The organism is Aceticella sp. 75b-Ac (assembly GCF_056032965.2).
The window spans coordinates 1,037,844-1,095,514 of sequence record NZ_CM190971.1; the positions used below are offsets into that span (position 1 = coordinate 1,037,844).

Annotated in this window: 63 protein-coding genes, 1 tRNA gene and 1 pseudogene (2 of these 65 cut by a window edge); 10 read left to right on the forward strand and 55 right to left on the reverse strand. The window is 33.0% G+C overall.

The window, feature by feature from the left end:
* Together AC0LWJ_RS05510 and AC0LWJ_RS05515 are read left to right on the forward strand one after the other, a co-directional pair.
* Positions 1-551, forward strand: partial view of a YdcF family protein gene (locus AC0LWJ_RS05510; RefSeq protein WP_474240071.1) — the 3' portion only. It extends 28 nt beyond the left edge of the window; only the last 551 of its 579 coding nucleotides appear in the window; its start codon lies beyond the left edge, outside the window; it ends in the stop codon at positions 549-551.
* Positions 552-619: 68 nt separating this feature from the next.
* A pseudogene (locus tag AC0LWJ_RS05515) lies at positions 620-739 on the forward strand (DUF503 family protein); the annotation flags it as partial.
* 6 nt (positions 740-745) lie between these two features.
* Here the strand turns inward: AC0LWJ_RS05515 and AC0LWJ_RS05520 are convergent.
* Both AC0LWJ_RS05520 and AC0LWJ_RS05525 read right to left on the reverse strand, forming a co-directional pair.
* Entirely contained in the window at positions 746-874 is a 129-nt protein-coding gene (locus AC0LWJ_RS05520) for a hypothetical protein (protein WP_474240085.1), read from the reverse strand.
* Between the two features lie 123 nt (positions 875-997).
* The gene (locus AC0LWJ_RS05525) at positions 998-1,720 is read right to left on the reverse strand and encodes a phenylacetate--CoA ligase family protein (protein WP_474240069.1); all 723 of its coding nucleotides are present in this window, start codon (positions 1,718-1,720) and stop codon (positions 998-1,000) included.
* A gap of 172 nt (positions 1,721-1,892) precedes the next feature.
* Here AC0LWJ_RS05525 and AC0LWJ_RS05530 point away from each other — a divergent pair, with 172 nt between their 5' ends.
* Positions 1,893-2,054 carry a hypothetical protein gene (locus AC0LWJ_RS05530; RefSeq protein WP_474240067.1) on the forward strand — a complete coding sequence of 54 codons (162 nt, stop codon included), beginning with the start codon at positions 1,893-1,895 and terminating at the stop codon, positions 2,052-2,054.
* 331 nt (positions 2,055-2,385) lie between these two features.
* On the opposite strand, the gene AC0LWJ_RS05535 is transcribed toward AC0LWJ_RS05530, so the two are convergent.
* The 40 genes from AC0LWJ_RS05535 to mraZ form a co-directional block, all read right to left on the reverse strand.
* Positions 2,386-2,461, reverse strand: a tRNA-Pro gene (locus AC0LWJ_RS05535).
* A 54-nt stretch (positions 2,462-2,515) separates the two neighbouring features.
* On the reverse strand, positions 2,516-3,994 hold the full coding sequence (gene spoIVA / locus AC0LWJ_RS05540; protein ID WP_474240065.1) for a stage IV sporulation protein A: 1,479 nt from the start codon (positions 3,992-3,994) through the stop codon (positions 2,516-2,518).
* Positions 3,995-4,109: 115 nt separating this feature from the next.
* Positions 4,110-5,102, reverse strand: a complete 993-nt coding sequence (locus tag AC0LWJ_RS05545; RefSeq protein WP_474240063.1) for an NAD(P)H-dependent glycerol-3-phosphate dehydrogenase — start codon at positions 5,100-5,102, stop codon at positions 4,110-4,112.
* Positions 5,103-5,141: 39 nt separating this feature from the next.
* Entirely contained in the window at positions 5,142-5,738 is a 597-nt protein-coding gene (gene plsY / locus AC0LWJ_RS05550) for a glycerol-3-phosphate 1-O-acyltransferase PlsY (protein ID WP_474240061.1), read from the reverse strand.
* A gap of 266 nt (positions 5,739-6,004) precedes the next feature.
* Positions 6,005-7,714, reverse strand: coding sequence for an SSO2105 N-terminal domain-containing protein (locus AC0LWJ_RS05555; protein WP_503031484.1), 1,710 nt, complete (start codon positions 7,712-7,714; stop codon positions 6,005-6,007).
* Complete coding sequence (locus AC0LWJ_RS05560) at positions 7,686-8,342, reverse strand: IS607 family transposase (protein WP_503031486.1); 657 nt, start codon at positions 8,340-8,342, stop codon at positions 7,686-7,688. The genes AC0LWJ_RS05555 and AC0LWJ_RS05560 overlap by 29 nt, the downstream gene beginning before the upstream one ends.
* A 71-nt stretch (positions 8,343-8,413) precedes the next feature.
* Positions 8,414-9,766, reverse strand: a complete 1,353-nt coding sequence (gene der, locus AC0LWJ_RS05565) for a ribosome biogenesis GTPase Der (RefSeq protein ID WP_474239446.1) — start codon at positions 9,764-9,766, stop codon at positions 8,414-8,416.
* Entirely contained in the window at positions 9,726-11,033 is a 1,308-nt protein-coding gene (locus AC0LWJ_RS05570) for a DUF512 domain-containing protein (protein ID WP_474239447.1), read from the reverse strand. The genes der and AC0LWJ_RS05570 overlap by 41 nt, the downstream gene beginning before the upstream one ends.
* Positions 11,034-11,091: 58 nt before the next feature.
* Positions 11,092-11,556, reverse strand: a complete 465-nt coding sequence (locus tag AC0LWJ_RS05575) for a DUF3189 family protein (protein WP_474239449.1) — start codon at positions 11,554-11,556, stop codon at positions 11,092-11,094.
* A 3-nt stretch (positions 11,557-11,559) separates the two neighbouring features.
* Complete coding sequence (locus AC0LWJ_RS05580) at positions 11,560-12,012, reverse strand: DUF3189 family protein (RefSeq protein WP_474239452.1); 453 nt, start codon at positions 12,010-12,012, stop codon at positions 11,560-11,562.
* Positions 12,013-12,073: 61 nt separating this feature from the next.
* A complete protein-coding gene (spoIIP, locus tag AC0LWJ_RS05585; RefSeq protein ID WP_474239512.1) occupies positions 12,074-13,180 on the reverse strand; it encodes a stage II sporulation protein P in 1,107 nt (368 codons plus the stop codon).
* On the reverse strand, positions 13,158-13,874 hold the full coding sequence (locus tag AC0LWJ_RS05590; RefSeq protein WP_474239453.1) for a DUF1614 domain-containing protein: 717 nt from the start codon (positions 13,872-13,874) through the stop codon (positions 13,158-13,160). The genes spoIIP and AC0LWJ_RS05590 overlap by 23 nt, the downstream gene beginning before the upstream one ends.
* A gap of 98 nt (positions 13,875-13,972) precedes the next feature.
* On the reverse strand, positions 13,973-14,629 hold the full coding sequence (gene phoU, locus AC0LWJ_RS05595) for a phosphate signaling complex protein PhoU (protein ID WP_474239455.1): 657 nt from the start codon (positions 14,627-14,629) through the stop codon (positions 13,973-13,975).
* Positions 14,630-14,640: 11 nt separating this feature from the next.
* A complete protein-coding gene (gene pstB, locus AC0LWJ_RS05600) occupies positions 14,641-15,390 on the reverse strand; it encodes a phosphate ABC transporter ATP-binding protein PstB (protein ID WP_474239457.1) in 750 nt (249 codons plus the stop codon).
* Between the two features lie 44 nt (positions 15,391-15,434).
* Positions 15,435-16,325, reverse strand: a complete 891-nt coding sequence (gene pstA / locus AC0LWJ_RS05605; protein ID WP_474239459.1) for a phosphate ABC transporter permease PstA — start codon at positions 16,323-16,325, stop codon at positions 15,435-15,437.
* On the reverse strand, positions 16,322-17,224 hold the full coding sequence (pstC, locus tag AC0LWJ_RS05610; RefSeq protein WP_474239461.1) for a phosphate ABC transporter permease subunit PstC: 903 nt from the start codon (positions 17,222-17,224) through the stop codon (positions 16,322-16,324). The genes pstA and pstC overlap by 4 nt, the downstream gene beginning before the upstream one ends.
* Positions 17,225-17,443: 219 nt before the next feature.
* Positions 17,444-18,343, reverse strand: coding sequence for a phosphate ABC transporter substrate-binding protein (locus AC0LWJ_RS05615; protein WP_474239463.1), 900 nt, complete (start codon positions 18,341-18,343; stop codon positions 17,444-17,446).
* Between the two features lie 97 nt (positions 18,344-18,440).
* On the reverse strand, positions 18,441-19,805 hold the full coding sequence (pnpS, locus tag AC0LWJ_RS05620; RefSeq protein WP_474239465.1) for a two-component system histidine kinase PnpS: 1,365 nt from the start codon (positions 19,803-19,805) through the stop codon (positions 18,441-18,443).
* On the reverse strand, positions 19,798-20,505 hold the full coding sequence (locus AC0LWJ_RS05625) for a response regulator transcription factor (protein WP_474239467.1): 708 nt from the start codon (positions 20,503-20,505) through the stop codon (positions 19,798-19,800). Before AC0LWJ_RS05625 ends, pnpS begins: the two co-directional genes overlap by 8 nt.
* A gap of 40 nt (positions 20,506-20,545) precedes the next feature.
* Complete coding sequence (nrdR, locus tag AC0LWJ_RS05630; protein ID WP_474239469.1) at positions 20,546-21,022, reverse strand: transcriptional regulator NrdR; 477 nt, start codon at positions 21,020-21,022, stop codon at positions 20,546-20,548.
* Between the two features lie 59 nt (positions 21,023-21,081).
* On the reverse strand, positions 21,082-21,333 hold the full coding sequence (locus AC0LWJ_RS05635; RefSeq protein ID WP_474239471.1) for a YlmC/YmxH family sporulation protein: 252 nt from the start codon (positions 21,331-21,333) through the stop codon (positions 21,082-21,084).
* A 75-nt stretch (positions 21,334-21,408) separates the two neighbouring features.
* Positions 21,409-22,179 carry an RNA polymerase sporulation sigma factor SigG gene (gene sigG / locus AC0LWJ_RS05640; protein WP_474239473.1) on the reverse strand — a complete coding sequence of 257 codons (771 nt, stop codon included), beginning with the start codon at positions 22,177-22,179 and terminating at the stop codon, positions 21,409-21,411.
* A gap of 80 nt (positions 22,180-22,259) precedes the next feature.
* Positions 22,260-22,985: an RNA polymerase sporulation sigma factor SigE gene (sigE, locus tag AC0LWJ_RS05645; RefSeq protein ID WP_474239474.1), complete on the reverse strand. Its 726-nt coding sequence runs from the start codon at positions 22,983-22,985 to the stop codon at positions 22,260-22,262.
* 14 nt (positions 22,986-22,999) lie between these two features.
* On the reverse strand, positions 23,000-23,842 hold the full coding sequence (spoIIGA, locus tag AC0LWJ_RS05650) for a sigma-E processing peptidase SpoIIGA (protein ID WP_474239477.1): 843 nt from the start codon (positions 23,840-23,842) through the stop codon (positions 23,000-23,002).
* 231 nt (positions 23,843-24,073) lie between these two features.
* Positions 24,074-25,162, reverse strand: coding sequence for a cell division protein FtsZ (gene ftsZ, locus AC0LWJ_RS05655; RefSeq protein ID WP_474239479.1), 1,089 nt, complete (start codon positions 25,160-25,162; stop codon positions 24,074-24,076).
* A 12-nt stretch (positions 25,163-25,174) separates the two neighbouring features.
* Positions 25,175-26,407, reverse strand: coding sequence for a cell division protein FtsA (gene ftsA, locus AC0LWJ_RS05660; RefSeq protein WP_474239481.1), 1,233 nt, complete (start codon positions 26,405-26,407; stop codon positions 25,175-25,177).
* A gap of 21 nt (positions 26,408-26,428) precedes the next feature.
* Positions 26,429-26,776 carry a small basic family protein gene (locus AC0LWJ_RS05665; protein WP_284681047.1) on the reverse strand — a complete coding sequence of 116 codons (348 nt, stop codon included), beginning with the start codon at positions 26,774-26,776 and terminating at the stop codon, positions 26,429-26,431.
* On the reverse strand, positions 26,776-27,498 hold the full coding sequence (locus AC0LWJ_RS05670) for a DUF881 domain-containing protein (protein ID WP_474239483.1): 723 nt from the start codon (positions 27,496-27,498) through the stop codon (positions 26,776-26,778). The genes AC0LWJ_RS05665 and AC0LWJ_RS05670 overlap by 1 nt, the downstream gene beginning before the upstream one ends.
* 17 nt (positions 27,499-27,515) lie before the next feature.
* On the reverse strand, positions 27,516-28,247 hold the full coding sequence (locus AC0LWJ_RS05675; RefSeq protein WP_474239485.1) for a cell division protein FtsQ/DivIB: 732 nt from the start codon (positions 28,245-28,247) through the stop codon (positions 27,516-27,518).
* Between the two features lie 43 nt (positions 28,248-28,290).
* Positions 28,291-29,541, reverse strand: a complete 1,251-nt coding sequence (gene murA, locus AC0LWJ_RS05680; RefSeq protein WP_474239486.1) for a UDP-N-acetylglucosamine 1-carboxyvinyltransferase — start codon at positions 29,539-29,541, stop codon at positions 28,291-28,293.
* A gap of 82 nt (positions 29,542-29,623) precedes the next feature.
* Positions 29,624-30,718, reverse strand: a complete 1,095-nt coding sequence (murG, locus tag AC0LWJ_RS05685) for an undecaprenyldiphospho-muramoylpentapeptide beta-N-acetylglucosaminyltransferase (protein WP_474239488.1) — start codon at positions 30,716-30,718, stop codon at positions 29,624-29,626.
* Between the two features lie 5 nt (positions 30,719-30,723).
* Positions 30,724-31,830, reverse strand: a complete 1,107-nt coding sequence (gene spoVE, locus AC0LWJ_RS05690; RefSeq protein ID WP_474239489.1) for a stage V sporulation protein E — start codon at positions 31,828-31,830, stop codon at positions 30,724-30,726.
* Between the two features lie 4 nt (positions 31,831-31,834).
* Complete coding sequence (murD, locus tag AC0LWJ_RS05695) at positions 31,835-33,199, reverse strand: UDP-N-acetylmuramoyl-L-alanine--D-glutamate ligase (RefSeq protein WP_474239514.1); 1,365 nt, start codon at positions 33,197-33,199, stop codon at positions 31,835-31,837.
* 17 nt (positions 33,200-33,216) lie between these two features.
* Positions 33,217-34,164, reverse strand: a complete 948-nt coding sequence (gene mraY, locus AC0LWJ_RS05700) for a phospho-N-acetylmuramoyl-pentapeptide-transferase (RefSeq protein ID WP_474239516.1) — start codon at positions 34,162-34,164, stop codon at positions 33,217-33,219.
* A gap of 47 nt (positions 34,165-34,211) precedes the next feature.
* Positions 34,212-35,600, reverse strand: a complete 1,389-nt coding sequence (locus tag AC0LWJ_RS05705) for a UDP-N-acetylmuramoyl-tripeptide--D-alanyl-D-alanine ligase (RefSeq protein WP_474239491.1) — start codon at positions 35,598-35,600, stop codon at positions 34,212-34,214.
* Positions 35,597-37,048: a UDP-N-acetylmuramoyl-L-alanyl-D-glutamate--2,6-diaminopimelate ligase gene (locus tag AC0LWJ_RS05710; protein WP_474239493.1), complete on the reverse strand. Its 1,452-nt coding sequence runs from the start codon at positions 37,046-37,048 to the stop codon at positions 35,597-35,599. The genes AC0LWJ_RS05705 and AC0LWJ_RS05710 overlap by 4 nt, the downstream gene beginning before the upstream one ends.
* 86 nt (positions 37,049-37,134) lie before the next feature.
* Positions 37,135-39,171 carry a stage V sporulation protein D gene (locus AC0LWJ_RS05715; protein ID WP_503031403.1) on the reverse strand — a complete coding sequence of 679 codons (2,037 nt, stop codon included), beginning with the start codon at positions 39,169-39,171 and terminating at the stop codon, positions 37,135-37,137.
* A 51-nt stretch (positions 39,172-39,222) separates the two neighbouring features.
* Positions 39,223-39,645 carry a cell division protein FtsL gene (ftsL, locus tag AC0LWJ_RS05720; RefSeq protein WP_284680636.1) on the reverse strand — a complete coding sequence of 141 codons (423 nt, stop codon included), beginning with the start codon at positions 39,643-39,645 and terminating at the stop codon, positions 39,223-39,225.
* A 29-nt stretch (positions 39,646-39,674) separates the two neighbouring features.
* Positions 39,675-40,601, reverse strand: coding sequence for a 16S rRNA (cytosine(1402)-N(4))-methyltransferase RsmH (rsmH, locus tag AC0LWJ_RS05725; RefSeq protein WP_474239497.1), 927 nt, complete (start codon positions 40,599-40,601; stop codon positions 39,675-39,677).
* 9 nt (positions 40,602-40,610) lie between these two features.
* Entirely contained in the window at positions 40,611-41,042 is a 432-nt protein-coding gene (gene mraZ / locus AC0LWJ_RS05730; protein WP_474239499.1) for a division/cell wall cluster transcriptional repressor MraZ, read from the reverse strand.
* A 135-nt stretch (positions 41,043-41,177) separates the two neighbouring features.
* On the opposite strand from mraZ, the gene AC0LWJ_RS05735 reads away from it, so the two are divergent.
* Positions 41,178-41,363, forward strand: coding sequence for a hypothetical protein (locus AC0LWJ_RS05735; protein ID WP_503031404.1), 186 nt, complete (start codon positions 41,178-41,180; stop codon positions 41,361-41,363).
* A 735-nt stretch (positions 41,364-42,098) separates the two neighbouring features.
* Here the strand turns inward: AC0LWJ_RS05735 and AC0LWJ_RS05740 are convergent.
* Both AC0LWJ_RS05740 and AC0LWJ_RS05745 read right to left on the reverse strand, forming a co-directional pair.
* Positions 42,099-42,362: a Txe/YoeB family addiction module toxin gene (locus AC0LWJ_RS05740; RefSeq protein WP_474239500.1), complete on the reverse strand. Its 264-nt coding sequence runs from the start codon at positions 42,360-42,362 to the stop codon at positions 42,099-42,101.
* Positions 42,347-42,604: a type II toxin-antitoxin system Phd/YefM family antitoxin gene (locus tag AC0LWJ_RS05745; protein ID WP_474239502.1), complete on the reverse strand. Its 258-nt coding sequence runs from the start codon at positions 42,602-42,604 to the stop codon at positions 42,347-42,349. Before AC0LWJ_RS05745 ends, AC0LWJ_RS05740 begins: the two co-directional genes overlap by 16 nt.
* Positions 42,605-43,147: 543 nt before the next feature.
* Between AC0LWJ_RS05745 and AC0LWJ_RS05750 the strand changes: the two genes are divergently transcribed.
* Both AC0LWJ_RS05750 and AC0LWJ_RS05755 read left to right on the forward strand, forming a co-directional pair.
* Positions 43,148-43,297: a hypothetical protein gene (locus tag AC0LWJ_RS05750; protein WP_474239504.1), complete on the forward strand. Its 150-nt coding sequence runs from the start codon at positions 43,148-43,150 to the stop codon at positions 43,295-43,297.
* A 548-nt stretch (positions 43,298-43,845) separates the two neighbouring features.
* A complete protein-coding gene (locus AC0LWJ_RS05755) occupies positions 43,846-44,082 on the forward strand; it encodes a hypothetical protein (RefSeq protein WP_474239505.1) in 237 nt (78 codons plus the stop codon).
* Here the strand turns inward: AC0LWJ_RS05755 and AC0LWJ_RS05760 are convergent.
* The 4 genes from AC0LWJ_RS05760 to AC0LWJ_RS05775 all read right to left on the reverse strand — a co-directional run bounded on the left by AC0LWJ_RS05760 (position 44,079) and on the right by AC0LWJ_RS05775 (position 46,994).
* A complete protein-coding gene (locus tag AC0LWJ_RS05760; RefSeq protein ID WP_474239506.1) occupies positions 44,079-44,240 on the reverse strand; it encodes a hypothetical protein in 162 nt (53 codons plus the stop codon). The two genes, AC0LWJ_RS05755 and AC0LWJ_RS05760, sit on opposite strands and share 4 nt — an antisense overlap.
* A gap of 327 nt (positions 44,241-44,567) precedes the next feature.
* Positions 44,568-45,101 carry a M1 family aminopeptidase gene (locus tag AC0LWJ_RS05765; RefSeq protein ID WP_474239508.1) on the reverse strand — a complete coding sequence of 178 codons (534 nt, stop codon included), beginning with the start codon at positions 45,099-45,101 and terminating at the stop codon, positions 44,568-44,570.
* Between the two features lie 105 nt (positions 45,102-45,206).
* Positions 45,207-45,713 carry a gluzincin family metallopeptidase gene (locus tag AC0LWJ_RS05770; RefSeq protein ID WP_474239510.1) on the reverse strand — a complete coding sequence of 169 codons (507 nt, stop codon included), beginning with the start codon at positions 45,711-45,713 and terminating at the stop codon, positions 45,207-45,209.
* Between the two features lie 132 nt (positions 45,714-45,845).
* The gene (locus AC0LWJ_RS05775; RefSeq protein ID WP_474239518.1) at positions 45,846-46,994 is read right to left on the reverse strand and encodes a stalk domain-containing protein; all 1,149 of its coding nucleotides are present in this window, start codon (positions 46,992-46,994) and stop codon (positions 45,846-45,848) included.
* Positions 46,995-47,136: 142 nt separating this feature from the next.
* On the opposite strand from AC0LWJ_RS05775, the gene AC0LWJ_RS05780 reads away from it, so the two are divergent.
* Positions 47,137-48,720: an IS1182 family transposase gene (locus AC0LWJ_RS05780; protein WP_503031405.1), complete on the forward strand. Its 1,584-nt coding sequence runs from the start codon at positions 47,137-47,139 to the stop codon at positions 48,718-48,720.
* 77 nt (positions 48,721-48,797) lie between these two features.
* On the opposite strand, the gene AC0LWJ_RS05785 is transcribed toward AC0LWJ_RS05780, so the two are convergent.
* Positions 48,798-49,433, reverse strand: a complete 636-nt coding sequence (locus AC0LWJ_RS05785) for a fibronectin type III domain-containing protein (protein WP_503031406.1) — start codon at positions 49,431-49,433, stop codon at positions 48,798-48,800.
* A 201-nt stretch (positions 49,434-49,634) separates the two neighbouring features.
* On the opposite strand from AC0LWJ_RS05785, the gene ytaF reads away from it, so the two are divergent.
* Positions 49,635-50,252 carry a sporulation membrane protein YtaF gene (gene ytaF, locus AC0LWJ_RS05790; RefSeq protein ID WP_096231122.1) on the forward strand — a complete coding sequence of 206 codons (618 nt, stop codon included), beginning with the start codon at positions 49,635-49,637 and terminating at the stop codon, positions 50,250-50,252.
* On the opposite strand, the gene AC0LWJ_RS05795 is transcribed toward ytaF, so the two are convergent.
* Complete coding sequence (locus AC0LWJ_RS05795; protein WP_474238552.1) at positions 50,153-50,695, reverse strand: flavin reductase family protein; 543 nt, start codon at positions 50,693-50,695, stop codon at positions 50,153-50,155. The two genes, ytaF and AC0LWJ_RS05795, sit on opposite strands and share 100 nt — an antisense overlap.
* Before the next feature lie 661 nt (positions 50,696-51,356).
* Here AC0LWJ_RS05795 and AC0LWJ_RS05800 point away from each other — a divergent pair.
* On the forward strand, positions 51,357-51,740 hold the full coding sequence (locus AC0LWJ_RS05800) for a zinc ribbon domain-containing protein (RefSeq protein WP_503031494.1): 384 nt from the start codon (positions 51,357-51,359) through the stop codon (positions 51,738-51,740).
* A gap of 72 nt (positions 51,741-51,812) precedes the next feature.
* On the opposite strand, the gene yfmH is transcribed toward AC0LWJ_RS05800, so the two are convergent.
* The 3 genes from yfmH to AC0LWJ_RS05815 form a co-directional block, all read right to left on the reverse strand.
* Entirely contained in the window at positions 51,813-53,081 is a 1,269-nt protein-coding gene (gene yfmH, locus AC0LWJ_RS05805; RefSeq protein WP_474238555.1) for an EF-P 5-aminopentanol modification-associated protein YfmH, read from the reverse strand.
* The gene (yfmF, locus tag AC0LWJ_RS05810; protein WP_474238557.1) at positions 53,062-54,351 is read right to left on the reverse strand and encodes an EF-P 5-aminopentanol modification-associated protein YfmF; all 1,290 of its coding nucleotides are present in this window, start codon (positions 54,349-54,351) and stop codon (positions 53,062-53,064) included. Before yfmF ends, yfmH begins: the two co-directional genes overlap by 20 nt.
* A gap of 107 nt (positions 54,352-54,458) precedes the next feature.
* On the reverse strand, positions 54,459-54,947 hold the full coding sequence (locus tag AC0LWJ_RS05815) for a YhcN/YlaJ family sporulation lipoprotein (protein WP_474238561.1): 489 nt from the start codon (positions 54,945-54,947) through the stop codon (positions 54,459-54,461).
* 168 nt (positions 54,948-55,115) lie between these two features.
* Here AC0LWJ_RS05815 and ychF point away from each other — a divergent pair, with 168 nt between their 5' ends.
* Positions 55,116-56,207: a redox-regulated ATPase YchF gene (ychF, locus tag AC0LWJ_RS05820; protein ID WP_474238564.1), complete on the forward strand. Its 1,092-nt coding sequence runs from the start codon at positions 55,116-55,118 to the stop codon at positions 56,205-56,207.
* A gap of 36 nt (positions 56,208-56,243) precedes the next feature.
* On the opposite strand, the gene thiI is transcribed toward ychF, so the two are convergent.
* Both thiI and AC0LWJ_RS05830 read right to left on the reverse strand, forming a co-directional pair.
* Positions 56,244-57,389: a tRNA uracil 4-sulfurtransferase ThiI gene (thiI, locus tag AC0LWJ_RS05825; RefSeq protein ID WP_474238566.1), complete on the reverse strand. Its 1,146-nt coding sequence runs from the start codon at positions 57,387-57,389 to the stop codon at positions 56,244-56,246.
* 3 nt (positions 57,390-57,392) lie between these two features.
* On the reverse strand, positions 57,393-57,671 hold the end of the coding sequence (locus AC0LWJ_RS05830) for a cysteine desulfurase family protein (protein ID WP_474238568.1). Its footprint extends 876 nt past the window's final position; only the last 279 of its 1,155 coding nucleotides appear in the window; its start codon lies off the right edge, out of view; the stop codon is at positions 57,393-57,395.

The window sequence follows — 57,671 nt, forward strand, 5'->3', positions numbered from 1 at the left end:
TTTTAATTTTTGCATTGGTTAGCATTATTGCAATATTGGCATACCAGATAATTTCCTTTGGGTCTACAGAAAAACCGAAAAAATCTGATGCGATAATAGTTTTGGGATGTGCAGTGTACGGGAATACGCCAAGTCCATTTTTTAAGGAGAGACTTGAAGAGGCTTTAAAGCTATATAAAGAAGGGTATGGCCGTTATATAATAATTTCTGGAGGGAAAGGGCCGGGAGAGAGCATTTCAGAAGCGGAGGCTGGAAAGAGATATCTTCTTGAAAAAAGGGTCGCTTCTAAAAATATTTTGCTTGACAATAAATCTTTTTCTACCTATGAGAATTTACTTTTTTCCAAGGAAATTATGGAGAAAAATTCATTAAAAACTGCAATAATCGTTTCAAATAAATCCCATTTAAAGAGAGCGAGCGTAATAGCAAAGAGGATTGGAATTGATGCGAATTTTTCGGGAGTTTTTGTAAAAGAATATGTTGGAGATGAGATTTATGGTTTTTTAAGAGAAGTGCCGGCACTTTTTTGCACCTACATAAGGGGGTGGTAGTGATGGTTGTATCTTATTGCAAGCTTTACTTGAGAGCTAACTGGGTACATTCTTTAAAGGAAAAAAGTATGATCACAAAGAGCATTATAGGAAGAGTAAAGAGTCACTACAATGTCTCTATTTCAGAAGTGGAAAACCAAGAGTCGCATAAGTCTATTGTGATAGGTTTTACTGTATGTGGAAGCGATGTTCTTCTAAATAACAAGATAGTGGAGGAAATCATAGAATACATTGAAAGCAGTAGGAAGTTCCTTTATTGCCTTTAAAAGGAGGTCTTCACTCTTATCTACAGAATATTCTCCTTCGCTTTCTTTTAATTCCAAAGGCATTTCTCCCGTCAGTAACCAACCAATAGAGACATTTAGTGCATTTTTTCATGGATTTGTCTTAAGAGTTATAAAAGAAATTGGCGGCAATTCCATTGCTATATGCACTTTAGTCAGAGGCTAATAATAATAACGATCATTTTTTGTCGTAATATCTATAAACATTTTCACTTTTCCAGTTTTTTTATCAATCTGAAGCATCTCCTTGAAATGTATTTTGTATTTTACATTTCTAAGCTTTTTTTTACTCAAAAATTGGTCAAGTTGTCTTTTAATTTCTTCTTCAACATTTCCATTTGTATGAGGCAATTTTACACAATTTAATATAAAACTCTCATCACTAGTTTTAATAAATTGATATTCCTTTATTCCATCAACTTCAAGGTCATCAATAAAAAGAGGGTGGAGAAAGTCCTTACCACCATTTTTCCGAACCATATTGGCTTCTATCATATCCAAAGCATCTACATCATACAGAAAATTGCAAGGCTTGCCTGTGCTGCCGGAAGTATGAACAAGGATATATTTCCCTATCCTCACCATTAATTCACTATTTTTCATTGCCATTTCTATCTCTCTGTGAGAGATAGAATCAGTAACTATGTCAAAAAAATTATTTCTAACCATTTCTTTATCTATCACAGGCAATTCTCCAATAGAAATATTATCCAGTTTTTCATATTTTATCCCTGTACCTTTATAGAGGGTTTTATAAAAATTGCTGAAAGTATAGGCGTATTTTATCATTTCTTTCATATGCTTACTGCTGTATTCCATTATTTTTTCACGACGCCATTTATTATGGTTATATAATTTAAACCCTTCCATCATCACCTTTATCATAGCTTATCTCTCCTTTAAAGTAGCATCTTTTATAACCTATTTTTCCTTGACAATTATATTATATCTCAATTACAAAATCTTGCTAAATCGAGTAGGAGCTGAATAATTATTTTATTCACCGTCCTCTCACACCACCTTACGTACCATTCGGTATACGGCAGTTCATTAGGAAATGAAAGATAAAAAATTATCACCATTTACAGTTAAACATTATTATGACGTTTTAAATATTGCTTTAAATAAAGCAGTAAATGATTGGCAAATTATAAGTAGAAATCCCTGCAATGGAGTAAAACCGCCAGAAAAAAGAAAAAAATTGCTGATAATGGATTAACTCTTGAACAAGTTGTTATTTTATTAAATTATACAATTAATTCACGATTTAAAATAATGTAGTTTCCAATCGTACTTGCATTGGACTATGGTATGAGTAGAGGTGAAATCTTGGAATTAAAATGGAATAACATTGATTTTTTAACAAAATAATTCACATAAAAAACAACCTGCAAAAAGTAGATAATGAACTTTTATTGCTCCCAATGAAAACGTAATTAAGGCAAAGATCTATTAAAATATAAAAATAATGGATGTTAGCAAAATATAAAAAGTAAATATTTTTATATTCAAACAAAAACCCGCAAAAGCTTGCGGTTACTTAATTTCAATGGTCTGAGTGACTGGATTTGAACCAGCGACCTCCAGAACCCCATTCTGGCGCGCTACCAACTGCGCTACACCCAGATATAACCTTACGGCAATTATATTATATCCTAACTTAAATAAAAAATCAAGTTTTCACAGAATAATGCAAATTATTCCGCCACCTCCGTCATTTACTATTCGTTCTAACGTGTCCCTTAGTTTAAGGCTCACATTTTCAGGTATCATTTTTAGCTTGTTTTGCATTCCTTCTTTCACAAGGTCACTTAATGATTTGCCAAATATATTAGATTCCCATATCTTATCAGGGTCATTTTCAAACTGTTCCGTAATATATTTTACAAAATCCTCGCTTTGCTTCTCTGTCCCAACAATCGGTGATACCTCTGTCGTAATATCTGTTCTAAATATATGAAGTGATGGAGCAGATGCCCTCAACCTTACAGCAAAACTCCCTCCTTGACGTATAATTTCTGGTTTTTCAAATTCCATATTATCAATACTTGCCGGTACAATACCGACACCTGTCTTATCAGCATCTTCTAAAGCATACTTTAATCTGTCATATTGAAATTTTGCATAAGACAATTCCTTCATCATTCTCATTAAATCCTTATCTCCTTGAATATTTAATCCGCATTCGTCACTTAATATCTTGAAAAATAAACCTTCTTTTGCCTTTATTTCTAAATCCGCATACCCTTCTCCGGGATCTATTTTTTTAATAACAACATCTTCGAGATTCTCATTAGATTTGAGTCCTTCTGCTGTTTTTGAAACATCTCTTAATTTAAACATTTCAATTATACTTTCCTTAACTGTTTCCATTATATTTTGTTTTAACCAATGGTCATTTTCAAGAACATCTACCCATTTTGGAAAATCAATGTTTAATTCCTTTATGGGAAATTCATACAATACCTTTTCAAGAATTTTTTGAATATCTGTAATTTCCATTTTTAATACATTCATTAAAACAACCGGAACATCATATTTTTCTTCCAGTTCTCTGCATAATTTTTGTGTTTCCGGATTATTTTTATTTATTGTATTTAAGATAATTATAAAAGGTTTGTTTATTTCCTTCAGTTCGCCTACCACCCTTTCTTCGGCTTCTACATAATTTTCTCTTGGAATCTCTGTAATACTTCCGTCTGTTGTAATTACAAGCCCGATTGTGGAATGGTCATTTATTACCTTTTTTGTTCCGATTTCAGCAGCTTCTTCAAATGGTATTTCATAATCATACCATGGCGTTGTTACCATCCTGGGTTTTTCATCTTCAAGATATCCCATAGCACCCTTTACCATATATCCAACGCAATCCACAAGCCTAACACTGAAGGTTGTATTCTCATTTATTGCTATTTCTACTGCCTTTTCAGGTACAAACTTTGGTTCTGTTGTCATTATGGTTTTACCTGCAGCACTCTGTGGCAGTTCATCAAGCACTCTTTCTTTTTGATGCTCATTTTCAATATTTGGCAATACAAGTATATCCATAAATCTCTTTATAAATGTTGATTTTCCCGTTCTAACAGGTCCAACTACGCCAATATATATGTCGCCTTCCGTTCTTTCAGCTATATCCCTATAAATATCATAGTTTTCCACCTTGTTCCACTCCCTTTTTTATATACTTAAAATTTAGTATTTTATATACTTTAACATTACATATATATGAAAAAAAACACTAAATATGAATAAAATCTCCGGACATCCGGAGATTTTATTCATATTCCATTTCGTGTTTTTTACTTCTTGTCATTAGATTGTAAACCGCATCATGTGGATTTTTGCCTTCAAACAATATTGAATACATTTCTTTAGTTATCGGCATCGTTATATTATGTATCTGTGATAATTTATATGCTGATTCTGTTGTTTTAACACCTTCTACGACCATACCTATTTCTTTCAAGGCTTCTTTAAGTGATTTACCTTGACCTATTTTAATGCCAACTCTTCTATTCCTTGAATACATACTGGTGCATGTTACAATAAGATCTCCCATTCCTGAGAGCCCCAAAAATGTCAACGGATCTGCTCCAAGGGCAACCCCAAGCCTTGATATTTCAGCAAGTCCACGTGTCATCAATGCAGCCTTTGTATTGTCTCCAAAACCTAAACCATCTGAAATACCAGCCCCAAGTGCAATTATATTTTTCAAAGCTCCACCCAGCTCAACTCCAATTATATCCTTGTTAATATAAAGTCTAAAATTTTCATTCATGAATATGTCCTGTATATATTCACATGCATTAATATTTTTAGATGATAATACACATGCTGTAGGTATATGCCTGCATACCTCCTCTGCATGGCTGGGACCAGATAAAACTACAACTGTATTATCAAGTATTTCATTTATTACTTCTGACATTCTTTTTAAACTTGTTGTTTCTATCCCTTTAGCAAGATTAACAATAATCGTTTTTTTATCTATTATGCCTTTTAAATCTATAGCAACATTTCTGACTACATCTGAAGGAACCGCAAAAATAATGATGCTATTATTTTTAACGGCTTCTTTTATATCTGTTGTTATAACGATGTTATAGGGTATTAAAACATCTAAATATTTTTTGTTATACCGTGTCTTTAAAATATAATTTCTTTGCTCTATATCTCTTGTCCATAATGTAATTTTGTGACCAAGGTTATTAAGATGTATTGCCATCGCAGTTCCCCAGCTTCCAGCTCCTAAAATCAAAATTTCCACACCTATTCCTCCTGCTCTTATAAATAACCTTATTTAACCTTATTTAACTCTTGTTTTCTGCCCCAGTTTTAACTCTGTTCCAGAAAATAACCGCTTAATATTTGACCTATGCTGGAATACTGCAAGCAGCATCATAATTAAAGCAAACAAAAACATAGAAAATGACTTCCAATATATCAAATTCAGTAATAAAAAAAATAATGAGCCTAAAATTGAACCTAATGATACATATTTTGTAATTGCTATAACCAATATAGCAGCAATCAAAGAATAAATTCCAAATAATGGATTTATTATTAAAATAACCCCCAGACTTGTTGCAATTCCCTTTCCTCCTTTAAAATTTAAAAATATCGGCCAATTATGCCCACAAACAACAGCTATGCCTGACAGTAAAGCACCAGTTTCACCAAATAGATATCTACCAATGGATACTGCAATTATACCTTTTAAAACATCAAGAAGAAATACAAAAATAGCTGCTTTTACCCCAAGAATTCTCATTACATTTGTTGCCCCGGCATTTCCACTTCCATAATTTCTAACATCGATTTTCTTAACATATTTAATAATTAAATATGCACTATTTATTCCGCCTATGAGATATGCAATAACAACAGCTAATACCCTTAGCACTTGTTTTCCTGGTTCAAAAAAGTTTACAATACTTAATAATAATTAATTTTTGCAAACCCGGCCTCCCCATGACCAGGCTTTACACCTCCATGAAAATTTTTTCCTGGGGTGACAGGGAGACCTTAGTCCCGGGAGTCCCACCCGGACGGGAGAACGGCGCTTTACGGGCGCAACTTGCGTTGACCGTTAAGTGAGGCTACTGCTCTGCCTCCCGCGATCTGCTAAATGCGACCTGCCGGTTGTTTCCGTACTCCGGCTAAACGGGGTCACCTACTTGATAAAGCAAGATGCTTCAAGTCGCACCAGACGGATTGAAACGATTCCTGTTTAAAACGGGTCAGACCGTTGTAAGTAAGAATCTTTTCGTCCAGTTTCTTGAAGAGCTGCTTCACCTTTCGGGTCATCCCTCTTCCTTCCCCAGGCAAGGAATTTGCCTTTTGATTCAGCTTCTCTTTAAAAACTTGAATTTTCTGCTTTAATTCATTGGTAATACGCTCTTTGAAACCTATTGCACGACGGGCTATTACCAATGCTGCGGCATGGTGTATTATTATGCCATACTTCTGCATGTACTTCCAGTAACCTATGGTTGACGTGTGTGCCGGCCAGACCTGCTTTATACCTACTCCTTCCTTGAAAGCCCTGCGTATGACAGCTTCAACCATCTTTCTAAAAGGGAAATTGGCTGCCATGCGGTTGAATTTTTTGTTGGTATCCAGATGGTCTTTCCCAAATTCCAGATTTTCTAAGGCTATGGGTTTACGTAAATCTTTAGCGATGTCTACTACTACCTTGGCTAACACACCGACTAAGTACGTACGTCGGAAACCACGGCTTTCTGCCAGTTCGGGTATCTTGATATAAAGAAAACCATTTGGATGCACTGTTACCTGAAACTCTCCAGCAAACTTGTGCAGTGCTTTTGGGTATGGTACGTTAAAATTCTTTGTCCATGGTTCTGGTTGACCGGTATAACCGACATTGGCAAGTGCTATACCGTCAGGATTGGTATCCATACCTAAATATCCATAGTTGGGATTGGTTGCTAAATCAGGTGGTGTTAAGACGAAACTGATATGTACCCTGTACTTAGCATCCTTGCCTTTGATAAGTTCCACAGTATAGGGTGCGCCGGATAAAAGTAACTCATACACCTTTGAACGGTATTTATCCGGCAGCCAGAGCCTTCCTTCTACACGGGGCGCCCTTGTCATTATTGGTCTGTCTTTGATGTCTATTCCTTTTTGCTCAGACAGATGAGAAATGGTCACTGATAAAAAGAATTCTCCGTGAGATAAGCTTATCTTGATGTTCGGGTTGCCGCCTTTGGTCTTGTCACCACGGGAATATAACCTATCTTGACGTGCCTTACGCCATTCTTCTGCCAAAACCCTGCCTTTGCACACTTTCTTCCACAAAGAACGACCTCCGAAAACTACTGTTGGTATGGTGCTGTTGTCTTGGTGAGAGAGCAGTTCGGATAGTTTGTCAGATAGTTTTTTCACTCTGGCTTTGCGACCGTGTACGGTGTGCTTAATGTTTTTGATCTTTTCTGGATCATTCTTTTCAACAGTTTTATCTAAGGTTTTTTCTGCCTGTCTGAGTTTTTTCTTTGCACGGGCTAATTTTGTTTTTGTTTCTTCTATTTCCAGCTTTAAAAGTTCTTTTTGTGATTCGATTATGGCTCTACCTTTCAGTATGGCGTCATCACAGCATCGTGAATTTAAGCCAAATACCTGCTGACCTTCTTTTTTTAGTTCTTCACGTGATTTATCTTCCTGCAGCCGGTTGAACGCCCAACGTGTACATGAGCAGAACAACCGCATCTCGGTGTTTAGTGGGTCCTCCATCCCGCGGCTCCACTTTTGAGAACGGAAGGCAGGATAGACCTCCGGAAAAAATTCGCCGCAGACGGTGCAGCTTGTTTCACCGTCTGTACTGTATGATTTATTTTTGTTCTTCTTCCCTTTCTTCATCTGACTTCACCCCCGTTATCAGTTCCCGGAAACCCTGCCTTATCTTCTTACCACCCCTGGCGCCGTACAGCCTGGCTGAAAAAGACGTGATTATCGCCAATAAGTCCCTGACCAACTCGGATTGTGTGTCTTCCGAATCTTTCTCAGCTGTGGCAATTATCTCTACCCCGCAGTAGTGCAAGTGCCGTTCAATGTACAAATACCCAAATCTGGCAAGCCGGTCGGGATATTCGATAATGAGCTTCTTATACTCACCACGCTCAGCCAGCTTAAGTACATTCGTTAATCCGCGGCGCTTCTGATTTAAGCCACTGGCTACGTCGGTGAACTCGGCAACGACACGGTAATTTGACTCGATCGCATATTGCCTCAGCCTTTCCAGTTGCCTGTTTAAATTGCCGGCATCCGCCTGCTTTTTGGTGGACACCCGAGCATACAGAACGACGTCTTCCTGCCCGGTGTTTAGCTGTCCAGACTGCAAAAGCCTGTTGAGTTCGTCTATGGAGTACCGGCGCTGACCACTAGGTAAACGGATGGGCTTAATTAAACCCTGCTTCTCCCAGTTGCGCAGGCTGTTGGGATGGACGCCTAATTTCTTTGCTGCTTTGCTTATAGTTAATAATTCCATATATTCATTATATTATATTTATTATGTTTTGTCAAGATTTGTGGGAAATAAGGTAGCTGTTACGTACCTCCTTATCTTTTTCTTATTAATATATTAATAGGTACACCGCTAAAACCAAAATTTTGTCTTATACTATTTTCAAGAAACCTTTTATACGAAAAATGCATAAGCTCCGGTTCATTTACAAATACCGCAAATGTTGGAGGTTTTATACTTACCTGAGTCATATAATATATTTTAAGTAACTTTCCCTTCTTTGCCGGAGGTGGATTAACTAGTATGGCTTCATTTACAGTATTATTTAAAATACCTGTAGAGATCCTTTTATTAAATTGCTCCCATACATTTTTTATTTCTTCAAGAATTCGATTTACTCTTTGCCCTGTTTTAACAGAAATAAAAAGTATAGGGGCAAAGTTAATAAATGCAAATTTTTCTCTTATTATTCTCGTATATTCATTAATAGTATTTGTATCTTTTTCAATTAAATCCCATTTGTTCACAATAATTATTACTGCTTTATTATTTTCATATGCATATCCAGCTATTTTTGTATCTTGTTCTGTTGGACCTTCTTTTGCATCAATAACTAAAAGGCAAATGTCTGCCCTTTCTATAGCTGATAACGCCCTTATAACACTATAACGCTCAATAGATTCATATATTTTACCCTTTTTTCTCATTCCTGCGGTATCAATTATTACAAAATTTGTACCATCCTTTTCAAAGAAGGTATCTATGGCATCCCTTGTAGTACCCGGTATATCACTTACTATTACCCTCTCCTCACCTAATATTTTATTAACCAATGATGATTTTCCAACATTTGGTTTGCCTATAACTGCTATTTTAATCGTATCATCTGAATAATCTTCTTTTTCCTCAGGCAAATTTTTTATTACATCATCAAGTAAATCCCCTATACCAAGACCATTTGCTGCAGATATAGGTATTGGCTCTCCAAATCCCAGTTTCATAAAATCATAATATGAGGCAGGCATTTCTTTAAAGTTGTCAATCTTATTGCAAACAAGCAAAACTTTTTTGCGAGACCTCCGAAGTATATCTGCAACTTCCTCATCGTTTGAAATTAACCCTTCCTTTGCATCAACTACAAAAAGTATTAAATCTACCGTATCTATTGCTGCTTCTACCTGAAGACGCATTTTCTTGAATATTTCATCGTCAGACTTTGGCTCTAATCCACCTGTATCTATTAGAATAAAATTTTTCCCCAGCCATTCTGTTTTTGAATATATCCTATCCCTTGTAACACCGGGTTTATCTTCAACAATTGATATTCTCTGCCCCACAATTTTATTAAAAAGAGTTGATTTACCAACATTTGGTCTTCCTATTATACCTACCATTGGATACACGCTATCACCTTCCCATATTAATCTTTTGTATAAAACTTTTTCCATTCACTTCTGATATTATAACACGTGCGTTAAGCTGTTTTTCTAATCCTGCAACCGTCATATCATCAAGGAAAATATCTGTACCAGCCTTTAACATACATTCCGGTATAATCAATATTTTACCATCGATCTTTCCTTTTAATTGATTAATTATATCTTCGCCTGTTACAAGACCTGAAACCGTTATTCCATGTCCGAAAAAGTCATTTTTTATTGACTTTACCTCTATATTAAAACCTATTTTATTTAATTTATCAGCGAATCCCTTAATAAATTCATATGCAGATATACCAGTTATTACAACATATTTATTGGAATTAACTTTAAATGTTTTTATATTTTTAAAATAAGTATCAAATTGATTTTTAAATAATGCCATTAAACCAACACCGTTTTCAAGATGTGGAAATCCTTCATAATGGTTATATTCGGGTATTTCTTTATTGGCAAGTACATAAAATTCATCTGCTATAAAAACGAAGGATGTACCTTTTTCTTCTTTCAATTTATTTTGCCACTCTGAAACCTGTGCTATCAATTTTACTGCCTCATCATGGTTATAAGGTTCTAATTTGTAAAGTCCTTCACGATAATCAGTAAGCCCTACCGGAACAACAGCAACCGATTTAACCCCCGGGTATAAATCCGATAAATCCTTTATACTTTTATCAAGTATCATACCATCATTGATACCTGGGCATAAAACAATCTGACAGTGTACTTTAATCCCATATAAAGTTAATCTTTTTAGTTTATCTAAAATACCGCCTGCTTTAGAATTATTTAATATTTTTTTCCTAACTTCATCATCTGTCGCATGTACTGATACGTAAATCGGTGAAAGCCTGTATTTTATAATTCTTTCTATCTCATGCTCCTTTATATTTGTCAATGTTATAAAATTACCTTGCAGGAAAGAAAAGCGATAATCATCATCTTTAAAATAAAGAGATTCCCTCATTTTATCCGGAAGCTGATCTATAAAACAAAATATACATTTATTATTACAATGCTTCGGTTTATCTATTATTCCACTTTCAAATATAAGCCCCAAATCCTCATCATAGTCCTTTTCTATCTCAAATAAATATTCTTCTCCATCATGTTTCTGTATCAATACATTGATAAAATCCCCTGATTCTGAAAATTTATAATCTATAATATCAATAATCTTTTCTCCATTAATAGTAATCAGAACATCTCCTGGCTCTATTCCTAAGTTATCCGCAATGCTGTTTCTTACAATGCCTTTTACTATATGCGGTTTCATTTATTTTCCTCCTATGACATTCTCCTATTTACAATTATGAATTAATAAATTAAATACGTCAAGACTTTATTTCCAGCTTGTTTTTTACTTCCTTAACTAATTTTATGAAATTATCGTATTTTTTAAGTATCCCATATACTGTTATAGGTCTACCTATCGAAACCATTTTAAATCTGCGGGATGCCATACCCCCAATTTTTGTTAATAGTCCAATAGTAGGTAATGCATCAATCAGTATTATCTCATCTTTTGATATGGCTGTTTCCTCAAGGAAACTATATACCGCTTTTATTAATATCTTCCTTCCATTTTTTGCACCAATTGCATAAATATCATTATAAAATTCATCTGTTCCCATATAAAAAGGTATCCCTATTTGACTTCCATCCGTTATATCATAATGAGGCAAACTGATTATTTCTTCGTAGGTTGGAAGTTTTCTCATTGAAAGCAATCCAACATGTATTGATGCTGCTACAATTGATGAATGAGCACTACCATAGCATACATATGCAATTTTCATTTTCTACCCCCAAATAATATTGTTTTTTATTTTATTTAAATCTACAAATGATTTAATATGCCTATAGTTTGCCATTATTTTTTTATACAGTATATAATCTATAATATTTTTAAATATCCTGACTTTTCTTAAATATAAATATATCTTAAAATACCTGACATCAAAACTTGATGTATCAACAAATATTATTTTTTCAAATTCAAGGTTAAATATTTTCCTCAATCCCTCAAAAGTCTTCTTAATATTATCACTAAAGTTTTTCATAGCAATTACATATATTTCATTATTATTTTCATCAATACCTATGTACTTTAATATACCATAATTGATTTCAAAAATTTCAGGTATATCATAAAATTCTTCTTTACTTATAACATCATCTATTATCTTAGAATGTATATATGCTGCTATAATAGTTGAATAACAGCCATAATAGCTGTAATATATGATTTTCAATTCAATATTCCCCCACTATTAAAAAAAATTAAAAAATGGTGCTAATGGCACCAAATTACTTCTATTTTTTTCGGTTTCGTCTTATAACTCCAAGATAATTTGAAAATTTTGCCATCATCTCTCTTCCGCCTGTACTTATAAACATAAATCCTATAACAGATACAATAACTATACCAGCGAGAATCCATATACCGCTTTTAGAGGCTCTGCTTTGTGAAGGTGTAGATTTTTGTGTGCCAAGGATACCGCTAACCTGTTTTTTTTCATCATAACCATAAACCGCTTTTGTTAAAACATCCGCCATAAGTTTACCGGATTCCTCTGCTCTTTGTCTTGTATGTGAATATGTTCCAAATTCAAGAAGCAGCGAATTAGGCATTAGGTCTTGATTATAGTCGCCATCTCCATAAAAAATATCTTTTATCAATGTCGGATATTTTTTATCTGCAATCGCTTTTATTCTAAATGCTAAATCCTGATTTGTCTTTAGGTTTGTATTTTTACGACCAAGAACAATCCTGACACCAGTTGCATTTTTACCTGCTATTTTTCTTATATATTCTTCATACGGTACAGCATCTCTATGAACATCCAATAATAAATCAGGCTTCATATTTTTAATAAGTTTAACTGCTCCTACTCTTGACCTTCTGTATGCCATTGCATCATGTGGTAAATATAATGTTCTGTCTACATCTGTTTTAATACCTTTATCTCTCAATGCATTGCTTAATGCCGAATCAACGTGATATATCCCACCATGGCCATATATACTTGATGCGCCGTCTGTTGGAATATATGATTCATCACTGTGTGTAGAATACATAGCAATTTTTCTTTCTCCCGTTCTTTGCGCCATTGCTTGTGTGACTTTATCTATATCTACATCAGGCAATTTGACAGTTTCAATATATTTTGCATATGCCTTCTCATTTTTTTTATCTACTTTTATTATTTTGTACATTTTATTATCCTGAGAAAGATATTGGTCATTTACTGTTAAATCCCATGATATTTTAAACAATATTTTATTTGAATTTTCTTCATAAATTGTATAATATCCTATGTTTTTACCGTTCCAGTTATCAGCATGCATAGATTGTGGTAGCATCAGTAATATTAATAATATTAACATTACTGTGAATCTATTCTTTTTCATCTTTTTCACCATCCTTTTCCCTGTCTTTTAAATCTTTAAGGTCTTTATCGTCAATCAAACTGCTTGTCATATGAGAATCAATCTCTGTATTTTTCTTAGCAGTACCACCCTGTAATTTTTCTCTTGTTTCACCTAAAACTTCAGATAATAAAACTGCAACAATCATTGATATTACAACAGTATCAACCGCACCTGCACCACCTATTGAAACAAGACCGGGCCGTGCGGTTGCAACATTTATTACTGCCTGCGTTATATCACTTAATACAACCCCCATAACGCCTGCTATAAATGCACATCTTCTTGATCTGCTAAAGAGATATGCAATAAGACCGCTTATAATGCCATATATATAATTGGGTTCAATTAACATGGCTTCGGGTTCACTGGGCAATAATCTACCAGCAATATAAACAGCCGCACCTGCTATTAAAGATGCAAAAATTGCATTCATCTTTTCTTCTATCGACTCCGATTTAATAAATAAGTATACTGCTACAGCCATTGGAATTATAGCTCCACCTATATTTATAGATATATTTGCGCCAAGGGGTATTGATGGAATGAGTGTTCCGATAATCATTCCAATGATTATCAGTAATGCCCATTTATCTGTCATTCTCATCCTGTCAAGAACCCTATGAGCAAATCCAAATAACACAAATAATCCTGCAATAGTTAATAATATATAACCAATAGTCATTAATATCACCTCTTTATTCTTTCTAAATTTTATCTTTTACATATTATAAAAAACTATACAAAAAAACACCTTAAAAGGTGTTTTTTTTGTAAAGTTTTTTATTCGTTCAAATCAATATGTTTTCCACTCTCAAGAAATGTTACCCATTCACATATATTTGTTGCATGGTCCGCAATTCTCTCAAGGTGCCGTGCTACAAATAAAAACTGTGTTGCTTGATTTATCGTCGTAGAATCTTCTATCATATACATCAATAATTCACTAAATATCTGCTTGTATAAGCCATCAATTATATCATCCTTCTGACTGATTGTCTTTGCAAGTTCAATATCCTGATGCACGTATGAATCAAGTGAAAGTTTAACCATCTCTTTAACTATTTCGCCCATCTTAGGAATATCGATTAATGGTTTTATATATTTCTGGTCAGCTATCCTTTTTGTGATTTTAGCTATATCTACGGCATGGTCTGCCATTCTTTCAAGGTCTGTTACTAATTTCAAACATGTTATAACAATTCTTAAATCCTTTGCAATTGGCTGTTGCATTATAATAATTTTTACACACTTATCATCAATATCAATCTCCATCTTATCTATTCTTTCATCTTCATCAATAACCTTTTGTGCCAACCTCACATCATGATTTACTAATGACAAAATAGCATTAGTTATTGCTTCTTCAACCAAACTCCCCATCTTTAACACATCATAATGTAGTTCTTCTAATTGCTTTTCGAAATTCGTACGATTCATTAAAATACCTCCTAACCAAACCTGCCGGTAATATAATCTTCAGTCCTTTTGTCTTTAGGATTATAAAATATTTCTTCAGTAAGTCCTGTTTCAATGATTTCACCATTTAAGAAAAAAGATGTATAATCAGCAACTCTTCCTGCCTGTTGCATATTATGTGTTACAATTACAATTGTATATTTATGTTTCAACTGGTCAATAAGTTCCTCAATCTTCATTGTAGATATAGGATCAAGGGCTGACGTAGGTTCATCCATAAGAATCACTTCAGGTTCTATTGCAAGTGTCCTTGCAATACAAAGCCTTTGTTGCTGTCCACCTGATAAGCCCAATGCAGAAGAATTTAATCTATCCTTAACTTCATCCCATAATGCAGCAGCCGTCAAGCTTTTCTCAACTATTTCATTTAATTTTTTTTTACTATAAATACCATGAATCCTTGGTCCATAAGCTATATTATCAAAAATTGTCATTGGAAATGGATTGGGCTTTTGAAATACCATCCCAACGCGTTTTCTCAGTTCAATGGGGTCTATATCTTTATATATGTCCAGATTATCAAGAATTACTTTTCCGGTTATTTTTACACAATCTATGAGGTCATTCATCCTGTTTAAAGTCCTTATAAAAGTTGACTTGCCACAGCCGGAAGGACCTATTAGTGCCATAACACTATTTTCTTCAATATCCATATCTACTTTTTTTAATGCCTGTATATCACCATAAAATAGGTCAAGTTCTCTGACTTCTATTTTTTTCATGTGTCAGATTTTCCCCTTTCTTTAATAATAGACATTATATCATATTATTTTTCGCCTGTCATTCTTTTATATAAATAAGTTCCATACCACCTTGCGATAAGATTAAAGGATAAAACTATAATAAGCAAAACAGCGGCAGAACCATCTGCAATTTTTCTTGCGTCAGGTGCCAATCCCTCACTATTTATCTTCCATATATATACAGCAAGTGTTTCCGCTGGTCTAAAAGGATAAAAAGGAGAGTTAGGATTAATCGGATTTATATTGCTAAAATTAAGTGCTGGTGTGCTCATACCTGCAGTATATAATAACGCAGCAGCCTCACCGAATATCCTTCCTGAAGTCAATATAATACCGGTGATTAATCCTGGAAGTGCCGAAGGCAAAATTACTTTTGTTATAGTTTGCCATTTTGTTGCACCAAGAGCAAAACTTGCTTCTTTTATCTCCTTTAAGACACTCTCTATAGAATCTTCACTTACTCGTGCCATAACAGGTAGATTTAAAACAGTCAGAGCAATGGCACCGGAAATTAAAGAATATCCCCAATGAAACATATTAACAAAAACTAAAAGTCCAAACAAACCAACAACAATTGATGGCAATGATGACAATGTTTCTGTAGAAATGCGAATAGTTTCAGACATAAAACCCGGTTTTGCATATTCAGCCATAAATATTCCGGCACCAATGCCAATAGGCGCAGATATTATTAATGTCACAATTAGCAACAGCAAAGAATTAAAAAGTTGCGGTCCAATACCTCCGCCTTTCTCCATGAATTTAGGTGCTGTCGTAATAAAATTTAAATTTAATGATTCCCTTCCCTGATACAGTATATAACCAATTAATAATATGAGAAATGATATTAATATTAAAGCGATTATATAAAAATATATTGTTGCAATTTTATCATAAACACGTGGCTTTCTCAATATATTCTCCTCCTACCTATTAGCTTTAAAATTACTATAAAACCTAAGGATATCAATAGAAGCAGCAAAGCTAAAGACCATAGTGCATCGTTCCATACAGAACCCGCTACCGTATTTGCCATATCCATAGTAATAACAGACGTTATTGTACTCATAGGCTGTAAGAATGACAATGGCAATGCAGGTCTATTACCAATAACCATCTGTACTGCTAAGGCTTCGCCGAATGCCCTTGCAAGACCCAATACAATCCCTGTTAAAATACCAGGTGTAGCAGCAGGTAAAATTACTTTACGAATCGTTTGCCATCTTGTGGCACCTAATGCATAGGATGCTTCTCTGATTTCCCATGGCAATGCTTTGATTGTATCTGCACTGACACTTGTTATCGTTGGAAGTATCATAATTGTAAGTACAAGGATACCTGCAAGAAGGCTAAATCCTAATCCTCCAAAATGTTTACTTATAAATGGAACAAGTACAGTTAAACCTATCCAGCCATATACAACTGATGGTATACCAACAAATATCTCTATAGCAGGCTGTAGTAATTTTTTCCCTAATTTTTGAGCAATTTCAACCATGAAAATTGCGGAAGATATACCGATTGGTGCACTTATAATAATAGCAAATACCGAAACAAAAACTGAACCAAGTATGAATTGCAAAGAGCCAATTGCCGGACCTCCAAGGCTATTTTCTCTATCCGGTTTCCATAATGTAGTAAACAAAAACTCCTTTAAAGATTTCTTATCTACTAAAAACGTAGATAAGCCTTTTACGGCAACAAAGTAAAAAATTGATACAGTAATAATTATCAGCAAAGCCCCACAGATAAATGCATAAACCTTCCCAGCTTTATCAATAATCTTACGTTTTTTATCACTACCTTGAAACATATCGTATCCTCCAAATATTTAATTTCTCACACTTATATTATCATAACAATTTAAAAAAGAGTATTTATTAAATTCATGTTAAATTCATGTTAAATTTACGTTAAATTTACGTTAAATCTTAATATAAGTTCATATCAGCATAAATTAGTTTAACCCTTATGACAAAAAAGCTGGCAATTTACCAGCTTTTTTGTCATAAGAAATTTAAACTTATATTTTTTACTTAACCTTCATATCATTAATATTGATAAAACCAAGTTTCTTGGCAGGTCCATTCTGTACTTCATCTGACATCATAAAGTCAAGGAATGCCTTTACAACACCTGTAGGTTCACCTTTTGTATACATATGTTCATATGACCATATCGGATATTTACCAGAAGTAATATTATCTGCTGTAGGCTCTACACCATCGTATTTCAATGCTTTGACAGTATCATCAACATAGGATAAGGCTAAATAACTTATTGCACCTTTTGTATTTGCAACTGTCTTTTTAACGGTACCTGACGAATCCTCTGTAAGTGCAACACCCTGTACCTCATCCTGACCCTTTAAAACTATCTTTTTGAATGTAGCTCTTGTCCCTGAACTTGCTGGTCTATTTATAACAACTATTTTTTCATCTTGACCTCCAACATCTTTCCAATTTGTTATTTTACCAGTAAATATTTTTACTAATTGATCCTGTGTTAAACTATCTACTGAAACATCTTTATTTACTACTACCGCAAATCCAACAACCGCAACCTTATGATCCACTAAAGCTTTGGCATCAATACCTGCTTTTTCTTCAGCAAATATATCTGAATTACCTATATCTGCAGCACCCTGTGAAACCTGTGTTAAACCTGTTCCACTTCCACCGCCTTGAACATTAATTGTAGCATTTGGATATTTTTGTTTGAATAATATGGCCGCCTGTTCCGCTAATGGCTGTAATGCTGTTGAACCAACTGCTGTTGCTGAACCGGATATATTCTGTGTACTGTTATTCTTGTCACCCGGTGTAGTAGTATTACTTTGGTCTGATGACTTTGAACCGCATGCTGCAAATGCAAACACACTAACAAGCATCATAATTGCTAAAAACAACTTCATTGTCCTGCTTTTTAACATAAAAGCACCTCCATAATTTTTTTTCCCTGTACAAGTATATTTTAACAGCATATTGTAAAGAAATCATTAAATCTATGTTAAATCCGTGTTAAATAAGTTATATTTTCTTATTTTGAGGCAAATATATTATAAATTTAGTTCCTTTACCTACTTCACTTTCAACCGCAACATTACCTTTCATGGATTCTACAATATGCTTAACAATTGCAAGACCCAGTCCTGTACCTCCAAGTTTTCTCGAGCGTCCCTTATCAACCCTATAAAATCTTTCAAAAAGTCTTGGTATGTTTTCTGCGGCTATTCCAATACCACTATCTTCAACAGTAATTATAATATCATTGTTTAACTTTTTTGTTGTAACCTTTACAAAGCCTCCCTCCGGTGTATATTTAATTCCATTATCAATTAAATTTATTATCATTTGCCTTAATCTATCCCTGTTTGAATTGATTTTTAAATTATCACAGTTCAAATCCTTAATAAGCTTTATATTTTTATTATATGCAGATTTCTCTATAATATAAAATATATCATTAATTTCTTTATCAATTGCTACCTCTTCCGTAATTAAACCTTCTTTTACATTTTCAATTTCTGATAAAGACAATATATCATTTATAAGCCTTGTTAATCTTTCTGTTTCAAATTCAATGATGTTGAGGAATTTATTACGAGCCTCAGCATCTTCAATCGCCCCATTTCGTAATGTTTCTACAAAACCTTGAATCGATGTAAGAGGTGTCCTAAGCTCATGTGAAACATTTGCCACAAAATCGCTCCTGATTCTTTCAAGTTTTCTAACCTCTGTTACATCATTTATAACAACAACAAAGCCTATTTTTTTAAGGGTTTGGGGATGTATAATTGGACTTGTATAAATTTTTAAATATTTATTGAAGGTATTTAATTCAAGATTTTTTATGCTATATTCTTTGTTTATAATTATATTTTCAATAAGGTCATGAAGTTTGCTGTTTCTAACTACATCAAGAATATGTTTGCCAATGATTCCGTTATCCTCTATATTCAATATCTTTTTTGCAGTATCATTAATAAGTAATATTTTTTCATAATTATCAAAAGCAATAACACCGTTTATAATGCTTTTAAGAATAGCTTCAAGTTTAGCATTTCTGTCATTTAGCTCATCTATTGTTTCTTTTAATCTTATTGTCATAATATTAATTGCAGATGCAAGCTGTCCTATTTCATCAATTGATTTAATTTCGATTTTTTGGTTATAATTGCCTTTTGATATTTCTTTCGTAACATCTGTTATTTCATTAATAGGATTTACTATGCTTTTAATAAATCTATATCCGAGAATATTGCTTATTAACATTCCAGAAAATATACTTAGCAGATATCTTAAATCACTTACATATCCTAAAAAAAATAGACTGGTTATTATTATTCCTATAAAACTAATAATAAAATATCTGTTATAAAGTTTTTTAAACATTATTTTCACCTTTATCTTTGAGTTTGTAACCAATGCCCCTAACAGTTTCAATGTAAATAGGTAATTTATCATCGTCTTCGATTTTTTTTCTTAAATGTCGTATATGAACATCAACGGTTCTTGTTTCACCAGCATATTCATATCCCCATACCTTGTCCAACAAAAAATTTCTTGTTAAAACTTTTCCAATGTTTTGAGATAATAACTTTAGAAGTTCAAATTCTTTTAATGTTAAATTAAGAATTTTCCCATTTTTATAAACCATATGTTTATTCGTATCTATTGATATATCACCGAATTTTATAATTTCATCAACTTCTTTTTCATTTTTTGATCTTCTTAAAACCACTTTTATTCTGGCAAGCAATTCTCTAATACTAAAAGGCTTTGTAATGTAGTCCTCAGCACCAAGTTCTAAGCCCAATACCTTATCAAATTCTTCACTTTTTGCTGTTAACATTATAATTGGTATATTTTTACATTGTTCATCCCTCTTTATAGTCTTACATATATCAAATCCATCCATATCGGGAAGCATCAAATCTAATAACACAAGGTCAGGTAAACATTCAAAACACTTTTCAAGTCCCTCTTTTCCATTATCAGCTAATTCTACATTATAGCCTGCCGCTTCAAGATTATACTTTAAGAGTTCAAGAATATGGCTTTCATCTTCGATTACCAAAATCGTTTGGGGCATTACAACACCTCCGTTATATAACCTGTACAATTTTTATATATCATTTTTCAATATTATCCTTTAAATTATCCTTTAATAATTTTTTAAGTTCTTCTATAAAAGTATTTATATCTCTAAATTGCCTGTATACTGACGCAAAACGCACATATGCAATTTCATCCACCTGTTTCAGCTTTTCCATTACCATTTCGCCAATTTTAGTAGATGTAATTTCTTTTTCAAGAGAATTATATATCTGCCTGTCTATTTCCTCTGTAACTTCTTCAAGTTTTTGAATTGGTACCGGTCTTTTTTCACATGCTTTAATCATTCCTTTTAAAATCTTATCCCTGTCATAAGTCTCTCTTTTCATGTCTTTTTTTATAACAAGTATTGGTACCTGTTCAACTTTTTCATAAGTTGTAAACCTTTTGCCGCAGTTTATACATTCTCTGCGGCGCCTTATGGAAGTATAATCATCGGTTGGACGTGAATCAATAACCTTTGAATCTAAATTGCCACAATAAGGGCATCTCATATTTTAACCCCCGGAATATTTATTCTTAATTAAAATTATAATAAACTTGATAAAAATAGTCAAACTTTTATCGCTGTCTCTTTTATTTCTATTAATATTACATCAGAACCAATTTTCTTAACTGCTGACCATGGAATGTATAATTCTGTATTTTTACTAAAAAGTCTGAATACATTTCTTTCACCAGGTAATACAAAACCCTCAATACAACCTTCTTCAAAATTTACTTCAATATCTATCATATTCCCCAGCTTTTCTCCTGTATCTATATTTATAACCTCCTTATCCCTTAATTCAGATGTCTTATACATACTTATTACCTCCTAGTGTATAATTTATCATTATTACTTATATATGAAAAAAAATTGCCTACCATTCCTGGTAAGCTATATATATTTTCTCATATGGGTTAATGCTGATTTTTCAAGCCTTGAAACCTGTGCTTGAGAAATCCCTATTTCCTTTGCTACCTCCATTTGTGTCTTCCCTTCAAAAAATCTAAGTGTCAAAATTAATTTTTCTCTGTCATTCAATTTTCTGATAGCCTCTTTTAGAGCAATTTGTTCCAACCACACCTCGTCAATATTTTTTTCGTCACCTATCTGATCCATAACATATAATGCATCTCCACCATCATGATATATTGGCTCAAATAATGAAACCGGATCCTGTATGGCATCAAGTGCAAAAACCACCTCTTCCCTCGGAATATTTAATTCTTTAGCTATATCACTGACACTGGGTTCTTTTGAGTTTGCATTAATTAATTTATCTCTTATCTGTAATGCTTTGTAAGCTACATCTCTTAAAGACCTGCTTACCCTTATAGAATTATTATCCCTTAAATACCTTCTTATTTCACCTATAATCATGGGTACTGCATATGTGGAAAACCGTACATTCTGGCTTAAATCAAAATTATCGATTGCTTTAATAAGACCTATACATCCTACTTGAAATAAATCATCAACATATTCTCCACGATTATTGAACCTCTGAATAACACTTAATACAAGCCTCAGATTGCCGTTTATAAACTCTTCCCTTGCTTTGGTATCACCACTTTTCATTTTAATTAAAAGTTCCTTCTGTTTGGCACCTTTTAAAACAGGTAATTTTGATGTATTAACTCCGCAGATTTCTACTTTATTATTCATATGCCTTTCCTCCAAATGTATTGCTTATTAAAAAGTATTACCTGCGGAATAAAATTTATTCAATATTTATTGAAATCATACTATACCAACTTATTTATTTCCTTCTTTAATCTTCTTAAAATTCTCTTTTCCAATCTTGAAATATAAGATTGAGATATCCCCAGCATGTCTGCTACTTCCTTTTGAGTTTTTTCTACTCCTCCGCCCAGTCCAAACCTCAAACCTATAATTCTTTTTTCTCTATCTGAAAGCCTTCTAATCGCTGTAAAGAGTAACTGTTTATCAACCTCATCTTCAATCATTTTATAAACCAGCTCATTATCAGTACCTAATATATCCGATAAAAGAAGCTCATTACCATCCCAATCAATGTTTAAAGGTTCATCAAAAGAAACCTCCATTTTTGTTTTATTGTTTCTCCTTAAATACATTAAAATTTCATTTTCTATACACCTGGAAGCATACGTTGCCAGCTTTATGTTTTTGCTTGGATTAAATGTATTTACAGCTTTTATAAGCCCTATCGTACCGATTGATATTAAATCCTCAATTCCTATTCCTGTATTTTCAAACTTTTTTGCAATATATACAACAAGTCTTAGATTTCTTTCAATAAGCATGGTTTTTGCTGCATTATCGCCTTCCGCCATTTTTGAAATCAAAAATGTTTCTTCATCAGCTTTCAAAGGTGGAGGTAATGCTTCACTTCCCCCAATATAAAAAATTGATTTTCTAATATTCAGCTTTTCCAGTATCTTTATGATTATTAATTGCATTGAAAGTTTAATTTTTGTTTTTAAATTCATTTAATACACCTCCATTAACATAGTATTTCCGGACCTATTAAAGCCTCATATTCTCCTGATTTATTAAGTTTATTAAAACATATACCAACAATTACATCTTTAATGTCTTTTTTATTATTATCAACATTTACAAAATCAGGTTTAAAGCCTAATAATAACCCCTTATCCATTCCTAAGGACATAAATGGTATAATCCTTAATCTATTTATCCACCCATCTTCATGTATAACATCCGGAATTTTAAAAAGGTCGTTAAACTGTCCATTTTTATAAAGCTTTTTAATACCTTCCGGCAAAAGTTCTTTTATGGCATCATATTCCACTACAATAACAGGACGATTTGATAATGGGTCACATAATGAATTGCCTGTATCAATAATTGCTTTTATATCTCTGCTCATATTCAGTACATTTATCTTCAAAACATGAATCAAAACACTATTCGTATTTCTTTTTGTAATGTAACCCCAATTTATATATATTAACAGCACAGAAATAATAATTGCACCAATCATTATTTGATTAAAATTAAAATTAACTATATATATAAGTGCAAATGCCGTACCCCCAATAATAAAAGTAATCATATAAAATATACTTAAAAGTCTTATAAAATCAGCTATCCTTTGTATCTTAAAAGATATTGCAATTATTAAAAATGATATAATTATTTTTGCTGAAAATGAATAAAATATATGGGGCACAGATAAAAAAATCGTCAAAATATATAGTGATCCACATAATGAACCAAAAAATAAATTGATATTTTTTGTATCGTTTTTCGAAAATCTTTTTGTCAAATATAAAATAATATAGTTAATCAGAAAATTTTCTACAAAAAGTATATCAACATACAATTTTTACCATCCCCATCAATAAAATTATTTGTCTAACAAATGTATATTCACATAACCTCCTTTTATTCATATTATAATAAAAAAATTACATTAATAATGTAATTTTATGGTATCTATATTTCATATTGCAAAAAATATTTTTCTGTTTTTATTTCCTTTTTTGTAATATAATGTTATATTTTAAGTACAAAAAAACTCCTCCAAAATTATTACCATGGAGGAGAAGATATTTTACTTTTTGCCCCTTCTCAAAAATGTTGGAATATCAAGGTCATAACTATCTATCTGAATAGTTTCATCAATTTCTTTTGTTTCATGATGCGATTTTTCGGTTTTAGAAGCTTTACTATTTTTATTATCTTGTAATTTCTTTTCAAAACCAGTGGCAATAACTGTGATTCTTAATTGATCTTCTAATGATTCATCGATAACAGCACCAAATATTATATTAGCATCAGGGTCAGCCGTTTCGTATATGAAATTAGCTGCTTCATTTACTTCAAAAATACTTAAGTTTGAGCCACCAGCTATATTCAATAAAATACCTCTTGCACCCTGTATTGAAGTTTCTAATAGCGGACTTTGCACTGCCTGTTTTGCTGCCTCTGTAGCCTTATTATCACCTGAGGCAATTCCAATACCCATATGTGCAAGTCCGGTTTCCATCATTATAGTTTTTACATCTGCAAAATCTACATTTACAAGACCGGGAACAGCTATAAGATCTGATATTCCTTGTACACCTTGTCTTAAAACATCATCAGCCATTTTAAAAGCATCTACCATCGAAGTCTTTTTCTCTGCAACCTGCAATAACCTATCATTAGGTATAGTCACAAGTGCATCGACATGCTTCTTTAAATCTGCTATCCCCATTTCTGCATGTGTCATCCTTTTACGACCTTCAAATGTAAAAGGCTTTGTTACAACCCCAACAGTCAATATGCCAAGTTCCCTTGTAACCTCAGCAACAACGGGAGCAGCCCCTGTTCCTGTTCCTCCACCCATTCCGGCTGTTATAAAAACCATATCAGCACCGCTTATCATTTTTTCTATCTCATCTTTTGTTTCTTCTGCTGCCTTTTTCCCAATCTCCGGATTTGCCCCGGCGCCAAGACCTTTGGTCAATTTGTCCCCTATCTGAATTTTATTTTCGGCTTTTGACATATATAATGCCTGTTTATCCGTATTTATTGCTATAAATTCCACACCTCTTAAACCAGCATCAATCATCCTGTTGACAGCATTCCCACCGCCACCGCCTACACCTATAACTTTTATACTTGCAAATTGCTCCATGGCTGTTTCTATTCCTATCATTTTAAAACCTCCTCATGCCCAAAAATCATTAAAAATTTCTTTTATTTTGTTTATTAGTCCACTACCCATTTTTCTTTTGGTTTTTGTCGTTTCATTTTGGTTTTTATATGCATTTTTTTTATGTCCATTTATATATTTTATTATACCAACACCCGCAGAATAAACAGGTGTTGAAACACCAATAATATCAGGAACCCCAATTCTGACGTTTTTATTAAAAATTTCCTGTGCTAATTCACCGGATCCCTTTAAAAATGTTATTCCTCCTCCAGTTATAACAATATTTGTTGATACTAACTCCATTACCCCAGACTTATTCATCTGTTCATAGACAATAGACAAAATCTCACTAACCCTTGCTTCAATTATATCTACAATTTCATTTATACTTATTTCAGATAAATTTTTGTTTGTTATATTAGATATTTTTATTTTATTAAAATCACCCTCCACTACTCTTAAAACACTTCCATATTTCTTCTTAATATTTTCAGCTTCTTCACATGAAATCTTTAATCCGACTGAAAGGTCATTTGTTATATGATCACCACCGACAGGAATCAAAGCTGAATAAACCATGTTACCGGATTTAAAAACGGATATATCGGTTATACTGGCTCCAACATCAATAAGTGCTGCTCCCAACTCTCTTTCATCTTTTGTCATAACAGCCTCTGTTGTCGCTAATGGTTCTACAACTATTCCTGCAACATCAAAGCCTGCTCTTTTTACACATTTTTCCATGTTCTGTACAGCTGTCACGCTTCCTGTAACTATCGCTGCATCAACTTCAAGCCTCAAACCCGCCATACCTACAGGATCTCTGATTTCACCATAACCATCAACTATGTACTCCATTGGAATGATATCTATTATTTGCTTGTCTGAAGAAATTGCAATAATCCTTGCCGCTTGCAAAACCCTTTCAACATCTTGATGTGTTATTTCTCTATCTTCACGTGTTACCGCCACAAGACCCCTGTTTCGATAGACTTTTGTGAGTCCACCGGGTATCTTAAGATATACAGACAAAACCTTTTGATTAGCCATCCTTTCCGCCTGTTCAATTGACTTTTTGATTGCGAATGCAGTTGTATCAATGTCCACAACCACTCCTTTTTTTACGCCATTACAGGGGTAATTACCTATCCCAATAATCTGAATCTCACCATTTTTATCACTTTGTCCAATTATAGTACAAACTTTTGAAGACCCTACATCAATTCCAGTAATAATATCACTCATTTGTTCTCCTCCCCCCGGAGATTACTGTTTTTTAGAAAAATTACTTAACATATACCTTCTGATATAAGCAAAATTAGTAAACAACCTGCTTCCAAATGTAAATATAGCAGCTAAATATATAGGAACACCCAATACATCGCCGATATAAGCTAATCCAGCCGCTATAATTGCATTGCCAAAAAAACCTGAAATAAATATTGCATTATTGAATTTATGTTCAAGACTTGCCCTTATCCCCCCAAAAACTGAATCTAATGCAGCCAATATTGCAACTGATAAATAAGGTGTGTAAATAGGAGGTAAATTAATTGGCAGAAGAAACCCGATAGCAAGTCCCAATACAAGGCTTAATAAAATAATTAAGATCATCATTTATTCTCTCCTTCATATATTGGTTTGGCATATTTGAATGAAACAACCCCATTGAATTTTTTTACTAAAATATTATTGGATTTTTTTATATTTACCTCAATTCCCCAATTCGATAGTGTATCAACAACTCCTCCTTTTAACTTCAAGGCTGCCTCTAATGTCTCGGGACTGCCAATCGCTCTTATTACATAAGGAGCAGCAAATCTGGATGAATTTACATTAACAGTCGGTCCAACACATCTAATTTCAGAAGTTGAAATAAGCCTTTCATCATTCAAAGAGATAGCCTCAGCACCTGCTGAGCGCAACTCGTTTACTACTTTTAATAAATCTTCGTCATGAACAAGAAATGGATTTGCATTACCGCCTGGCTGCACCGCCTTTTGACTATCATTTATAGTAACTATAACACCTGGTCCCTGTACATCTATTAATCCAGCTAATTCCTTATATTTAATAAGGTCATCTTTCAATGATTTTGTTATAGCGCTTGTCTTTGATGCCGATTCTTCATAAGTATTAATCTTGTTTTCAAGGTCAGCTAATTGTTTCTTTAATCCATCCCTTTCTGATTGAACCTCTTTTAACTTATTTGTTAAATCTTCTGCTCTTTGTAATGCAACTGTCCCACCGTTTTTTATCGTTTTAAACTCTATAGATAACATTATACCCAGTACAATACACATAAAAGCAATTGATATATACACATTTTTTTTCAAATTGATTCCTCCATTTCTTATGGCAAAAAAACTGGGTTATTGTTTTTGCTAATTTGAATAGTACCTTTATCATATCCTTTTTTCTCTAAGTCATTTAAAATAAGTTCAGAAAATTTAATTGAATATGCAACGTCATTAACATTATTGAAAGCTATATTAATCCCTGTTTTTGTTTTTATCATTAAGTTGTTTTTATCTATTACGGTTATGTTTTTATATATATCTTTATTATATATAATTTTTAAAAGTTTTGCCATATCATTATTGTCAAAAATGCCATCTATTTTCTTACCAATTTCATATTTTTTTATTTTAATTCCATTAATTATTGGCAATTTACTATCATATTCGTTCTCTTTAACCGCTACACCCTCATCATCAATATAAATATAATTTGTGTTATATGGTATCTGTGCCACAAGTTTTCGTTCCTCCACTTTAATTATAATTGATGATGGATACTTTATTTCTATATCGGCATCCTTAATAAAAGAATTTAATAATAGCCTCTTTTTTATTTCAAATGCATTTATTTTAAAAATATACATACCTTTATAAATCCCTGTCAAGCTTATGATATCATTATAGGACAAACTTTTATTTCCGTCTACTTCAATATTCTTTAATTTAAATATAGGTGATTGAAACATAATAAAATATATCAGAAACAATATTGTAATTATTGACAATATTGTTATGAATCTTTTTTTTCTTGCCTGTGTATTATTTTCCATCTTTAAGCACCCCATGCTTGTACATTTTTGATTTATATGTAAAACAGCAAATGCCGTTTTACATCATTTTTTCAATGTTTGCGCCAATACTCCTTAGATTTTCATCAAAATTTTCATAACCTCTATTTATATGTTCTATATCTTCAACAATTGTTATGCCTGATGCCCCGAGTCCCGCTATCACAAGAGCCGCTCCTCCTCGTAAGTCTCTTGCAACAACAGAGGTGCCGGTTAGATTTTTCACTCCTTTTATTACTGCTATACGCCCATCTACTTTTATATCCGCACCCATTCTAACCAATTCCTCTGTATATTTAAATCTGTTATCAAAAATAGTTTCTGTCACTATAGATGTCCCCTCTGCAATTGACAACAAAGAAGTCATCTGTGCTTGTAAATCAGTTGGAAAACCGGGATATGGAAGTGTTATAATCATATCAATCGCTTTTGGTCTTTTATTTGAAAATAGTTTTATATAATCATTCCCAGTTTTAATTGCAAATCCGCTTTCATTTAATTTTGATATTAAAGATTCTAAATGATTTTTTATTACATTTGTAAGAACAATTTCACTTGATGTCATTGCAGCGGCTATAAGATAAGTCCCTGCCACAATTCTGTCTGGTATTATCTTATATTCTACATCGTGGAGGCTTTTAACACCCTCTATGACTATTGTATTTGAACCGGCGCCGCTAACCTTTGCCCCCATGCTGTTTAAAAATTTTTGAAGGTCTTCTATTTCAGGTTCTTTCGCCGCATTACCTATTGTTGTAATTCCATCTGCCATTACAGATGCAAGCATAATATTTTCTGTCGCTCCAACACTTGGTATATCAAGATGTATATCACAGCCTTTTACTCTTTTGCTTTCGCAATTTATATAACCATAAGATTCTTTTATCATTATGGAAAGTTTTCTTAAACTTTTAAGATGTAAATCGATCGGCCTATGCCCAATATCACAACCACCGGGAAAACTAATTACAGCAGTATTATTTCTGGATACAAGCGCTCCCATCAAAAATATAGAGGACCTCATAGTTCGCATTAATTCGTCAGGGATGTGATTATCAATTATACCGCTGGAATCTACTATTATATCACTTCCGATAAATTTTACGGTACATCCAAGGTGTTTTAATATCTCAAGCATAGAATATACATCTTTTAATGCAGGACAATCATGTAAAATACTAATACCCTTATTTAACAAAGTCGCTGCAAGTATCGGCAATACTGAATTTTTAGCACCTTTTATTCTTAACTCACCTTTTAATTTATTCTCTCCAACTATTTTAAACTTCACCCCATTATATCACCCCCTGCAATCTGTTAATCTGATGTACACTTTATATTATGCATGATGCAAGCGGGAGGTTACCTTGGGACTATACAAGCTTCTTAATATATCCGTATATTATTTTTACGGCATCGATTTTTGCCATTTTTTTTGCATTGCTTTTCATCTTTTCTAACATGATTGGATTTTTTAATAAATTATTAACCTTTTCATATAATAATTTTCCTGTTAAGTCCTTCTCAATTATCATTTCCGCAGCTTTATTGTTTACAAGTACTTTTGCGTTATATTCCTGATGATTATGTGTCACATTCGGAGATGGAATTAGTATCGAGGGAGTCCCTGTTGCTGTTAATTCTGCCAGTGTAATAGCACCGGCACGGCAAATAATTAAATCAGCTGCTGCATAAACATCCTTCATATTGTAGCAATAAGGAATAACTTTTACATTTTTTTTAATATCTACATTTATGCTATTAATTTTTTTTAAAACTGTATCATATTGCTTGCTGCCCGTAATTATAAGAACTTGAATGTTTTCATCAATATACTTAATAAAATCTATCATGCTTTCGTTTATCTTTTCGGCACCTCTGCTTCCACCGACGGATACAATTAAGGGTATGTTATCTTTAAAACTTAGTTTCTTTAATGATGCTGTTTTATTATCACTCAATACTTCAGTCCTAATAGGGTTGCCGGTTACCACTATTTTCCTTTTGCATAGAAAATATTTTTTTGATTCTTCAAATGCCACAGCAACCTTATTTACAAATCCTGAAAGTATTCTGTTTGTAATACCGGGAAAGGCATTCTGCTCATGTATAATGGTAGGGATTCCTTTTAGGACAGCCATCATTACAACAGGTCCACATACATAACCACCTGTCCCTATAACAATATCAGGTTTAAAATCATTAATTATAAGCCTTGCATCAAAAAGTCCTTTAAACGCTGTATTTATAGTTTTAAATATATCTATTGAAATTTTCCTTTTAAAACCCTTGACACGTATTGTTTTTAATTCATAGCCGGATTTTGGAACAAGTTCACTTTCAAGACCATTTTTTGTTCCAACAAACAAAATCTCTGCATCTGGTTCATTTCTCTTTATTTCATCAGCAATAGCTACTGCTGGATATATATGTCCACCTGTACCACCACCTGTCAACAAGTATTTCAAAATAATCAACTCCTGTCTGAATTTGAATAACGGGAAATATTTAATAAGACTCCCATTGCCCCCATCATCAAAACTGTTGATGTTCCCCCATAACTTATAAAGGGTAAAGATACGCCTGTAGCAGGCATTGAAGAAGTCACAACAGCAACATTTATCAATGTCTGTACTCCTATAAGTCCTGTAATTCCTGTTGCAATAAGACAGCCAAACATATCTGGCGCCTTAGCTGCAACCCTAAGTCCTCTCATAATAAGATACAAAAATAACAAAAGTATTGTCGCTGTTCCAATTAAGCCAAGTTCTTCTCCTATTATTGAAAATATAAAATCATTTTGCGGCATTGGAAGATACATGAATTTCTGCCTGCTTCGTCCTAAACCTACGCCAAAAAGCCCTCCTGAGCCAAGTGCGTATAATGACTGTACAATTTGATATCCATGTTTTTGTATATCCTGCCATGGATTTAAAAATGTAAAAACCCTTTGCCTAATATATTTTACCGATGCAACAACAATAAGTGCAGCAGAACCACCAAGTCCAAATAGTGTAGCCATAAAAGAAATTTTTGCACCCGCAACAAATAACAATATTATTGAAATAATAAAAATTGTACCTGCGGTACTGAAATTAGGCTGCTTCATAATCAAGAAGAACAATAAGCCTGCCAAAAAAAGTATAGGTAACACTCCTTTTTTGAAACTTTTTGCATAATTAGGTTTTTTATCAAAATAATTTGCAATATACAAGATAATCGCATATTTTGCAAATTCAGAAGGCTGAATTGTTAAACTTCCTACACCAATCCATCTTGTTGCATTATACCTGTCTACACCTACACCGGGAATTAATACAACAATCAATAATGCAATAGATATAAATAAAAATATACCTACAATTTTCTTTAGTTTATGATAATCAATATTCATCATTATCGTCATGGCAAAAAAACCAAGTATTGCCCATAATAACTGCCTTTTCAGAAAGTAAAAAGAATCATTATAGGTATAATAAGCACTGGCGGAGCTTGCACTGAACACCATTATGACACCTATCGATACAAGAATAAGCACAGATATTAATATATTGTAGTCAACAGGATATCTTCTATTCATTCTTCTACCCCCTAAGTTCCTTCACCATATCCTTGAAAAATCTTCCTCTTTCTTCAAAGCTTTTAAACATGTCCCAGCTTGCACATGCCGGAGATAGCAACACATTATCACCGGGTTTTGACATTTCAAAAGCTTTGTGAACAGCTTCCTCGAAGCTATCTACAATTATTATGTTATCTTTTTCGAAATTATATTTTATTGCGGTATCAAAAATTTTTTTTGCGGTTGTACCTAATAATATAACTTTTACTACACGTCCCTTAAAAGCCTTTACAAATTCGTCAAAATCTACACCTTTGTCATATCCTCCTGCAATTAAAATGATCGGTCCATTCATAGCTTCAATTGCTTTAATTGCCGCATCAGGATTTGTTCCCTTAGAATCATTGAAATATTTAACTCCATTTATTTGTTTGACAAATTCTATACGATGTTCAACACCCTTAAATGTTTTTAAAGTATATGAAATTGTATCTATATCAACACCGGCAAGATAAGCCATAGATACTGCAACCATTGCATTCTCAACATTATGCCCACCTGGAATATATATATCTTCTGTTTTTATTACAGGAATTTCTTCTCCGTTTGATTTAATATAAATCATGCCATTCTTTAAAAATGTACCTTTATTTAATATACTCATCCTGCTGAAAGGAAAAATACGACATTTGGGTTTATTAAATAATTTCCGTACATTCCCATCGTCATAGTTTAGTATTGTATAACAATCCATATCCTGATTTTCAAATATACGTCCCTTTATATTTACATAATTTTCAAGGGTTTTGTGCCTGTTTAAATGATCCGGTGTTATGTTTATAATTGAACTTATTTTCGGTTTGAATTTTTTTATTGTTTCCAACTGAAAACTGCTAATTTCAGCAACAATAACATCTATACTTTGCGCTTCCATAACCGCATCAATTAATGGATATCCAATATTACCGGCAACAAAAGTTTTCTTACCATAATTTTTGAATATTTCTCCAAGCAGTGATGTGGTTGTGGTTTTTCCATTTGTTCCTGTAATAGCATATATCGGAGCTTTTGAAACCTCGTAGGCAAGTTCCACCTCACCTATGACTTCAATTTCTTCTTCTATGGCTTTTTTAATAATTTGAGAATCCATTGGTATTCCCGGGCTTACTACAAGCATACAAACATCTTCAAATATGCTATCCGGTATTTCCTCTAAACATATATTGATATTATACTGTTTTAGTTCCGCTAAAGTATCTATAATCTCTTCTTCTGGTTTTGAATCATATGCACATACGTCTGCACCTATTTGGGATAGAACCCTGCATAAAGCTCTACCGCTCAATCCAAGACCGGCTACAATAACTTTTTTCCCTTTTAAATTCATTTCCATTTGATATCCTCCTAACTTACACTAAAAAATGCTACAAATATTGCAATTAACGTAACAAACCAAAATACATATACCACCTTTGTTTCATGCCAGCCTGATAACTCAAAATGATGATGTAGAGGGCTCATCTTAAAAATTCTTTTACCGGTAAGTTTAAAAGATATTACTTGTATAATTACCGATAACGCCTCAATCATAAAGACAATTCCAACAAGGGGCAGTATAACAGGCAATTTTGTCATTAATGCTAATGCGCTAATTGCACCGCCTATTGCAAATGCTCCTGTATCACCCATAAATACCTCTGCCGGATACCTGTTAAATTTTAAAAAGCCAATTAATCCACCGGTAAAAGCAGCTGCAAATATAAATAACGAAGTATTGCCAATAAAAAATGTTATCAATGCAAAGAATGCCATAACCATAAAAGAAACACCCGATACAAGCCCATCAAGACCATCTGTTAAATTAACACTATTTACAGTACCAACAATAACAAACATAACAAATGGAATATAGTAAATACTTAGGTCAATATTTCTTTTTAAAAAAGGTATAATGACATCTGTTCCTATAAAGCTTTTTGCAAAATATGCAAGTACAAATGCTAAAATAAATTGTCCTAAAAGCTTCTGTCTTGCATTAAGCCCAAGAGACCTTTTATAATAAATTTTTATAAAGTCATCTGCAAAACCTATAAGACCAAATCCTAATGTAATAAGCAAAACAAGTGCCATATATTTATCCCATTTTGAAAAAATCATATCTGTTATAACTACCGAAATGATAAATATAATTCCCCCCATTGTAGGAGTCCCTGCTTTTTTTAAATGGGTTTTAGGTCCATCATTCCTTATACTCTGTCCAAATTTCAACTTATGCAATTCCGGTATTATTATTGAACCTAATATTAAACATATAATAAAAGATACTATTGTTGCAAATATCATCTTAAGCATATTCATAAATTCCCCCATAATATTTAATCACGAAAACTCATAAAATATTAAGTAATTCTTTCATAATCACCTTTCAAATATTCAACAATTTCCTCCATTTTTTTGCCCCTTGAACCTTTTACAAGTATAACATCATTATTCCTTATTTTTCCCTTTAATATATCAATTGCTTCAGTATTACTACTGCATATATATATATTGTCTTTTGCCATTCCTGAATTTTGAGCGGCTTTAGCTATTTTTTCCGCCAAATTTCCGATAGTAATTAAGATATCTATTCCACTTATATAAACATATTCGCCAATATCCCTATGACCTTTATCTGAATAATCACCAAGTTCAAGCATATCACCAAGAACAGCTATTTTACGCCGTTGTTTCATTTCTCTTAATACAGAAATAGCTGCTTTCATTGAATCTGGATTTGCATTATAAACATCATCAATTATCTTTATTTTTCCTGTATTTATAATATTAAGCCTCATTTTACCTGGTTTGAATTCTCTTAATGCTTTCACTATATCTTCTTTTTTTACATTGAATTTAAGTCCAATACAAATAGCTGCCATTGAATTGTATACATTATGTATCCCCGGAATACTTAATTCAACATTCATGCTTTCAAAAGGGGTTTTAAACTTGTATCTTAAACCACCTTCAAACTGTATAATATCATATGCTCTGTAATCGCCATTTCTTATTCCGTAAGTATAAAACTGAACATCTTTTTTGTTAAGAAGCTTTATAAGCATATCATCATCTGCATTAATCACAATGGTATTCTCAGTTGTAAAATCTTCAATAAGTTCTGATTTCGCTTTTAATATATTTTCCCGAGAACTTAGTTTTTCAATATGTGCAACACCTATATTTGTAAAAACAGCGATGTCAGGATTAGATATGTCCTTCAATGTTTTTATTTCGCCGAATCCGCTCATTCCCATTTCAATTACCGCAACTTGATGAAATTTATTAAGCTTAAAAATTGTAAGCGGAAGACCTATTTCATTGTTAAAATTTCCTTCTGTTTTTAGTACATTAAATTTTTTTGATAAAACAGCATGTATCATATCCTTTGTTGTTGTTTTACCGCTGCTGCCGGTAACAGCAATTACAGGAATATTAAATTTATCCCTATAATACCTTGATAGTTTGTGTAACGCTTCAAATGTATCCCTCACATAAATCAATGGTTTATCAGACATAATAAGTTTCTTGTTTTTCTCATTTGCAGTCAATGCAGCAGCTGCAATTTTAAGCGCATCCCCCAAAAATCTTTCACCATCATAATTATTACCTTTTAACGGTATAAAAAGCTCTCCTTTTTTAATTGTACGAGAATCGGTACTTATCCCGTTTATTAATATATTTTTATCACCCTGAAGCATTTCACCATTTAATGCATTTATTATTTCACTAATTTTTAAATCCATCACTTGTTTTCATCCTCATCCAAAATTTGTCTTATTATCTCTCTTTCATCAAAATGTATTGTTTTATCATTCAATACCTGATATGTTTCATGCCCTTTGCCTGCAAGTATTACAACATCATTTTCCCTTGCAACAGATAACGCATACCTTATGGCTTCTTTTCTGTTTTCTATAATTACGTAAGGACAGTAGGTCTTTTTTATTCCTTTTTCTATTTGTTTAATAATCTCCATGGGTTCTTCTGTACGAGGATTATCAGATGTCAGTATGCATAAATCAGCATGCTTACCTGCTATTTCCCCCATTATCGGTCTTTTATTAACATCCCTGTCACCGCCACATCCAAACAATAAAATTTTCCTGCCTGTTTCGTATTCGTCAAGTGCTTTCATTAAATTTTCAATACCATCTGGTGTATGAGCATAATCTATTATTATATAATATGGAACATCTAAATCTATTACTTCAAATCTTCCTTTTACCTGAATTTTGCTTAAAACCATTTTAATGGTATTAAGCGGAATTTTAAGAAAATATGCAACTGATATTGCCGCAAGCGCATTGTATACATTAAAAAGCCCTGGCATCTTTAAACTTATTTCTTCTGCTGTATCTTGAATCTGCACTTTAAATCTTGTTCCTTTTAAATTGTTCTTTATATCCTTAGCCATTATATAAGCACAATCTTTAATTCCATATGTAAGTACTTTTGCATTGGAACTTTCTATCATTAATGATGCATAATCATCATCAATATTGATTATACAAGCTGTTTTAGCCATTTGAAAAAGTTTCTTTTTTACATCGGCATAATTTTTCATTGTTCTGTGAAAATCAAGATGATCTTCTGTTAAATTCGTAAATACTGCTATATCAAAATCACATTCATCAACCCGATTAAGTGCCAGCGAATGTGATGAAACCTCCATAACAACATATTTAACACCTTCATCAACCATTACCCTGAAAAACTTCTGTAAATCAAGAGATTCAGGAGTTGTATGTTCTGAGGGGAAAACCTTATTCCCTATCATATTTTGTATGGTGCCTATAAGCCCAACCTTATTATTCTGGCTTTCGAGGATTGATTTTATCATGTATGTAACAGATGTTTTACCATTTGTACCAGTTACACCAATTAAAAATAATCTGCTGGTGGGGTTGCCATAGTAATTTGATGAAATTTTCGCCATTGCCTTTCTACAGTTTTTCACTTTGATTACGGTTATATTCCCTGTTATTTCTACGTCTCTGTCAATCACTATAACATTTGCGCCTCTTTTTATAGCATCATTTATAAAATCTGCCCCATCTTCCTTAAACCCTTTTATCGCAATAAAGATAAAATTCTTATCACATTTTTTTGAATTGTAACAGATGCCTCTGATTTCAACATTTATATCTCCCTTTATTTCAAACTCTATATCTTTTAATATATCCGTAAGTCTCATAATAGGCCTCCTTTTCTAATATATATTAAATAGTATAACACAATTACATAGCCTGCATAAATGTATTACATCATATTATATATAGATTAATTTTCCAATGGCCTGAAATCTACACTTACGGTTGTTCCTTTATCTACCAGTTCTCCTTTTTCTGGTTTTTGACTAACTGAAACACCACTGCCATTTATTTTAATCTTTAATCCTATATCATTCAGAATATTACTTGCCTCAACAACGGTCTTCCCTTTTAAGTCAGGTACTTCAACCTTTTGATTTGATTCATAATTATTTAAATATAAAACAATCAATGTATCCTCTTCCACCATTGCACCGGCCTTAGGTATTTGATCGACAACGACGTTGCCATTTCCTTGAAGAGTGCATCTTAATTTTCCATTCATAAGGGTATTCTGAGCATCACTAAGTTTCATATTTTTAATATCAGGAACAACTACTAAAGGTTTTTTTTCTATACCTTTTGGTTTTACCCCTAAATATGTTAATGAGTCCTGCAATATACTCTTAGCAACAGGACCTGCCAATGCACTTCCAAAGTGAGTTTCTGCATTTGGCTCATCTATTACAACGAGTACAATTATTTTTGGGTCATCTGCCGGTGCAAAACCTATATATGATGCTACATATTTACCAGGAGCATATTTTTCTGTTGTACCTGTTTTACCACCAACATCATATCCTTCTATATAGCCAGCCTTCCCTGTCCCTTCAGAAACTACGCTTTCCAAAATGCTCCTCATTGTTGCAGAGGTTTTTTCAGATATAACTTGCCTTACAATCTTTGGTTTGAACTCTTTTACAGGATTCCCCTTATCATCGACTATTGCTTTTACAATATGCGGCTCCATCAATTTGCCTCCATTTACAATAGCTGATACTGCTCTTATCATTTGAAGCGGTGTAACTGCAATCCCCTGTCCAAAGGCATTCGTAGCAAGTTCAACAGGACCTACATTCTTTTCCTTCATTATTAGTCCAGGTGCTTCCCCAGGGAGAACGATATCTGTTTTTTGTCCAAATCCAAATACATGTATATATTTATAAAGTTTATCAACACCTAATCTCTGTGCAACTGTTGCAAATACAACGTTACAGGAATTTTGCACGCCTTTTACAAATGTTTCACTTCCATGTGTTGACCAACAGTTTATTCTTTGCCCGGCTACTGTAATATATCCGGGACAGTAAAATTGATCATCCGGGCTAACTGCATTTTCTTCAAGTGCAGCTGATGCAGTAACAGTTTTGAAAACAGAACCAGGTTCATATGAATCGGAAACAGCCTTATTTCTCCATTTTTTATATAAATCCTCCTTAGAACCTGCAAACGGATTATTAGGGTCATAGTCAGGTCTGCTGGCCATAGCCAATATTTCACCGGTTTTAGGATCCATTACAATAGCAACTGCTCCTTTTGTAGGCTTTGCATGGGCTATTCCATCGTCAAGGGCTTTTTCTGTGAAATGCTGTATTGTTTCATCAAGCGTCAAAATAACATTATATCCATTTACAGGCGCATAATATTGATCTGTTCCATACTCCATTTTTCTTCCAATGGCATCCATTGGAAAAGATATTCTTCCCGGTATACCCCTTAAATAATTATCAAAAACAGATTCTATGCCATCAAGCCCCTGATTGTCTGCACCTGTAAAACCAAGAATATGCGAAGCTAAGTTTTTGTCAGGATAGTACCTTTTAGTATCAACAGAAATTATAATTCCGGGAATATTTAATTTTCTTATTTCATTTATTATGTCATCATTAACCCTCCTGGCAATCAATACCTCTTGAACTCCATGATTAGATATCTTTTTGAATATATCTTCTTCTTTTATGTTTAGTAGTTTTGCCAATTTTAATGCAACAAATTCCCTTTCAGAATCCTTTATATCTTTTGGAACAATACTTATCTTGTTAGAACTGGCACTTTCTGCAAGTGCCTTGCCATTTCTATCAAAGATTATACCTCTTTTTGGTGAAACCAATACATCCAGTGTCCATTGGGGTAAAGCCATCTTTTGATATGTTTCGCTCTTAATTACCTGAATCCAGAACAGCCTTAAAATAAGTGTAAATATCACAGTTGTACACAAAAATAGCAAAAAGAGAATCCTCTTTTTTATCAAAATATTTGGCAATATCTCAAATCCCCCCTACTTCACCACCAAACCAAGTATTTTAGAAAAAATACTTTTATTTTCATTTTTGTTTGTCATATGTACATCATTTTTTTTATCGCTTCCTACATTCAAGTAAACTCTCTGCCCCCCTTCAGGTTCAATCATTCCAAGCTTATCCTTTGCAATTGATTCAATTTTTTGCATATCTGAAAGTGATGCTATCTCTACTTCTAATTGCCTATTTAAATTCTCGGTATATGCAAGTTTCGTTTCCATTTTGTTCAATAATACCGATTTTTGATAAATAATCGAATATCTTAACAATATTACAAAACTCAGTGAACAAATAAACACAATCAAAAATAAATTTTTTAATTTATTACGAGGTTTTTTAGCCCTTGATGGTTCTTTATATGACCTGTAATCATAACTGTATTCTTTGTCTGTCAATATCAATTTATTCTTCCCCCTTATTATTTAGAACTCTAAAGTTTAACAGCAGCTCTTAATTTCGCGCTTCTTGCCCTTGGATTTACATCAAGTTCTTTGGAATCCGGAATTATAGGTTTCTTTGTTAAAATTTTTACTATCGGTTTTTTGCCACAGGTGCACGGTAATTTTGGTGGACAAGTACATGGATTTTCCAACCGCTTAAACGTATTTTTTACAATCCTATCTTCAAGTGAATGAAAGGTAATGATTACGATTCTGCCATCTTTATTTAAGACATCCGTCATATCTGTAATTGCCTTATTTAGTCCTTTAAGTTCTTCATTCACTTCGATTCTGATAGCTTGAAAGGTTCTCTTTGCAGGATGCGGTCCTTCCCTTCTTGCAGAAGCAGGTATTGCTTCTTTTATTATATCTACCAATTGCAACGTTGTTTTTACAATTATGTGTTCCCTTGCCTTTACAATAAATTTAGCAATTCTATTAGTCCACTTTTCTTCGCCGTATTCCCTAATAACCCTTGCAAGTTCCTCTTCAGTGTATTTATTTACCACATCATATGCAGTTAATTTACTGCTTTTATCCATCCTCATATCAAGGGGAGCATCCTTCATATATGAAAAACCCCTCAGAGCTTCATCAAATTGATATGAAGAAACACCCAAGTCCAGCAAGATTCCATCAACTTTATCAATATTAAGCATATTCAATATATTTTTTATGTTTTTAAAATTATCATGAATATATTCAATATTATTAAATTCTTTCAGTTTCTTCCTTACCGCATTTATAGCATCTATATCCCTGTCTATTGCAATCAATTTGCCACTTTTCAACCTTTTTACTATCTCAGATGAATGACCGCCTCCGCCAACTGTTCCGTCTACATATATGCCATCTGATTTAATATTAAAAAAATCAATCGCCTCATCAAGCAAAACACTTTTATGTATAAATTCCATAATATCACCCTAAATCCCTAAATCATCGAGATGTTCTGCAACATCTTCAAAAGATATATCTACATTATTAAAATACTCGTTCCATATTTCTTTGCTCCATATTTCAATTCTTGTTGACACGCCAATAATCACCACATCTTTATCAATTTTTGCATGCTGACGTAAATTCATCGGTATCAAGACTCTCCCCTGTTTGTCTGCTTCACATTCTGTCGCACCGGCAAGAAAAAATCTCGTAAATGCTCTGGCGTCTTTCTTGTTAAGCGGAAGTGATTTTAGTTTTATTTCTATGTTAGCCCATTCTGCTAATGAATATACAAAAAGACAATTATCAAGACCCCGAGTAAGAATAAATTTCTCACCCAGTTCATCTCTTAATTTGGCAGGTATTATTATTCTTCCTTTTGTATCTATTGAATGTTCAAATTGACCCATCAGCATAAAATCACCAAACCTTATTTCACTTTAAACCACTTTGAACCACTTTAAACCACTTTATATATTTATTATTCTATATAAAACTTAAAAATCCTTCTAAATTAAAAAATTTTTTTTAAAAAAAATAAAAAATCTAAATTGAAAAATATAGGATTCACCGGCGGGAATCCTCTCCAATTTATTGGAGAGATGAAAGCCGGTTTTATGATGATATATCAAAAAATACTGTTAATTATTGACCTTATTAATACACTATTATACATTATATGTATGAATAAAAATAATCTTATTCATGCAAGAACATGCGTAAAAAACAGAAATTAAAAATCGGATGTGAGAGGTCAGAAATTTAAGCAGTCCTTATGAAAAACAAATCATAATCCTAAATTCCTTAACATATGCCTCATCAAAACTATGGAATGCAGCAAACTATGAAATAAAGAATTGGAATAAAGACAAAAAATACCCTGACTGGTATGACCAAAAATCAAGGTTAAAAAACAACTTCTGGTATAAAAACCTGCCATCACAATCAGCACAAGAAACATTAAAACAGCTTCATGAAGCATGGCAGTCATATCATAAATTAAGAAAAACAGGCGGAATAAAAAATCCAAAACCGCCAAGATACAAACATACAAATTTCAATGTAAGATGGTTAAACAAAGGATTTAAAATCATTGACGGTAAAATAAGATTATCTGTACCCAAACAGCAGAAAAAATACTTAAAAGAAAAATACGATATAAACGTTGATTATCTTTACATAACAATACCCAGTGAATACAAAAATAAAGACAAATATCCCAAAGTCATCGAAATAATGCCTTTATCCAAAACAAGGATATATAAGGTTCATATTATTACCGAGTTACCGCTCATCACACAGAAAGAAGATAACGAAATATACATGAGTATAGATTTGGTTATAAATAACCTTATGACCACCTCCTAAATATTGGTTATTACCTTTTGCATACTATAAATCCGCTCAGGTTAAACCTGATGCCTTAAGTTCACCTGCGTTTTTTATAATATAATAGCAATGAAATAACGTTTTTACTGGTAGTGTGTCCACATCCTATAGATTTTTACAACTTTTTCTTCTTCCAAAACTTCGTATATTATTCTATGCTGTATGTTTATTCTTCTTGAAAATTTTCCTCGCAAATCTCCCTTTAATTTCTCATAAGGAGGAGGATTTTGATATGGATTTTCTTTTAATATTTTTAAAATTTCTTTTGCTTTTTTATCCAATCCGCATTCTTCTAGTTTCTTTGCATCTTTTAAAGCATATTTTGAAAACTTTAATTTATATTCCATCCTAAGTCTTCCTCATCCTTCCATTCCTCTAATGGAATTTTATCTGCATCCATAATACTTTCTTTTAAGTTAGGTACTGATAACAAATACAATGTTTCTTGAATTGCGTTCCAGTCTTCTTCAGAAATCAAAATTGCATTGCCTTTTCTAGAAGTTATTTGGATTGGTTCGCTGTTCTTCCTTATTTGCTCAATTATTTTATATATGTTCTGTCTTACTTTTGTTACAGACATTATCTTCATTTAAATCACCTCTGTAGATAATTATAACGTACATAAAAACGTACGTCAATAAAAATTTTTTATTTTTTTAGGATTCCCGCCGGTGAATCCTAAAAAGCTACAATCTATAAAAGTGTTTTGAAAGGAAGGATTGAAACGTTGTACAAAAAAAACGCACACAGATTAGTGTACGTTTGTGGACCTGCACTATCCAGGCACGATAGTGTTATGGAATGGATCTTCCTGCTTCATTGACTACTGCCTTTTTTGAAAAATAATAAAAGGTATGCGCATACCTTATTTCTTGCGCGCTGCGTTCGTGCGATAATCCTACCCTGATAAGGTAGGAAAAACGCCAACATATCAGAAATGGCATGATAACTGACTCATTAAATTCAGAGGTGAAATTCCTCTGCCACACAGAGCTAACGCTGATGAGGCATATCAAAGCCAAAGCGGTGTGCGTGCTGATACTCCTGCATGCTGTTGTATATCGCTATGTACGACAGTATGAAGCCAGGTAAAGTCGTAACCTGAAAACCTAAATTCTGCGCTATGCAGAGCATGGATAATAATGGTGCGGGCATCCATGACCTATGGAGACGCAAGAAAGATATGTCTGAAACTCCGTCAAGAAAAGCCATAGAAATATGGAAACAATGGAAGTTATGTACAATACTATTTACTTATTGTGCATATACAGGCTTGAAATAACCTGTAATAGCCAACGAACAACTATAGCTCAAACATTGGTGTGAACTTCTCGGAATATAGTACCCTCCTAAAGGTCTTAATTAAGGATAGATGAGTCGGAACACAGGAGAGCCTATAAGCGGAATGCAGCGACATGATGAAGCTTATAGGAAGTCAGAGGTGTCATAGTAGTAATGAAGTGTTAAAAATAACATAGAACGAAGAACACCAGACGATTAGTTACCTATAATAGTTCCCGCAAGATAAACCTTGAAAGTCCTTGAAATATAGGTAATAAATCACAGAGGAAACGATGCCCTGTGCATATAAATAGCAAGGTAGAGACCGAAGGACAGCTTAAGGAGCAACTTGATTTAATCTTTTTAAAGGAAACAAATTAAAAAGATTAATAAAACGAGAGAATTGTTATAGGCAGATAAAAGCGAAGACGCTAATATCTGAACCCATAATGGAAACTAATCGTTGGAAAGCCGTATGAAGCGAAAGTTTCACTTACGGTTTGGAGTGGGGGAAAAGGTAGAGATAACATCAAAACCTTGCCTATCACTATGAAGAAAGGAGAAAAAACAATGTTCAATGTATATTATGGATTAACATTTAATCCATTTTCTAAAGACTGTGATGTAAAATATCATTACAAATCACAGGATTATATACAAGCAATGAGCAGATTAGAATTTTTAAAAGATAAAAAAGGATTTGGGTTAATAACAGGAGATCCTGGATCTGGTAAGTCATATACACTAAAATACTTTATAAATTCTTTAAATCCTAATATGTGTTAGTGGTAAAATAAAATTACCCGATACTTTGAAGATTTTTCGAATGGGTTACGCCCGGAAACACCGAGCGGTCTGCCAGTTTGGATGGCAGACAATTTTGTACTTTCTATTATTACGCCACCTATTACATTTTTCATTTGTTTCAGATTCATAACAGGCATAGCCCGCCCTCCTTCCAGTGCTTTTTCCATCGGCATCGCAGTAATAGGCTGGCCCCACAAAGAACAGGGCCAGCCTATGATCTCTGATGGCGATGTTCTGCCGTATTTGCCACGCTCCCTGGCAAGAGGATATTTCAGGCTGCGACTAGCTTTGCCGCATCATAGCTCTACTTGTACCGTCCTTTGCTAGAGTAACGCATACCGCAGAGGCTCCCCCTCAAGTCTATGGGAGGTCGTGAAAAAGTATCATTGTTGCCCGCGCGTGTTGTCGCGCTCGGTCTGCCACAGCCGGGTCAAAGAGTGCGTCGATCGCTCGTGCTTATGTCATCATCGCACCGTCTCTTCTGTCGCTTTGCCATAGTATTTTTCAATGTACATTATTGTCATGTACTCTGTCAACCCTTCATCAAGCCAGGCCTCCTTCACTTCATTATTTCCAGCAACACCGTACCACCATTGATGTGCCGTTTCATGTGCAATCACATATTCCAAATTAAATATATTATTCTTAGAATACAAATCCTTTGAAATCATAACTAAATTCGGATATTCCATACCACCCATATAGAAGTCTGACTCTACAACACTATACTGCTTATATGGATATTTACCGATGTAGCTGTTATAGAACTTCACTGCATCTTTTGCATATTTTAATGCCCTTGTACCTACGTCTTCGTCAAAATAATATGACATTACTTTTATTCCATCAACGTCTTCTTCAGCCACTTTGAATTTTGGACTCAGCACAAAAGCAAAATCCCTAACATTTGATGCATTTATTGACATTACATCATTATTGCCTTTATGCCTATCTGATTTTATTAATCCTGTTGATGCAACTACAATGTTTTCTGGCACTGTCAGTGTTACGTTGTAATTTGATACATCACTATAAAATGGGTCCCCAAGTGCATAATATGGATCATTGTTCCACCCATTTTTATCATAGACTGATACAATCGGCTAAAAATTCGCTATCTGAACAGTATTTTTGCCGTAGCCGAATCTTCCTGCCGATGGTGGCAGTTTTACTTTGAAATTTATAGTGAATTTTATTCTGTCATTTTTATTAAGCCTCTTTGGAAGAAGTATTTTCATAACCTGCCCGGTATTTTCATCAATGCTGTATGTAGCTGGTACTTTGCCATTAAATGACACATTGCTTATTTCTATATATCCTGGCTTAAATCCATCAGGATATGCTAAGCCTATCTCTTCCTTTGTAAATGGCGCTTTATCCTTTTCTTTAAAAGCGTTGGGGTATAAATGGAGGTATATTTCGCTTAATTGAACATCATCAGTATTTAAAAAATCTATCGTTTCTGAACCCGATATTATCTTATTTGCATCATCATATTTTAAATCCATTGTGTATGATGTAAGGTTGCTCTTTCCAAACGGTGCAAAGTGGATCAAAAGAGCAATGATAAAAACCAAGACTACCGCCCATATAAATTTTTTACTTCTCATACCACCAGCTCCTCCATATTTTTGTTCACTATATATTAGTACAAATAATCAAATATTAGAACAAAATTTAAATAAATATGGAAAAGCAAAAAGCACTATGATGTACATAGTGCCTTTTGGATAATTATTAAATTATTTTACGAACATGAGCATGTTTGTATTTGAATCATATTTATAGCTGAAACCAAATAATGTTTTTAAATCATCTGCTGATATCCATGTTAAACCTTTATCTAATACTATTTGATCTGATATTGTCAAATCTTTGCCATTTAATTTTGCAGCAGTGCTATTTATAGCAATGTCTACTTTTATTTTCCCATATGTTAGATTTATTGTACCATTGTCGTTCCAGTCTACATTGCTGCCAAGGTATTGCATAAATGCTCTTGCAGGTACATACCATTTGCCATTTATCTGTTTTGGATTTGCTGGTATAAACGGCTGTTGAAGCATATTGCCATATATAGTCAGCATAGTTGCATTGAATTTTGTTGGTACAACTGTTTTTGGTGAATCTGTCTCTGTTCCATCAGAATTCTTTGTTATTGAATATGTGTCAATAAGTGTTCCATCCTGTTTTACAGCCTTTATTGTAAGTGTATTCCCATTGACATCTGCAACAATGTAGTTTGGCTGATCTTGCGGGTCATAGAAGAAAGCATCCCATACTTTCTGTGAAAGGTCTGGATAGTATTTATTACCGCTTCTCCCTGTAACTACATACACTGTTCCTTTTGCAGGACTATTTACATATTGATCATTATTAATTGGATATGTCCTTGAGTAACCGTGGTCATGTCCATTGAAAACTATGTCAACATGATATTTGTCAAATATAGGTTGGAATGCTGCTTTTATCTGTTCATTTGATCTTGTCGCTTTATTGTAATATGGTGTCTTGTGGAAGAAAACTATTTTCCATGTCTTATTTGTGCTACTTAAATCTTTATCAAGCCATACTTTCTGTGCTTCTAATATATCACCTGCAACAGGCTCTTCCTCATCTTCTTGGCTGTCAAGCATTACTATATGTGCATTGCCATAGTCAAATGAATATGTCTGACCTTTTAAACTATCAGGTCCATTTTGTGGTACTACAAATTGATTCACAAAATCTTTTGGTTTAGCTGAATCATAATTTTTCGATTGATATGTCTCGTGATTACCTTGCACTGGCATTTCTGGTACTGTGTCAATTACACCTTTTGCTGCATCAAACCAATTGTTCCAATGTGCGTACATCTGTCCAATTTCAACTAGGAGTCCACTCGAAATCATCAATCACAAATTAACAAATATGTTATTGAAAACCATATAATTTACAATAAAAAATACTCCTGAACACATATGAAATAAGCACTTAAGAGCTATTTTTATGATATAATATAAATAATATAATAAGAAAAATGTGGTGATAAAAATGTTAGGAAAAGCAGACAGACAAATGTCATTTTCAGATTATTGGTTACTTGGAAAAATTTCTGAAGATAGTTATTATCATAGATTAAGAACATGGGTATTTAATAATCTTAATGAAGAAATGTTTCAGCCACTTTTCTCATACTATGGCAGAGAATCCATATCTCCGGTATATACATTTACAGCGATGCTGATACAATTTGAAAAAGGATATTCTGATCGTGAAATGGAAGAAGAATCACGATTCGATGACAGAATTAAATATGCATTAACCGCACCACGGGATTTTGATGGAATAGATGCAGTAACATTATGTGATCATAGAAAAAGACTGTTTAACAGCGAAATAGGAAAAGAAATATTCATTAAAACAATTAGTCAGGCAAAAGAAGTAGGACTGTTTGATAAAGACAACTTACACATAATAGATTCATTCATGATTTGGGGTTCCTGTGCCAGACAAGATACTTACACTATGATATACCAAGGGATAAAGATGGTTCTCCGTTTCATGAAGTTTTACGAAATGGAAGATGAATCGAAAAAAATACTGAAAAGAACAGATTATAAAGAAAATATCAAAAAACCCAAAATAGCATGGGAAAACGAAAAAGAAAAAGCAAAATTACTCGAAGAACTTGTTAAAGATGCACTATCACTCGTAGAAAATATAAAAACAAAAAAAGATATAAAAGATGATTTAAAAAAAGCAATTGAATTATTAGAAAGAGTAGCATTACAAGATGTTGAAATAACAAACGACGGGCATGTAAAAATGATAAAAGGAACAGCAAAAGACAGAATAATATCAGTAGTAGATGATGAAATGCGCCATGGAAGAAAGACCTCATCGAAATTATCAGATGGATACAAAGCTGAAATTATAACAGGAGGAGAAAAAGGCTCAGTAGTAGTAGGAATAGAAGTTGATGGAGCAAATATAGCAGATGGAGAACATATGAGTGATCTTATAGAACAAAGCCGAAGAAACGGCGTTGATATAGATAAACTGTATGGAGATTGTGCATATAGTGACTTTGAAGAAATAGAAAAAAGGAAAGAAGAAGGAACAGATTTTTGCATTAGAGTGCCGGAAGCAACAAATCCAAGTGGAGGATTTTCAAAAGAAGAATTCAAAATTGATTTAGAAAAAGGAACAGTAGAATGTCCCAATGGACATATAAAACAATTTGATACTGAAAAAACACAAAAACATGAGCAAGTTACAGTGAAATTTAGAGCAGAAGAGTGTAATGATTGTCCGCTAAAAGACCAATGTACAAAATCAAAAAAAGGGAGAACAATAAATATACATCCGTATGAAAAAGAAATACAAGAACAAAGGGAATATCAAAAAACAGATGAATTTAAAGAAGACTATGCAAAAAGACCGAATGTAGAAAGAAACATATCAGAACTTACCAGGCATGGCGGACGTAAAGGAAGGTATAGAGGAAAATTAAAAATAAGATGGCAAATGATAATGGTAGCAATAAACAATAATATCAAAATAATAACGAAACATATTTCTAAAATTTGTAATAGACAAATTAAGAAGGGGGAAGTCTGCCCAAAAACGGCTTAAAGAATGGTTAAGGATATTAAAAATAGCAATAACAGGTCAATAAAGCCATAATATACATATTAAAATCAATAACAAAATCATATATATTTCTTTGAATAGAGATTATTCTGATAATTTATGCGATGATAAAAATTCTTAACCGGCAGATAAGTTATTTTCGAGTGGACTCCTAGGTCCCCAACATTAATAAAGAATTTTGCATCTGGATTTGCTTTAAATGAATTTTGGATTGTTGTTTTCCATGGACCGTATTGCGGATCTGTTGCAACTCCGCTCTGGCTATCACCAAATATTAAAAACTTAAATGAATTTGTATCTTTTGCTTCCGTTGTGAAGGTATGTATATCACTCCAGTTTGTACCATCTCCGACTTTGTAATAATATTTTGTTCCAGGTTCTAATCCTGTTAAAGTTACTGAGTGAATATTCATATCGCCGAGGTCTGATGTGAATTTTCGTGCTTTTTCATCAACTGTCTTTGCATCTTTTAATGCTGAATCTTTTCCATACTGAACCTTTCCTGAATTAACTGTTGTATCAGTTCTCCATGTAATTGTTTGTGTTGTCATAGGGTCCTGTGTCCATGTAAGTGTAATATGGTCCGGCATAACTTTCGCACCTGTAGTATTTGTATCAGCAAATATAGCCGTAGGTGCTGCAAAAATAGATACTGCCATAACTAATGCAACTAATAACGATAAAAACTTCTTCATAATCAAAACACCTCTTTTGAATTTTTATGTACAAGTACATAATAATACTTTCTTGTTAAATCAATGTTACGAAGATGTAAAAATTGTTAAAAGTATGTTATGTAATTGTTAAATATAAAAAACATGGACGCAACACATATTTGTTTTTCAATCATATAATGTCAATGTACGTAATAAGTATCACAAAGGGGGAAGCCTAAAATGCATTTCTTATATACAATTTTTATAGCACTCGCAAACAATCTTGATAATATTAGTGTTAGGATAGCATATAGTATACGAGGTATAAAAATTCCTATAATGAAAAATTTATGGATATCTCTCATTACTTTTATTATTTCTACTATTGCAGCCTTATCAGGTAGTATAATATCAAATTTCCTAAGTAGACATATCACATCCTTATTAAGTATGTTATTACTTACCGCTATAGGATTATGGATAATGCTTGAACCGTATTTCAAAAAGAACTATAATTCAAATGAAGAACTAAATAATAGTGAAGAAGATAAAAGCATATATGCGATAATTAGAAAACCCGAAAAAGCAGATGTTGACAATTCTAAGGATATTGATTATAAGGAAGCGACATTTCTCGGTATAGCACTTTCAATAAACAATATTGGTGGAGGGTTTAGTGCTGGCATGATAGGCCTTAATTCGTTTTTTATCGGACTTTTTTCAGCCTTAATAAGCTTTTTAGCACTTTGGATAGGAAACTATATTACAGATTTCTTCAATAGATGGAACCTAAACAAAAAAGCAACCATAATTGCGGGTATTTTACTTATATTAATAGGTCTAAAACAAATTATGTAAAGGAACTTATCACTGTCTACTGTAAAAGTACCATTGCCATTCGCATGAAATGTGCGTTTTCCTTTTTTGTCGGGATCCAACCACACACGAATTGCTTTCAGAATAACAATTCCATGTTTCTCAACATAATCCTCAACCTTACATTCTAGGCATGTAATACATTCTTCTATAAGCGGTGCCATGACACTTTTTGCAGGCAGTGGTGTCAGTCCGAACTCCTTAAACTTATCAACTTTCATACCTGATACCGTCCCAATTCTTACCACCTTCTCAATCATATCCGCATCAGGTATGGCTATTACACATTCCCTTGTCTCCATCATTGTTGTAAATGAATGGTTCCATGCTCCGGTCGATATTGCAATGTGCGGGACAAAATCCATAACCATATGCCATGATATAGTCATTATATTGTTTTTGTCACCTTCCCTTGTTGTAACCAATATGACTTTCTGCCAATAAGTCAGTTATAAGGTTGTGTTTACTCAAAAATACTGCAATAAGTACTATAAGTAAGCCCACAGAAACTAACAACAAGTTAAATTTACTATTTTTTGATTGATATTTCATAAACATTTATGCTCTCCTTATTTTCTATGATATTTTCCAAATGCCATTTCTTGATTATTATTATACAACATTGCTTCTACGACAAGCGTAATAAGGACAATTTTTTTACATACACGGACTTTAAAAGTGCTATATAGTTGTAAATGCTTTTTTACTTGGTCTCGATAGACTGTCACTGCATAACTAAATTACAGTTTTTTCTCTGCCGCAATGCAATTTTTCGATATGCTTAGTTTGAGTTATTGTTAACATTCCTTTCTACCCCCTTAGTTGTTACAACTAAAGTGCAGTATATGAGATGTTGACAATAACTTTTTCTAGTTATTTTTCTGTATTTTATTTTTGCGACTCTTTGTATTTATATTTTACACTAAACAGTTCTAAAAGTTCTATAAAATTTATATAAAAATTTTTCACTTGACAAATGCATGTTTAATCTTTATACTTTTTTATGATAAGTCAGCTTATTTAATCTTAATTTTTTAGGATGTAGTATCTTGCTGTTTAACAACTTATATACGGGAAAACAAAGATATAGGACACGTAAACAATCAAAAACTCCACAAATGTTCGTTTGAAAAAATAGAAAACCTGATAACGTATAAAGCAGAAGATAAAGGAATAATTGTAGAAAAGCAAGAAGAAAGATACACAAGCCAATGCAGTCCTTATGAAAAAGAAATAAACAAAGAAACTGCAAATAAAGCAAACCGTAAACAAAGAGGGCTGTATGTTGTAGAAAACAAACTGTTTAATGCTGATTGCGTGGGAGCATACAACATAATGAAGAAGTATCTGCAAAGGACGGGAAAACCTGTCACGGCAGTAGTGGGGTTTGACACCCCTGTTGCGTACCGGTGGAACTTTCATCAAGGTTTCATTGGGAGCACGAAGCACGCCAATTTATTGGCGATGTAGTTCACATAAAAAAATAACTATAAAATTTTGTAAAAAAACCCCTGAAACACTTTCAGGGGTTATATAAAAGAGTTAAGGTTTAACAACAGATAAAACAGAATTTCCCTTGTTTAAATGATGCTTAAATCTGTTTATTATATCAATGTATTGTATTTCCTTAAGCACATCAAGATAATCAAGAATATTTATATCCTTCATATAATAGGAGATAAAACTTTGCCCTATACCATCAACGGAATTGAAAGCCCTTAAAAACCTTCCCATAAACTTTTTCTTTATTCTTTCAAAATCCTCTTCCTTAAAATTGTCAGTATTTGCAAGTTTATTCAGGATTAAATCTTTTACAGCCCGCGGATTCTTTGACTGACCGCCTATAATTGAATATCCGTGATCAATTTCACCAATATACTCTGTTTCAAACGTATTATCAATAAGTCCCTCATTATAAAGTTCTTCATATGTATCAGAACTTCTTCCTGCTAAAAGTTCAAGGGAAATTTGAGTTGATAAATCCTTTTTTAAAAGCTTTTTACCGCCGTATCCAACATCCGTATCTTTAAAACCAATATTAAAAATTGGCATAGATACAGACATTTTCTGCTCCACATAATCTTTATTAACCGTATTAGGCTCCTCGGGATAAATTCTTTTTATTTCACCCTGTTTGGACTTCTCTTTTATATTATCCATAATTATTTTTAAAGATTTATTTATGTCAATATCTCCAACGGCAAAAAGCACTATATTTGAAGGATGATAAAATGTTTTGTAACATTTATACAGCATTTCTTTATTGATTTTTGAAATTGAATCGATTGTTCCAGCTATATCAATTTTTACCGGATGAATGTGGTACAAGGCATCCAACATGTTAAAATATACCCGCCAATTAGGGTCATCTTCATACATCCTAATCTCCTGCCCAATTATTCCTTTCTCTTTTTCTATATTTTCATCCGTGAAATATGGATTTTGTACAAAATTTACAAGCAGCTTTAAATTTTCATAAAATTTATCTGTACTTGCAAATAAGTATGCTGTTGTTGTAAAATTCGTAAATGCATTTGCAGAAGCACCATTTTTAGAAAATTTCTCAAATATACTCCCTTCTTCTTCTTCAAACATTTTATGTTCAAGAAAATGTGCAATTCCGTCAGGAACTTGTGTAATATCATTTTCACCCGGAATAATAAATTTACAATCATTAGAACCATAATGTGTGGCAAATATGGCAAACTGTTTTGTATAGCCTTTTTTATGCATCAAATATATTTTTAATCCGCTTTCATGTTCTGCAAAATACATTTTTTCATCTATGGTCTTATTGCATATTTCCTGCATTTGCTACACCTCCTTTTTTCCCTGTCATAAAGTATACCGTATCAAGCTTGATGTTTTCTGAAACCCTCACAACATCATCTATCGTAACTTTTTCTATTTTATTAATAAAATTTTCTATATCATCATTTGAATGTGCAATATTCTGTGACATATAAAAGTCAGACAGTTGTGTCGCACTATCTTTTATAGCGTTCATTGATGTTCTTGCAGCTTTTAAAGTCGAATCAAATTCATAATTGCTTATATTTCCTCGTTTCATTTCCTCTACCTGTTGCAGTATTAAATCAAGGGTCTTCTGATAGTTGTCTATTTCTATCCCTGACATAATAAGCATAAGCCCTTTAAAACGTTCTAACCTTGTTGAAGCATAATATGCAAGACTGGATTTCTCTCTTACATTCATAAAAAGCTTTGAAAAAGGTCCCCCGCCTAAGATTCCGCTGTAAAGCAACAGTGGATAATAAGCCTTTTCATTTGGACTTATGTTTGTCCTAAAACCAAGGGTTAATTTGCCTTGCGTAACATCAAGTTTATCAGTAACATATTTGACTTTTTCAACCGATTTTTTAATAGCGGTTTCCGGAATAGATAAAATTTTTTCCCTTTCAACATTAAAATGCTTATAAAAAAGTTGTATAACATAATCTGGCTCCACATGTCCAACAACATAAATATCTATAGGCAAAGTATTCATGCATTTGCAATAATACCTATATAAATTCTTTTCATCAATTTCATTAAGGTTCTCTACACTGCCAAGTTCATATATTGAATAATTTTCACCTTTACACATTTCTTCGATACATCTGTCAACAGCATATTTTGTCTTTTCATTAATTCTGGATTCGATTCTATTTTTTTGAATTTCTTTTTCTTGATTCACATATGCTTTTTCAAATCCATTATCTACGATTAATGGATTAAATAAAAATTCTTTTAAAAAATTTGCACCTACATTCAAAATATCTTCATTTATATATTTTTCTTCTGCCAATTCAAGCTTGTACTGCTGAATATGTCTTTCACCCCTTTTATACACAGCCGATGAAAGTGTTGCACCATATAAACCTTCAAGAAATTTTGATATATCTTTATATGTTTTTATTTTTTTTGTACCTCTTCTCAAAATTGAAGGGATAAGTGCAAACCTTGTAGCATCTTTTCCAAGGTTATTATGTATATATGTATTTATGGATATAGTCTTGAATTTGTCTATATTTTTTACATAAAGATTGATTCCATCAGTAATTTGTTCATGTATTAAATCCATTTTATCACTCCTTCTAAAATAATCTAACTATTTCTTCATTATATTTCACTTGTTTTAATTCGTCAATAATCTAAATATTAAAACCCAGGTTTCCCCGGGCTTTAATATTATGCACTTGGTGTGATTCTTTTAAGAATCTCCGCTATCTGTTTAGTAAACTCCGATAACGGTCTTCCTGCAGCTATTCCTTTCGCTATATTATCTATTCTTTTATAAAGGTCAGGGTCTGCAGTAACAGAAACATTCTTAACAGCTTTATCGGTTTCCCTAACCGTTTTCTCTACCTTTTTCTTTACCTCTGTCTCGTGTGCACCTTGAACATGAGCTTTCATATCTATTCCTACAAGTGCCGTACTCCCGGAAATCACAACTGTTGCTTTGTTTACTTCCGGTATCTTTGCAACATTTCTCGCAATTCTTTCTGCTCTTGCTGTTTCTGATACAGGTTTTCTCACAGGAGCCGGTGTCGTTTTTGGCGCCGGTGGTGTATACCTTGTAGGTGTCGGCTTTTTAGCCGGTTTGCATCCCGACAATACAGTAGTAATAATCATTGTAATAACAAATAACATCAATAAAATTTTTCTTGTTTTTTTCAATTTTAAAACACCTCCCACAAATATTTTGCACACATATATACAATTTATTAAATTTAGACTTGGATATTATTTCAAATTTTTTAAATTAGCCCATGCTTATTTAAAAAATTTGAACAAAAAGACAATTTCATATATAATTCTAAATGAAACTAATAGGAGGAATTGTAAATGGAAATAGGAATAGTAGGTCTACCTAATGTTGGAAAAAGTACACTTTTTAATGCAATTACTGAAGCAGGTGCTGAATGTGCAAATTATCCTTTTTGCACCATAGAGCCAAATGTCGGTATTGTACCGGTGCCTGATAACAGGTTGAATATTCTTGCGAAAATGGAAAACCCTCAAAAAATAATCCCTGCAACTATAAAATTTGTAGATATTGCCGGGCTTGTTAAAGGTGCAAGTAAAGGTGAAGGATTGGGAAATAAGTTCTTATCACATATAAGGGAAGTTGATGCAATAATGAATGTCGTAAGATGCTTTGAGGATGCCAATATTACCCATGTTGAAGGAAGCATAGACCCTGTTAGAGATATTGAAATTATTACCCTTGAACTTATATTATCAGATTTGGAAGTAATAGAAAAACGTATGGCTAAAACCTCAAAAATCGCTAAAAACGATAAAAATTTCGCTTTTGAATTGTGTGTTTTAGAAAAAATAAAAGAAACACTTGAGGCTGGTAAACCTGCAAGAACAATCAATTTCAATGAGGATGAAAGAATTTTTGTAAATCAACTTATGCTTTTAACCTCAAAACCTGTTATGTATGCCGCAAACATATCTGAAGATGACCTTATAGCCGGAGTAGAAAACAACTATGTTAAAAAAGTAAAAGAATATGCAAATAAAGAAAATTCTGAAGTTATTGTTATAAGTGCAAAAATCGAAGAAGAACTGTCAAATTTGTCTGACGATGAAAAAAATGAACTTCTTTCTGAATATGGTCTAAAGGAACCGGGACTTAACAATATAATAAGACATGGGTATTCTCTTCTTGGTCTTATTACTTTTTTTACCGCTGGTCCAAAAGAAGTTAGGGCATGGACAATTAAAAACGGTACAAAAGCACCGCAAGCGGCTGGTAAAATTCACTCTGATTTTGAAAAGGGATTTATACGTGCAGAAATAGTTTCTTTCAATGACCTTGTTAAAGTCGGGTCACAAGTTGCCGCAAAAGAAAAAGGTTTGATGCGGCTTGAAGGTAAAGATTATATAATGCAAGACGGAGATGTAGTAGTATTTAGATTTAACGTTTAATAAGCTGTCGATATCGACAGCTTATTTATATATCAATTATTTTATACTTTGAACATCTATACTAATATTATCAATATAGTTTTGATAATTGAAATTTCTTTCTATCTCTTCTATTTCTTCAAGAACAGGCTTTATTACAGGGTGTTTCGGAACAAATATTGTACAGCAGTCTTCATAAGGTCTTATTGAAATCTCATATGTCCCTATTTTTTTTGCCAGTCCCATTATTTCACTTTTGTCCATCCCAATTAAGGGTCTAAAAACAGGCATAGATGCAGCAGCATTTGTACAGTATATGCTTTCTATTGTCTGGCTTGCTACCTGTCCTAAGCTCTCACCTGTTACAAGAGCCATTGAACCGGTTTTTCTTGCTATGTTTTCTGCTATTCTCATCATCATCCTTCTCATAATGATTGTAGTCATTTTAGACGGGCATTTATCATAAATAGCAAGCTGAAATTCTGTAAAATTGACAATATTCAGGTCAATCTTCTGCCCATATTGTGATAAAACCCTGCATAATTCTATAACCTTGTTTTTCGCTCGTTCAGATGTATATGGATGACTATGAAAATATACCGCATTAACTTCAGCACCTCTTTTCATCATCATCCAAGCAGCTACCGGGCTGTCTATACCGCCTGATAATAGTACGGTTGCTTTCCCGTTAGTTCCTACCGGCATGCCTCCAATACCATCAATTACATCCGTATAAAGATATGCCATCTCACGTATCTCAATATTTAATAATACATCCGGATTATGTACATCAACATGTAGATTATCTACATTGCTTAAAATTTCCGCCCCCACCTTACAGCTTATCTCCATGCTTTCATACGGAAAAGTTTTATTGGGCCTTCTTGTTTCAACTTTAAAGCTCTTATCCTTATACTGCTTCATTATATTAATTGAAGCCTCATAAATATCTTCTATATTCAAATCAACTTTTTTTGCTAACGTTATTCCTACAATTCCAAAAACTCTTTTTAATTTTTCTATTACATAGTCTGTATTATCACTACATTCCACATATATCCTGCCGTGGGTTTTCTCTATTTTTACATCGTTAATTTCATTAAGGGCATTTTTTATATTTTTCATAAGTCTATTTTCAAAAAAAGACCTGTTATCTCCTTTTAGCGCTAACTCTCCGTATTTAATTAACAATATATCTTGCATATTTTACCTCCGCATATATTTTCTTAAAAAACTCACCTTTTCTTTTAAAACAGATACTGTATAATCAATTTCTTCTTCAGTATTAAAATATCCAAAAGAAAATCTTATGGCGCTTTCCGCAAGTTCACGTTTTAATCCTATGGATTTCAAAACATGACTTACACCATCCTTTCTATTGGAGCATGCCGAACCTGTAGAAACATATATCCCTTTTTCTTCAAGAGCATGTAAAAGAACTTCACTTTTCACACCTGGAAAAGATACATTTAAAATCTGTGGCGC

Coding starts and splice junctions, on each gene's coding strand:
- AC0LWJ_RS05525 (WP_474240069.1), bottom strand. CDS start 1,720: ATGATAAAGGTGATGATGGAAGGGTTTAAATTATATAACCATAATAAA.
- AC0LWJ_RS05530 (WP_474240067.1), top strand. CDS start 1,893: ATGAAAGATAAAAAATTATCACCATTTACAGTTAAACATTATTATGAC.
- AC0LWJ_RS05555 (WP_503031484.1), bottom strand. CDS start 7,714: ATGAAGAAAGGGAAGAAGAACAAAAATAAATCATACAGTACAGACGGT.
- AC0LWJ_RS05560 (WP_503031486.1), bottom strand. CDS start 8,342: ATGGAATTATTAACTATAAGCAAAGCAGCAAAGAAATTAGGCGTCCAT.
- der (WP_474239446.1), bottom strand. CDS start 9,766: ATGGAAAAAGTTTTATACAAAAGATTAATATGGGAAGGTGATAGCGTG.
- AC0LWJ_RS05570 (WP_474239447.1), bottom strand. CDS start 11,033: ATGAAACCGCATATAGTAAAAGGCATTGTAAGAAACAGCATTGCGGAT.
- AC0LWJ_RS05575 (WP_474239449.1), bottom strand. CDS start 11,556: ATGAAAATTGCATATGTATGCTATGGTAGTGCTCATTCATCAATTGTA.
- AC0LWJ_RS05590 (WP_474239453.1), bottom strand. CDS start 13,874: ATGACTATTGGTTATATATTATTAACTATTGCAGGATTATTTGTGTTA.
- phoU (WP_474239455.1), bottom strand. CDS start 14,629: ATGAATCGTACGAATTTCGAAAAGCAATTAGAAGAACTACATTATGAT.
- pstB (WP_474239457.1), bottom strand. CDS start 15,390: ATGAAAAAAATAGAAGTCAGAGAACTTGACCTATTTTATGGTGATATA.
- pstC (WP_474239461.1), bottom strand. CDS start 17,224: ATGTTTCAAGGTAGTGATAAAAAACGTAAGATTATTGATAAAGCTGGG.
- AC0LWJ_RS05615 (WP_474239463.1), bottom strand. CDS start 18,343: ATGTTAAAAAGCAGGACAATGAAGTTGTTTTTAGCAATTATGATGCTT.
- pnpS (WP_474239465.1), bottom strand. CDS start 19,805: ATGTTTAAAAAACTTTATAACAGATATTTTATTATTAGTTTTATAGGA.
- AC0LWJ_RS05625 (WP_474239467.1), bottom strand. CDS start 20,505: ATGCCCCAAACGATTTTGGTAATCGAAGATGAAAGCCATATTCTTGAA.
- nrdR (WP_474239469.1), bottom strand. CDS start 21,022: ATGAGATGCCCTTATTGTGGCAATTTAGATTCAAAGGTTATTGATTCA.
- AC0LWJ_RS05635 (WP_474239471.1), bottom strand. CDS start 21,333: ATGTATAAGACATCTGAATTAAGGGATAAGGAGGTTATAAATATAGAT.
- sigG (WP_474239473.1), bottom strand. CDS start 22,179: ATGAATAATAAAGTAGAAATCTGCGGAGTTAATACATCAAAATTACCT.
- sigE (WP_474239474.1), bottom strand. CDS start 22,985: ATGAATTTAAAAACAAAAATTAAACTTTCAATGCAATTAATAATCATA.
- ftsZ (WP_474239479.1), bottom strand. CDS start 25,162: ATGATAGGAATAGAAACAGCCATGGAGCAATTTGCAAGTATAAAAGTT.
- ftsA (WP_474239481.1), bottom strand. CDS start 26,407: ATGAGTGATATTATTACTGGAATTGATGTAGGGTCTTCAAAAGTTTGT.
- AC0LWJ_RS05665 (WP_284681047.1), bottom strand. CDS start 26,776: ATGATCTTAATTATTTTATTAAGCCTTGTATTGGGACTTGCTATCGGG.
- AC0LWJ_RS05675 (WP_474239485.1), bottom strand. CDS start 28,247: ATGGGGTGCTTAAAGATGGAAAATAATACACAGGCAAGAAAAAAAAGA.
- spoVE (WP_474239489.1), bottom strand. CDS start 31,830: ATGAATAGAAGATATCCTGTTGACTACAATATATTAATATCTGTGCTT.
- murD (WP_474239514.1), bottom strand. CDS start 33,199: ATGAATTTAAAAGGGAAAAAAGTTATTGTAGCCGGTCTTGGATTGAGC.
- mraY (WP_474239516.1), bottom strand. CDS start 34,164: ATGCTTAAGATGATATTTGCAACAATAGTATCTTTTATTATATGTTTA.
- AC0LWJ_RS05710 (WP_474239493.1), bottom strand. CDS start 37,048: ATGAGACTTACGGATATATTAAAAGATATAGAGTTTGAAATAAAGGGA.
- rsmH (WP_474239497.1), bottom strand. CDS start 40,601: ATGGAATTTATACATAAAAGTGTTTTGCTTGATGAGGCGATTGATTTT.
- mraZ (WP_474239499.1), bottom strand. CDS start 41,042: ATGCTGATGGGTCAATTTGAACATTCAATAGATACAAAAGGAAGAATA.
- AC0LWJ_RS05740 (WP_474239500.1), bottom strand. CDS start 42,362: ATGGAATATAAATTAAAGTTTTCAAAATATGCTTTAAAAGATGCAAAG.
- AC0LWJ_RS05745 (WP_474239502.1), bottom strand. CDS start 42,604: ATGAAGATAATGTCTGTAACAAAAGTAAGACAGAACATATATAAAATA.
- AC0LWJ_RS05750 (WP_474239504.1), top strand. CDS start 43,148: ATGGATAATAATGGTGCGGGCATCCATGACCTATGGAGACGCAAGAAA.
- AC0LWJ_RS05755 (WP_474239505.1), top strand. CDS start 43,846: ATGAAGAAAGGAGAAAAAACAATGTTCAATGTATATTATGGATTAACA.
- AC0LWJ_RS05760 (WP_474239506.1), bottom strand. CDS start 44,240: ATGCCTGTTATGAATCTGAAACAAATGAAAAATGTAATAGGTGGCGTA.
- AC0LWJ_RS05770 (WP_474239510.1), bottom strand. CDS start 45,713: ATGAGAAGTAAAAAATTTATATGGGCGGTAGTCTTGGTTTTTATCATT.
- AC0LWJ_RS05775 (WP_474239518.1), bottom strand. CDS start 46,994: ATGATTTCGAGTGGACTCCTAGTTGAAATTGGACAGATGTACGCACAT.
- AC0LWJ_RS05780 (WP_503031405.1), top strand. CDS start 47,137: ATGTTAGGAAAAGCAGACAGACAAATGTCATTTTCAGATTATTGGTTA.
- AC0LWJ_RS05785 (WP_503031406.1), bottom strand. CDS start 49,433: ATGAAGAAGTTTTTATCGTTATTAGTTGCATTAGTTATGGCAGTATCT.
- ytaF (WP_096231122.1), top strand. CDS start 49,635: ATGCATTTCTTATATACAATTTTTATAGCACTCGCAAACAATCTTGAT.
- yfmH (WP_474238555.1), bottom strand. CDS start 53,081: ATGCAGGAAATATGCAATAAGACCATAGATGAAAAAATGTATTTTGCA.
- yfmF (WP_474238557.1), bottom strand. CDS start 54,351: ATGGATTTAATACATGAACAAATTACTGATGGAATCAATCTTTATGTA.
- ychF (WP_474238564.1), top strand. CDS start 55,116: ATGGAAATAGGAATAGTAGGTCTACCTAATGTTGGAAAAAGTACACTT.
- thiI (WP_474238566.1), bottom strand. CDS start 57,389: ATGCAAGATATATTGTTAATTAAATACGGAGAGTTAGCGCTAAAAGGA.